Below are 57321 nucleotides of genomic sequence, written 5' to 3'. Positions count from 1 at the left end.
GCATGCCCTCATCTCCCGGATGATCGGCAAGGACCTCGACACGCTGAAGTCGCTCGGCGGCAACCGTCGGACCACTCCGCGCGACGCCGACGAAGCGGCGTTCCTCTCGGCCTCCGGCATCTCCCGCTCCGGCGCCGTGCACGCCACAGACCTCGACATCCGTCCGGGGGAGGTCGTCGGCTTCGCCGGGCTCCTCGGCTCCGGACGCACGGAACTCGCGCGGCTGTTGTATGGCGCGGACCGCACCGAGTCGGGCCGGATCACCGTCAAGGGGCGCAAGGTCGACCTCTCCTCGCCGTCTGCCGCTCTCGCGCACCGCATCGCCTTCTCGACCGAGAACAGGCGGGACGAGGGCATCATCGGCGATCTCACGATCCGCGAGAACATCATCCTCGCCGTCCAGGCCAAGCGCGGGTGGGCGCGGCCGATGCCGCGCAAGGAGCAGGACGCGATCGTCGACAAGTACATCGCCGCGCTCAACGTGCGTCCGGCCGATCCGGAGCGGATGATCAAGAACCTGTCGGGCGGCAACCAGCAGAAGGTGCTCCTCGGGCGCTGGCTCGCCACCGAGCCGGAACTACTCATCCTGGATGAGCCCACCCGGGGCATCGACGTCGGCGCCAAGGCCGAGATCCAGGAGGCCGTCGCGGAGCTCGCCGACCAAGGGGTCGCCGTCGTCTTCGTCTCCTCCGAGCTCGAAGAGGTCGTGCGCCTGTCCGAGCGCATCGTCGTGCTCAAGGATCACAGCAAGATCGGCGAGATCCAGAACGGACCCGACGTGACGGCGCAGGAGATCGTCGATGTGATCGCCGCCCACGGAGTGGAGGCCGCGGCGACCACCCTCGAGCAGGAGCTCGACGTGATCGAGGTCGTCCACGCCGCTCCCGTCGCCGCTTCCGATGTGCAGCCCGAGACCGTCGAGGGGGAGACCCGATGAGCGCATCCGCTCGTGCGTCCGTGTGGCGCGACCTGATCCGCAAGCCGTTCTTCTGGGGTATCGTCGCGATCGTCGCGCTCCTCGCGTTGAACGTGCTCAAGGATCCGACCTATCTCGCGATCTCGATCAACCCGAACAACGGCAACCTCGTCGGCAACCTGATCGACATCCTCCGCCAGGCGGCACCCATCATGATGATCGCGGTCGGCATGTCGCTCGTGATCGCGACCGGCGGCATCGATCTCTCGGTCGGTTCGCTGATGGCCGTCGCCGGAGCCGTGTCGATGGAGTTCCTCGCGGCGGCGAACGACTCGGGCTCGGTCGGCGTCGCCCTCTCCGCTGTGGGCCTCGCGCTGCTGGTCACCGCCATCCTCGGTGCGGTGAACGGCATCCTCGTCGCCTACGTCGGGCTCCAACCCTTCATCGCGACGCTCGTGCTGATGCTCGCCGGACGAGGCATCGCCAAGGTCATCACGGGCGGACAGAACACCGCGGCGTCGAGCGATCCCTTCCGTTGGATCGCGAACGGCTTCGTGATCGGCATCCCCGTGGTGTTCCTGCTCGCCGTGGTGATCGTGCTCGTCGTCGCGTGGGTCGTGCGCCGCAGCGCTCTCGGCCTCATGATCGAAGCCATCGGCATCAACCCCAAGGCGAGCAGGATGGCCGGCATCAAGCCGAAAGGCCTCCTGCTGACGACCTATGTGCTCAGCGGCATCCTCGCGGGCATCGCCGGGGTCATGTCGGTCGGCAGTGTCATGACCGTCGACATCTCCCGTACCGGCTATCAGCTCGAGCTGGATGCGATCCTCGCCGTGGTCATCGGCGGCGCCTCGCTCGCCGGTGGCAAGTTCTCGCTCAGCGGCGCCTTCGTCGGCGCCCTCCTGATCGCGACCCTCGACAAGACGGTGCTGTTCCTCGGCGTCTCGTCGTCGGCCACCCCGGCATTCAAGGCGATCGTGATCGTCGCCATCTGCCTGCTGCAGTCCGAGCGGGTGCGCAGCTGGTTCCAACGTCGCAGGAAGGCACAGCCCCCTTCGCCGCGAGTCGAGATCGTGAAGGAGGCGGCAGCATGAGTGTCATCGCCGCAGCACCAGTCCAGAGTGCCGGCCCGAGCTTCGTGGATCGCATCCGGCGCCAGCTCACGGCGAATCCCTCGGTCGTGCCGACCATCGCCTCGGTGATCATCTTCGTCGGCATGATCGTCTATGGCGAGATCGCCTACGGGAAGATCGTGCAGGCGAGCACGCTGTCGAACCTGCTGATCAACAATGCGCACCTCATCGTGCTCGCCGTCGCGCTCACCTTCGTCATCCTCACGGGCGGCATCGACCTCTCGGTCGGATCGGTCATCGCGGTCTCGTCCGTCGCCGGGGTCATGCTCTCGAACGCAGGGTGGGATCCGCTCGTCGTGATCGTGCTCATGATCGTCATCGGCGGGCTCTTCGGACTCGTCTCCGGTGTGCTGATCCGGTACTTCAACGTGCAGCCGTTCATCGCGACGCTCGCCATGATGTTCCTCGGGCGCGGTCTCGCCTCGCTGCTGAGCACCAAGCCCGAGCAGCTCCCGGCGGACTCGCCGATCCGTCTGATCGCCGAGAAGATCAAGATCATCGACGGACCGAAGGTGAACGATCTGGTCATCACGCCGGCGGTGATCATCGCGATCGTCGTCGTGCTCATCGCCTTCTTCGTGCTGCACCGCACCCGCACAGGGCGTACGGTCTACGCGATCGGCGGATCCGAGAACTCCGCACTGCTGATGGGTCTCCCGGTCGCGCGCACCAAGGTGCTCGTCTACGTGATCAGCGGCTCGCTCGCCGGCCTCGCCGCCGTGCTCTACACGGCACGCCTCGGTACGGCGCAGAACATCACCGGAATCGGATGGGAACTCGACGCGATCGCCGCCGCGGTGATCGGCGGCACGGTGCTCACCGGGGCCTACGGCTACGTGCTCGGCTCGGTCGTCGGAGCCCTCGTGCTCGGGCTCATGACCGTGCTGATCACTCGTGACGGCGGCATCCCGCCCGAGATGACCACCATCATCACGGGCGGCATCCTGCTGGTGTTCGTGCTGCTGCAGCGCGCGGTGACGCGCAAGAAGGAATAGCGGCTGCGTCTGCGACCGGAGCGTCTCTAGCGTGGTGTCCGCGCCAGGAACGGCCGCGGCCAGGCGCCGAGCGCGAGCACCGCGAGGATCGTCTGGACCAGCCCCGTGATGAAGTAGATGCCGTGCAGGGGCGACCACACGAGCATGATCGCGATCTCCACGAAGATCCAGATCATCATCGTCAGGCCGGCGGTCGCGTGCAGGCCCCAGGCGACGGTGTAGCCGCGGAACTGCGCGACCAGCGCGAGCGCCTGCACCCCGCCGACCACGACCCCGAGGATCACGCCGGGCCAGACGTAGGAGTCGAAGATGCTCCCCTCGATCCAGTCGAGCGGGATCCCCATTCCGCCGCCGACGGTCAGACCCACCATGCCGGCCAGTGCCGAGAGCAGATTGAACGCTGCGATGCCGATGAGGCCGAAACGGAGGGCGCGGGGCGGGCGCTGAGTCGATCGCATGGCTCCACGGTAGCGCCGGGACACGGGTCAAGACAGGGCAGAGGACCGGAGGGAACCCGTCTCAGGACGGGTGGGGAAAGTCTGTCCGGTCAGACGTGGTCGCGCCAGGAGTGCTGCGGGTCGAATCCGAGCACACGCCGTGCCTTGTCGATCGACAGCAGCGTCTCGTTCGGCGCGACCTCGCGCGCCACCGGCGCATCGGGGAAGACCTCGGCGAGCAGCTCCGCGTTCGGCCGTGACATCACGGTGTCGGCAGCCGCGATGATGAAGTTGTCGAACCCGGGAGCGGCGACCTCCAGCGCTCGCTGCACGGCCTGGGCGCCGTCGCGGGCGTCGATGTAGCCCCAGAGGTTCCATTTGCGACGGAGGGCGTCGGCGTCGAAGTCCGGGAACTCGGCGTAGTCCTCGGGGACCATGACGTTGGAGAACCGCAGGGCCGTGATCGATACTTCGGGATGCCAGCGCACCAGCTCCCGCGCCAACTGCTCCTCGAGCGTCTTCACGAGCGAGTACACCGACTCCGGCCGTGCGGGGTACTCCTCGTCGACCGGGACGTAGGGCGGTGGCACATCGAACGGCAGTCCGAGCACGGTCTCGCTCGATGCGTAGACGATGCGGCGGATGCCGAGCCGCACTGCGGCCCAGAACACGTTGAACGTGGCGGGCATGTTGTTGTGGAAGGTCGCGACATCGCTGCGGATGCCCGGCGCCGGGATCGCACCCAGATGTACGACCGCGTCGATGCCGTCGTGCCGGTCGCCCACGGCCGTGAAAGCATCGATGACCTGGCCGTAGTCGGTCAGGTCTACCTGCACGAAGTCGGGGCCGCGGGTGCCCGCGACGTCCATGCCGATGACCTCGTAGCCGTGCGCGCGGAGCTCCCGTGCGACGACGCTGCCGAGCTTGCCGGATGAACCAGTGAGTGCGATGCGCATGTCACCAGAGTGGCACGACGGCGAGTCGGTGGCATCCGTCGTCGTACAGTGGTCGGCGTGAGCGACACGAGCAGCGAGCCCCGCCGAACCGTCGGCGTGCGGGACGTCGCCGCCCGCGCCGGAGTGTCACGTCAGACCGTGTCGCGAGTGCTGAACGACCACCCCGACGTCGCCCCCGAGACGCTGGAACGCGTCCGCACGGCGATGGCGGAGCTCGGCTACCGCATGAACAATGCGGCCCGCGCGCTGGGCACTCGCCGCTCCCGCACGCTCGGCGTGCTCGCCTCCGACGCGCTGCAGTACGGGCCGTCGCGCAGCATCGCCGCACTCGAGGCCTCGGCGCGTGATGCGGGGTACTGGGTCAGCGCGGCGTTCGCGGACGCGGGAGACGCGGCGGCCGTCGTCGCGGCCGTCGACCACTTGGTCGCACAGGGCGTGGAGGGCATCGTGGTCGTCGCGCCGCACGCCCGCACCCTGGCAGCGCTCGACGATCTGCGCATCGACGTGCCGGTGATCACGCTGCACTCGGCCGGTCGGGGAGCACCCGGACTCTCGGTGGATCAGGCGGCGGGCGCGCGTCTCGCGGTCGCCGCGCTGGCCGACGCCGGACACACCCGCATCGCGCACCTCGCCGGCCCGGTCGACTGGCTCGAGGCCGAATCGCGTGCCGAAGGGTTCGCCGCCGAGATCGCCGCGCGCGGGCTGAGCGCGGGCCCCGTGATTGCGGGGGACTGGTCGGCGGGCTCGGGGTACGCCGCAGTCGATGCCGTGCGCGCGGCGGGAGTCACGGCCGTGTTCGCCGCGAACGATCAGATGGCCCTCGGGTTGCTCGGCGGACTGCACGAGGCCGGGCTGTCGGTGCCCGGCGACGTCAGCGTCGTGGGGTTCGACGACATCCCCGATGCCGCGTACTACTGGCCGAAGCTCACGACCGTGCGGCAGGACTTCGACGAACTCGCGCGGCGCGCGGTCGCGGTGATCGTCGGCGGGTCCGACGATCAGGCGGCCGATCTGGCGCCCGTCGCGCCGGAGTTCGTCGCCCGCGCCTCGGTCGCCCCTCCGCGCAGCTGAACCCGCCCGGCTCCGCCCCGGCATCGCGCGGCTCCGCCCGGGCGCGTTCATAACTCCGCAAGAATCCGCACCCGTCTCGACCGGACCCCCGGAAACACGCGGCCCGCGCCGCGCCGCGCCTACGTTCTTCCGGAGTTATGAACGGGCGGCGCGCGAGCCGGTCGCCGTGACGCTCGCCTTGACGGTCACCGAATCGCATGACACACTTCTGTGACCGGTCACAGTGACCGGTCACAGAACCTCGAGGTCCGCCGTGAGCAACGAAGCCCCCGCCTTCACCCCCGCCATCGACGCGTCCATCCGGAAAGTCCGCGCCGACGTCGCCCGCCTGCACGGCGAACTGGTGCGTTACGGGCTCGTCGTCTGGACGGGCGGCAACGTCTCCGGTCGCGTGCCCGGCGCCGACCTGTTCGTGATCAAGCCGTCCGGCGTGAGCTACGACGACCTCACGCCCGAGAACATGATCCTGTGCGACCTCGACGGTGCTGTCATCTCCGGCACACCGGGCAGCGACCGCTCGCCGTCGAGCGACACCGCAGCCCACGCCTACGTCTACCGGAACATGCCGGAGGTCGGCGGCGTCGTACACACGCATTCGACCTACGCGGTGGCCTGGGCGGCGCGCGGCGAGGAGATCCCCTGCGTGATCACAGCCATGGCGGACGAGTTCGGCGGCCCGGTGCCGATCGGCCCGTTCGCGATCATCGGCGACGACTCGATCGGACGTGGGATCGTCGAGACCCTCAGCGGCCACCGCTCCCGCGCGGTGCTGATGCAGAACCACGGACCGTTCACGATCGGCACCGACGCGAAGGACGCAGTGAAGGCCGCAGTCATGGTCGAGGACGTCGCCCGCACCGTGCATGTCGCCCGCGAGGCCGGTCCGCTGATCCCGATCCCGCAGGAGGCGATCGACCGACTGTACGACCGCTACCAGAACGTGTACGGCCAGAGTGCGGATGCCCGCCGATGAGCGCCCGCGACGACATCGCCGCCGGCCGCACGAGCCTCGGCATCGAGCTGGGCTCCACGCGCATCAAGGCCTGCCTGATCGGCCCCGACGCGACCGAGGTGCTCGCGACCGGGTCATTCGCGTGGGAGAACCGTCTCGAAGACGGGCTGTGGACCTACGCCCTCGATGAGGTCTGGACCGGGCTGCAGGCCGCCTACGCCGACCTCGTGACCGACGCGGAGGCGCAGCACGGCATCCGTCCCGACACGTTCGGGGCCATCGGCATCTCGGCGATGATGCACGGCTACCTCGCGTTCGATGCGCAGGGTGAGCTGCTCGTGCCCTTCCGCACCTGGCGCAACACGAACACCGGCGTTGCGGCTGCCGAGCTCAGCGAGACCCTCGGCGTGAACATCCCGCTGCGCTGGTCGATCGCGCACCTGCATCAGGCTGTGCTCGATGCGGAGCCGCACGTGCCGCAGCTCGACTTCGTCACGACCCTCGCCGGCTACGTGCACACGCAGCTGACCGGCGAGCGCGTGCTCGGAGTCGGCGATGCTTCCGGCATGTTCCCGATCGATTCGGCGACGGCCGACTACGACGCCAGGATGCTCGCGGACTACGCCGCACTGGTGGGCGACCGCCTGCCCGCGCCGTTGACCGCTCTGCTCCCCAACGTGAAGGTGGCGGGCGCGGATGCCGGTGCCCTCACGGCCGCCGGCGCCGCCCTGCTCGATCCCACCGGTGCACTGCGTGCCGGCATCCCGCTGTGCCCGCCCGAGGGTGACGCGGGTACCGGGATGGTGGCCACGAACGCCGTCGCGCCGCGCACCGGAAACGTGAGCGCGGGCACGAGCATCTTCGCGATGGTGGTGCTGGAGCGCCCGCTGTCCGAGGCGCATGACGAACTCGATCTCGTCACGACCCCGGCCGGGGATGCCGTGGCGATGGTGCACTGCAACAACGGCGCGAGCGAGCTCGCAGCATGGACCGGGCTCTTCACGCGCTTCTCCGCCGCGGCCGGCCAGCCCCTCGACGACGACGCGGTGTTCGACGTGCTGTTCCGTGAGGCGCTCGTCGGCGAGACGGATGCCGGCGGGCTGATCGCCTACAACCACCTGGCCGGCGAGCCGATTGCCGGGCTCACCGCAGGGCGGCCGCTTTTCGTGCGCACGCCCGACAGCGACTTCAGCCTCGCGAACTTCGTCCGTGCTCAGCTGTACGGCGTGTTCGGCACGCTCGCCCTGGGCATGCAGACCCTGACTGCCGAGGGCGTCGGCCTCGACCGGATGTTCGCGCACGGGGGCATGTTCCGCACGGCCGGAGTCGCCCAGCGCTTCCTCGCGGGCGCTCTCGCCGCGCCGGTCGCGGTCGGTGAGCTCGCCTCGGAGGGCGGGGCCTGGGGCATCGCGGTGCTGGCCTCGTACCTCGCGCACGCCGACGGTGCCACGCTGGGGGAGTACCTCGACGGGCAGGTCTTCGCCACGGCGTCCATCTCGGTCGCCGACCCCGATCCGGCCGATGTCTCAGGCTTCACCTCCTACCTCGACCGCTACCGGGCGGGGCTGGCCGTCGAGGCCGCCGCCGTCGCCTCGCTCTGACGCTTCGACACGCTCAGCGACCCACCCCTGAAAGGCACCTCCATGGCTCTCACCACCTCCCTCGACGGCTACGAGGTCTGGTTCCTCACGGGCAGTCAGCACCTCTACGGCCCCGAGACGCTCGCCCAGGTCGCGACCCAGTCGCAGGAGATCGCACGCCTGCTCGACGAGTCGTCCGAGGTGCCGGTGAAGATCGTCTGGAAGCCGGTGCTGACGGATGCCGCCGCCATCAAGCGCACCGCGCTGGAGGCCAACGCCGATGACCGCGTGATCGGGCTCGTCGCCTGGATGCACACGTTCAGCCCCGCGAAGATGTGGATCGCCGGGCTCGACGCCTTGAAGAAGCCGCTCGCGCACCTGCACACGCAGGCGAACGTCGAGCTGCCCTGGGCCGACATCGACTTCGACTTCATGAACCTGAACCAGGCCGCGCACGGCGACCGCGAGTTCGGCTACATCCAGACGCGTCTGGGCGTGCCGCGCAAGACCCTCGTCGGTCACGCGTCCGACCCGCGGCTGCGCCGTGAGTTGGGCACCTGGCAGCGCGCGGCGGCGGGACTTGCGGCCTCGCGTGGTCTGAAGCTGGCCCGCTTCGGCGACAACATGCGGTTCGTCGCCGTCACCGAGGGCGACAAGACCGAGGCCGAGCTGCGCTTCGGCGTGCAGGTCAACACCTGGGGCGTGAACGAGCTGGCGGATGCCGTCGCTGCGGCATCCGCGTCCGACATCGACGCCCTCGTCGCCGAGTACGAGGAGCTGTACGAGGTCGCGCCCGAACTGCGCCGTGGCGGCGAGCGGTACCAGTCGCTGCGCGATGGCGCCGCGATCGAGATCGGCCTGCGCTCCTTCCTGGAGGAGGGTGGCTTCGGCGCCTTCACGACCTCGTTCGAGGATCTGGGTGCGCTGACGCAGCTGCCCGGCCTCGCGGTGCAGCGCCTCATGGCCGAGGGATACGGCTTCGGAGCAGAGGGCGACTGGAAGACCGCGATCCTCGTGCGCATCGCGAACGTGATGGGTTCGGGGCTGCCCGGCGGCGCGAGCCTCATGGAGGACTACACGTACGACATGACGCCGGGGGATGAGCTGATCCTCGGCGCGCATATGCTCGAGGTGTCGCCGTCGCTCACGACCGCGAAGCCCACGCTCGAGATCCACCCGCTCGGCATCGGTGGAAAGGATGACCCTGTGCGTCTGGTGTTCACCGCAGATCCCGGCCCCGCCGTGGTGGTCGCCCTCAGCGACATGCGCGACCGCTTCCGGCTCACCGCGAACGTGGTCGAGAACGTGCCACCGCGGGCCTCGCTCCCGAAGCTCCCGGTCGGACGTGCGGTGTGGAAGCCGCAGCCTGACTTCACCACCAGCGCCGCGGCCTGGCTCACCGCGGGTGCCGCCCACCACACGGTCATGTCGACCGCGGTCGGTATCGACGCCTTCCGTGACTTCGCCGAGATGGCCGAGGTCGAGCTGCTGGTGATCGACGACAGCACCACGCTGCCCGAGTTCCAGAAGCAGGTCCGCTGGAATCAGGCCTACTATCGTCTGGCGCAGGGCCTGTGACACTCCCTCGTTCGGGTCGTCAGCTGCGCATCGCCGGCCACGGCTACGTGGCGGAGATCGCAAGTGTCGGCGCATCACTGCGATCGCTGGCCCTCGACGGACGCGACCTCGTCGTGCCCTTCGATGCCGATGAGGTGCGACCGGGCTACCGCGGTGCGACCCTCGCGCCGTGGCCGAACCGCATCGTCGACGGACGGTATCGATTCGGCGGCGTCGAGCACCAGCTGCCACTCACGGAACCGTCGCGCGCGCAGGCGTTGCACGGACTCCTCGCGTGGGTCGAGTTCGAAGACCGCCTCGTGCTCGACGACCGCGTCGCGCTCGCCGCGGTGATCGAGCCGCAGACCGGCTACCCGTTCCGCATCGAGGTCGAGACCGAGTATCGACTGGACGCCGACGGGCTGCGCCAGACCGTGACGGCGCACAACATCGGGGCGGATGCCGCGCCCTGGGGCACCGGTCCGCATCCGTACCTGGTCGCCGGCCCCGGACGCGTCGACGACTGGACACTCGAGCTTCCGGCATCCGAGGTGCTCACCGTGACGCCCGATCGGCTGAGCCCGGTGGCGGTGGAGCCGGTGACCGAGCATCCGGAATGGGACTTCCGCACGGCAAGACCGATCGGCGACGTGTTCATCGATCACGCGTTCACGTCGCTCGCCGAGGTGGGCGGCATCGCCGAAGTGCGCCTGACGACGGATGCCGGCACCGGCGTCGCGATCGCGTGGGACGAGCGATGCCCGTGGGTGCAGGTGCACACCGCCGACACCCCCGCGATCCCCGCGACGCATCGCATCGGACTCGCGGTCGAACCGATGACGTGTCCGCCCGACGCCTTCAACTCCGGCGTCGACCTGGTGACCCTGGAGCCCGGCGCGACGCACGCCGCATCCTGGCGGATCTTCGCCGTCTAAGTCGTCCGGCTCGCGGTGCGCGGGCTCGCCGCGAGGGCAGCGTCGAGGCGCGGGGTCGGAACCCCGAGTCTGCGGGCTTCCCGCGTCGCGTCGTGGAGGACGGCGCGGGGTTCGTCGGCATCCGGATCGGTATGCGCCGCCAGGCTGGCCCGCGCGATCGAGAAGCGGCGGGTGGCCCAGGCCATGGCGGCGGAGGTCGCTGTCGGCATGCGATAGGGGAGCATGGCACGTCGGTGCCGAGCGAGGTCGACCCCGCGAGCGGTGAGTATCGGCAGCAGTTCCCGAGCGGTCAGCAATGCATCTCGCAGTGCCGGGCGATGGCCGATCATTCGGGCCAACCCGCCGTGACGGTGGCCCTGAGCGTGCATGCCGACATCGGCGGCGAAGTGCAGGAACAGCCATCCCCGCATGTCCCGCTCGACGCGGACGGTCAGGTCCGCGCTCCGGAACGCTGTCTGCACGTCTCTCTCCCGCGCGGTCGGCGAGGCGCCGGACATTCCCAGGATGACGCCACGCATCAGAGCGCCGTGCAGCACGTCGTCGTCGCCGAATCCGCCGCCTGCCTGCGGGAATCCGAACATCACCTGTGCAGCGGGAAGGGATGCGGTCGCAGCCGCAGGCTCGTCCCAGACGTTGCCGAACACGAGCACGGTCGCGTCGCCGACTCGCGGTCCGAGGAAAGTGGTCGCAGCAGCGAGACGATGATGGGCGACGCTCACGATGACCAGGTCGAACCCGTCCCCGGGATCGAGGGTCTCTCTGAAGCGCACAGGCGCCGACGAGCGAACCCGTGTACCGAGAGGGGATCGTCGCGCATCGATGAGATCCAGTCGTACCTCGTCGCCGTACACCGCAGCGCGTCCGGGGCGGATGTAGAACTCGACGTCGTGCCCTGCCTCATGGAGAGCCTGACCGTAGATCGTCGAGATCACGCCGCGGCCGAACATCAGAATGCGCATCGCGATCCTCCCGGTCATCGATTAAGTGGAGACTATCTCCGAATGCTAAGATACGGAAATCATCTCCGATTGTCAAAGGGGGACGGATGCCTGAACAGAGGCCGATGCGTGCCGATGCCCGGCGCAACCGCGACGCCATCGTGGCGGCGGCGCGTACGGCGTTCGACCGCGACGAGCAGCTGCGGTTCGATGACTTCGCGCACCGCGCTGGTGTCGGCGTGGGGACGCTGTACCGTCACTTCCCCACGCGTGAAGCTCTCGCTGTTGCCGTGTACCAGGATGAGGTGACCGCGCTCTGCGCCCGGGCCCGCGCCTCCACGCGTCCGCCGGGGGAGGCTCTCGCGGCATTCCTGCGTGGCTTCGCGGACTATGTCATCGCGCATGCGGCCTTGGCGCGCACGCTTGCGGCCCTGGTGGGTCCCGACGTGCAAGCCGACGGCGGGACCGAGCTGGAGCGCACGGTCGGCGAATTGATGGCGAGGGCGTCCGCCGCTGGGGCGATTCGGGCGGACATCCCTTCCGGGGCCGTTCTGGTCATCCTTCACGGCATCGGATCCACGGCCGATCGCCCTCTCTGGGAGGCGGAGTCGCGGGCGGCCATGGAGCTGCTGATCGAGGGTCTATCGCCCGCCTGACCGGTGAAGGAGGAGGGAACCGCCCTTTCCTCGCGAGCAACCCGACTACGCGAGCAACCCGGCGGCCTGCCGGGCGGCGCCCAGCGCGACGTACTCCCCGGCCTCGGGCACCTCCACCGGGATGCCGAACACCGCAGGGGCTATCGCCCGCACGGCCTCCGACTGCGCCCCGCCGCCGATCAGCAGCGCACGCCGCAGGGGCACGCCCGACTCCCGCAGCGCGTCGAGTCCGGCACCGAGCCCGGACAGCATCCCCTCCACCGCGGCGCGCGCCAGGTTCTCGCGCGTGGTCGATGCGAGCGTCATGCCGCTGAGGGTCGCGGTCGCATCGGGCAGGTTGGGCGTGCGCTCGCCCTCGAAGTACGGCACGAGCTCCAAGCCCGCGGCGCCAGCGGATGCCGACAGTGCGAGACGGCTCAATTCCTCGTGATCCACGCCGAGGAGCGCCGCCGTGACGTCGAGCACCCGCGCCGCGTTGAGCGTGCAGACGAGCGGCAGGAAATGACCGTCCGCCGACGCGAAGCCGGCGATGATGCCTGAGGCATCAGACGACGGCTGCGAACCTACGGCGAACACCGTGCCGCTGGTGCCGATCGACACCACCACGTCGCCGGGACCAGCGCCGAGCCCGAGGGCGGCCGCGGCGTTGTCACCTGCCCCCGCACCGACACGTCGGCCTGCGGCGTCCGCCACCGATTCGTCGGCGCCCAGCACCCGGGGCAGGACGACGTCATGCCCCAGAGCCGCGACCACCAGGGCGCGGTCGTACTCCCCGGTCGCCGCACTCCAGTACCCCGTGCCCGAGGCGTCGGAGCGATCGGTGATGAGCTCGTCGAGCACGGGGCCGAGCGGCGCGGCATCCGCCCCCGCGGGGCCGTATCCCCGCAGTCGCCAGGTGAGCCAGTCGTGCGGCAGCGCCACCGCCGCCACCCGCGCCGCGTTCTCGGGCTCGTGATCGCGCAGCCAGCGCAGTTTCGAGATGGTGAAGGATGCCACGGGCACGAGTCCCGTGCGGTCGGCGAGCTCCTGCGCGCCGAACTCCGCGACCAGGTCGGCCGCGGCATCCGCCGATCGGGTGTCGTTCCACAGCAGGGCATCGCGGATCACGGCGCCCGCGGCATCCAGCGCCACCAGGCCGTGCTGCTGGCCGCCGATGGCCCACGCCTCGACGTCGTCGAGCCCGCCGGCATCCGTGATCGCGGCGACGAGCGCCTGCCACCAGAACTCCGGGTCGACCGAGGTGCCGTCGGGATGGGATGCCCGACCGCTGCGCACCACGGCGCCGGTCGCGGCATCCGTCACGACGATCTTGCACGATTGCGTCGAGGAGTCGACGCCGAGCGCGAGAGCCATGAGCGGGTCAGCGGGCGCCGAGCAGGTGCTCGGTCGCGAGCTGCTGCAGTCGCACGAAGCCGAAGCCCTTGCCACCGAGGTACGCATCGGCGTCGAAGTCCTCGTAGGCGCTGCGGTCGGCGAGCAGAGCGTCGTAGGTCTCGCCCTCTCCGAGTGTGGGGGTGGCGAGCTCGGCGACGCGCGCCGCTGCCAGTGCGTCCTGCACCTCGGGATCGGCGCGGAAGGCCGCGGCCCGCTCCTTGAGAAGCAGGTAGGTGCGCATGTTGGCCGCTGCGGAATCCCAGACGCCGGACTCGTCTTCGGTGCGCGAGGGCTTGTAGTCGAAGTGGCGCGGGCCGTCGTAGGCCGGAACGCCCCCGGGGCCGCCGTTCTCGAGCAGGTCGACGAGCGAGAACGCGTTGTGCAGGTCGCCGTGGCCGAACACGAGGTCCTGGTCGTACTTGATGCCGCGCTGACCGTTGAGGTCGATGTGGAAGAGCTTGCCGTGGAACAGGGCCTGCGCGATGCCGGCGGTGAAGTTGAGCCCGGCCATCTGCTCGTGGCCGACCTCGGGGTTCACGCCGACGAGTTCGGGGCGCTCGAGCGAGTCGATGAAGGCGATCGCGTGGCCGAGCGTGGGCAGCAGGATGTCGCCGCGCGGCTCGTTCGGCTTAGGCTCGATCGCGAAGCGGATGTCGTAGCCCTTGTCGGTCACGTAGTCGCCGAGCAGGTTGACGGCCTCGCGGTAGCGCTCGAGCGCACTGCGCACGTCCTTCGCGGAGTCGTACTCCGCGCCCTCGCGCCCGCCCCACATGACGAAGGTCTGGGCGCCCAGCTCGGCGGCGAGGTCGAGGTTGCGCAGCACCTTGCGCAGCGCGAAGCGGCGTACCTGGCGGTCGTTCGAGGTGAAGCCGCCGTCTTTGAAGACCGGGGCGGAGAAGAGGTTCGTGGTGACCATGGGCACGACCACGCCGGTGTCGGCGAGCACGCCCTTCAGCCGATCGATCTGCGTCTGGCGCTCGGCGTCGGTCGATCCGAACGCGAACAGGTCGTCGTCGTGGAACGTGAGCCCGTACGCCCCGAGTTCGGACAGCTTCTCGACGGCGTGCACCACGTCGAGGGCCGGACGCGTGGGACCGCCGAAGGGATCGGTGCCGTTGTATCCGATGGTCCACAGGCCGAACGAGAACTTGTCGGCACGGGTGGGGGTGAGGCTCATGATGCTCCTTTGCAGATGACGCCACGCGGCGGCAGTCCTAATTGTTGTGAGCAACAACATATATGCTGGATCCGACGATGTCCAGCCTTCTAGACTGAGACGCCGGCCCGAGACGGAGGACGATGTGACGACGGATGCTGCGCCGAAGGACTCGGGCGACGGAGTCCGCGCGCGCAACCTCGCCCGCATCCTGCGACTGGTGCACCTCGGCGGCGCGCAGTCTCGTGCGCAGCTCACCGCGGCGACCGGGTTGAACAGATCCACGGTCGCCGATCTCGTCGGAGAACTGGTCGTCGAAGGCTGGGTGATCGAGCGCGACCCCGACCCGGTCGGGCGCGTGGGGCGCCCGTCACCTGTGGTCGAGGCCTCCGCGCAGACAGTCGTGATCGCGGTGAACCCCGAAGTGGATGCCGTGGAGATCGCCGCGGTCGATCTCGCCCGCCGCATCGCCGTGCGCGAGCGGATCGAGTCCGCCGCCGTGCTGAGCGCGGCGGCGACCGCCGAGCTCGTCGCGGAAGTCATCGCACGCTGGCGTGTCGGCGCGCTGCGCGACGTGCGGCTCGTGGGCATCGGCGTCGCGGTACCCGGGCTGGTGCGCGCCGCCGACGGTCTGGTGCGCAACGCACCGCACCTGGGGTGGGTCGATGCGCCGCTGCGGGCTCTGATCGCCGAACACGCCGCTCTGCCTGTCGCCGTGGGCAACGACGCCAGCCTGGGCGCCCTCGCCGAGCATCTCTTCGGCGCAGCCGACGGTGCGGACGACGTCATCTATCTCAACGGCGGACCGTCGGGCATCGGTGGCGGGATCATCGTGCACGGTCTGCCGGTCGGGGGAGTCGGGGGGTACGCCGGGGAGTTCGGACAGAACCGCGTGCGTGCCGCCGAGGGGGACGCGCAGGATGCCGGCGAGGCCGCCGTGCTCGAAGGCGCCGTGCTCGAAGATGCGGTCAGCCGCGCGCGCCTGCTGACCGCACTGGGGCTCCACACGGCCGACGATCTCGCGCTGGCCGATGCGCTCGCCGGGGCATCCGGAGATCCGGGAGAGGTGCAGGAGGAGTGCCGCCGCCAGCGTGCGGTGCTCGCGCAGGCGATTGCGGATGCAGTGAACATCCTCAACCCCTCCGTAGTCGTGCTCGGCGGCTTCCTCGCGATGCTCGTCGAGGGCGATCCCGAGGGCTTCGCCACCGCCGTCGCGACCGGCGCGATGGCCGAGAACGTCGAGGGACTGCGCATCCTCCCGGCATCCCTCGCGGCCGATCGCCTACTGCTGGGCGCAGCCGAACTCGCCTTCACCTCGGTCGGCGTGATCTGAGCGCGATCAGCGAGCGAGCCAGCTCCGCAGGGCGCGGGTGACCCAGGGCAGCACCCAGTACGTCATGATCGGGGTCAGCACGATCGTGGTGCACAGTGCGCGCAACCAGATCGGGAGCCCGTCCCAGCCCGGCACCGGGCTCATCGCATAGGCGAACGCCACGTTCACCGGGAAGAAGCCCAGCCAGATCGTCACGGCCTGCTTCCAGCGCGGCGGAGTCTTCACGACGGTGACGCTCGCGGTGCCCTCGGCGGTCGGAAGCGTGATCGTGCCGGTGGTCGGTTCGTCGAACCAGCCCTCGATCCCGCTGCGCCTGCGGGATCGTTCGCTGCGTATGAAGCCCTCGCCCATCGAGAGCCACCATTCGCGCTCTTCCGACTTCTCCCAGGCCACGAGGGTCTTCTCGTTGGAGAAGCGGTAGAGCATGTGCCAGATCTGCGATTCCTCGCCGGCACGCACCCATCCGGAGCCGAGGAATCCGGCGTAGCGGTTCGCCATGTTCACCCCGGTCTGCACCCATGCGGTGGCCTCGGTGATGCGCGCGGGATCGACCTCGCGGCGGATGGACACGGTGATGGGATCGCTGGGCATGACGGAACCTCGGATGCAGGGCGGCCGGATCACGGGCGCCGAACGGCGGATGCGCCAGGGTGACGGCGCGACGACGATTCTATGCGCCCGGCGGGGTTCTCGACGAGTCGGCGATGATCCCCCAGCTCTAGGGGATTCGGGCAGGAAGGCGTGATCGTAGGCGCGATATGCAGTCTCCTATTCCGGGGCGCTTCTACTCGCGCGCCGCGGACGGGGAGAAGAGATGCAGAAGCGACCTGGGGATCAGCGAGCGCTGACGGGGATGACGACCGACGGGTCCTGGGCGCGCGTCGTTCGCGCAATCGTGGGGATCGTCGCCGTCCTCGCGGTGGGTATCGGGATGCAGACCCCGAGCGCCGCGCGTGCTGATGCCAGCTCGCAGCCTTCGATGAGCATCACGGCGCTCACTCCCTCGTCGCAGGCATCCGGCGTCGCGTTCGGCTACAACGTCACCTACGCGTGCAGCAACGTCAACGCCGATCCCTGCGCGGAGAACCCGGTGATCCGGATCCCCCTCGGTGCCGCGGCCGGGATGGACGTGAAGGTCGGTGCGAACGCACTCATCCGCAACTGGTCGATCGTCGCCGGTGTGCTCGTGATCGAACTCGACGATCTCGTGCAGGGCACATCGGGCAACGTCGGCATCACGATCACGCCGCCGAACCACACCACGCCGAACGGAACGAACTGGACGCTCACGCCCACCATGACGTTCAGCGACGGAACCCCCACCGTCACGGCACCGGGTGTGACATCGACGGCGACAGCCCAGCCATCCATCGATGTTCGCAAGACGAGTGACGTGGCCTTCTACGTCCCGGGCGCCACGGTGAACTACACCCTGTGGTGGGATTGTCCGCTGGCAGCGGGTTCGACCGGGGTCGAGGACCTCACGAAACTCGTGCTGGTCGACACACTCCCGGCAGGTCTCACCTATGCCTCCAGCTCTCCTACCGGAGCGGTGGTTGCCGGGCAGACCGTGACGTTTACACTCACTCCCGCTCAAGTCGGTGAGCGGTGTTCCCAGGGGAATGGACTCGCTGTTCCGGTCACCGTGTCTGCGAAGGTGAATGCGAACGTGGCCGACGGGACCGTTCTGGTCAACACTGTGAGCGCCACGGGCACCTCCCTCAGCAACAGGACGGTGACGAGCAGTGCATCGGCGAGCATCACCGTGGTTGCATCCCTGCCCGGCGCGACCGTGTCCAAGCTCGGTTACGGACCGCTCCTCAACACCGTCGGCGATGGTGCGTACGACCTCAATCTCAATGGCTACCGCTCTGCGACGTACCCGGGTGCCTGGCTCGGCCGGGGGGTCGCGGCAACGCCCTCGCCCTCGGCCTATGTCTTTCCCTCATCGGCAACCGACTTCCGGATCGAGGCCGTGTACAGCATGCGGGTCGACCTACCCGCATCCGGGATGCAGTTCGCGCTCACGGATCCCATGCCCTGCAACACGAACGTGTCCGGGGCGCTCTATTCCAGTTACCCGGTCGGAGGCACGCTCTGCACGGATCCTGCTTTCAACCCGACCCTCATCACGATCGACACGCGCGCCGGCGCCGGCGGGGTAGGGGTGCCCGACGCGCTCGTCGTGCGTGCCCGCCTGATCGACGGCTCGGTGATCGACCTCGATCGGGGGGGAGACAGCGGCGAGGCGCAGGCGAACGGGCCGTCGTTCCGCACCTATCGGGTTCCGAACAGCGCGGTGGGCAGCGTCGCGGAGCTGATCTTCCCGCGCACTGCCGGGATGACCAGTGCCAGAACCGACATCTATGTCGGCGGGTATGTGGATGAGGCCCGCAGTGGCGGCAACGTGATCCGCAATCGCGGTGGCGTGAATTCCTATCTCGTCGGGGATGCGGCCGCGTTCGCTACCGGAACGACGTCGATCGGCAGCATCTACGTCAAGCAAGGGCCGCAGATCGGGGTGACGAAGTACTACGTCCCGACCGACAAGGGCTTCCAGTTCTCGAGCGAGACGTTCCTGCCGGGGCCGACATCCGGCGACCTCACCTACACCGACACGTTGCCGGCCGGATGGACGGTGACGGGACCCGTCACCGCACGCGTCTGGAAGTACGGGACGAGCTCCTGGACGATGAACCTCGGAATCACATCGACGACGTCGATCGATCCTGCCACCGGCCGGACTATCCTGACGGTCACGGTTCCGAAAACCACGATCAACGCGCTCCTACGACCGGGCCCGTTGGGTGACCGTCTCCGCTTCGAGATCCTGGTCCCGTCCGTCCCGCCGTTCCCCGGCAACTACAGCAACACGGCGACGGTGAATCTCTCCGATCCTCAGACCGGTGACATCTGCACGACGGGAACCCGAGTCGCCGGAACCGCGGGTGCGGGCATGGCGTGTTCAGCGACGACGAACTTCACCGTCAACCCTGATCCGATGTCGGCTGCAGTGCGTGTCACCAAGTCCGTCCGCGGCAGTCTCGACACCGCTTTCAAGACCTTCCCTGCCATCGGCTACGTGGCCGCGGCCGGGGGAGACGCGACTTTCCGTCTGGGGTGGACGAACAAGAGCATCGCGAGCATGAACGGCGTCGTCGCGTACGATCTCCTCCCGCGGGTCGGCGACACCGGCACGGTCGCCGGAACGCTCCAGCAGCAGCGGGGGAGCACGTTCCGCCCCACATTGACGAGCATCTCTGCGCTACCTGCCGGCATGACGGCGTACTACTCGACGTCGGTCAACCCCTGTCGTGCGGAGGTGCTTCCGAACGCCCAGAACCTCGGGTGCGCCGACGACTGGATTGCCATGCCGGCGAGCCCTGGTGCGACCTTGCTGTCGAGCGTGCGTGCACTGAAGTTCGTCTCCACGACGACCTACGCGTTCGATCAGGGCTTCTCGATCGATATCGGGATGACGACGCCGCCGCTCGCGAACGCGAGCGACGCCGCCTGGAACACTTTCGCCACCGCGCAGAAGAATGCCGCGACGGGACAGACCCTTCCTCCGGTCGAGACGGCACGTGTCGGCATCTCCCGCCAGGATTTCAGCCACATCACCATCGACAAGATCGTGGACAAGGCGACCGCGAACGTGGGGGACACCCTGACCTACACCGTGACGGCCGTGAACGACGGCGGCCGCGACCTCACCGACATCACCCTGCGTGACACGCTCCCGGCCGGTGCGACGTTCGTGTCGGCGTCGGGCGGTGGGGTGCACGCCGGAGGCGTCGTGACCTGGAACCTGGCGAACATGCCACTCGGCCAGCTGTACAGCTTCACGGTGGCCGTGCGCGTGGCGCAGGACGGGGCGACCCTCGTCAACCGCTGGGGCGTTGACGGGGAGACACCGGTCACTCCGTTGCACCCCTGCGTGGCACCGAACGCGAATCACGAGTCGTGCGCCACGACGACCGTTCCCGCCGTTGCGCTCACCTTCGGCAAGACTGCGGATCCGGTGGCGGGAACCATGGTCAAGCCGGGCGACACGGTCACCTACGCCGTCACTGTTTCCAACGCGACGGCGAACACATCGACCGGGGGCGAGGTCACCGATGACATGTCGGAGGTGCTCGACAAGGCCACGCTCGTGACGCCGCCGGTGGTGACGTGCGCGCCGACGGCCAACTCGTGCGGTGAAGTTCAGTACGCGGCGGGCGATACCGGATTCACCTGGTCGTCCAGCCCGACCGCGCCGCTCGCGGGCAACACGGTGGCCACGATCCGCTACACCGTGAAGGTCGACGACGATGCGACAGGCACGCTGAAGAACCTCCTCGTCGAGCCGGGCGTCGTGGTCGAGCATCCGATCCTCACCGTCGACAAGACCGTCGACAAGGGAGATGGAGCGCTCGTCAACCCGGGCGACACCGTGAAGTACACGCTGACGATCACCAACAGTGGAGCCGTGGCGAGCAACCCGTTCTCGGTGTCCGATGATCTCTCCGACGTCGTGGACAACGCGACGTTCGATGATGCATCCATCGTCGTCACTCCCGCGATCGGCAGCGCGGTGTTCGATGCCGCGACCGAGCGGCTCACTTGGACCGGGGCGCTGACTGCGGGCCAGACCGTGCGGGTGTCGTACACCGTCACGGTGAACGACGACGCCCATGGGGAACTGCGCAACGTGTTCCTCGACAAGACCGTGGTGAACCCGCTCTCCGGTTCTCTCCGGTGGGACAAGGTCGATGACTCGCCCGATGCGGGGCTGCTGGCCGGCGCGGAATGGACGCTCCGTCAGCTGATCGACGGCGAACCGCTCGGTGCATCCCTGACGATCGTCGACTGCGTTCAGACGCCGTGCGGCGGACCGGACAAAGACCCGGTGGCCGGGCAGTTCCTCGTGCCCGGACTGATCCCGGGTGGATATCAGTTGACCGAGACCAAGGCGCCGGTCGGCTTCGTGCTCGACCAGACTCCCCGCACTGTCATCGTGCGAGGAGATGTGCAGGTCACCGTGCTCGACGACATCGTCAATCGGCAGCAGACGACGCCGCAACTGCCGTTCACCGGCGGCACGGGGACCGACGCACTCCTGGTGCTCGGAGCCGGTCTCCTGCTGCTGACACTCGGACTCCTCATCGCACAGCATCGTCGCCGACGCCGCACCACGACCACATCGCCCACCGGCGATGCATGAAAGGACTGACATGACTCTCACGACTGCGAACCCCCGCGTGCGTGGAGTGGTGGCGCTGAGCGCCGCCCTCTCGCTCGGGGCTCTGGGTGTGCTCACCACGGCGGCGGCCGCGAACGCCGCGGCGATCGACCCCGACCAGACGGGATCGATCACGATCCACAAGTTCGCCAACCCCGGCAACGGTGCGGCGAATCCCGACGGCACCGGCACTCAGCCCGACAGTGCTCCGATCGCCGACGTCGTCTTCGAGTACTGCCTGATCGACGGCGTCGACCTCTTCGACGGATCCAATGCCGGGTGGGATGTGCTCAACGCCATTACCGCCGCGCAGAAGAAGGCCGCGCAGACCGGGTCGACGCTCGCCGGTCTCGACCTCACCGGTTGCCAGACCGTGACCACGGGCGCCGACGGCACGGTCTCGACTCCGACGCTCGCCACCGGGCCGTATTTCGTGCGCGAGATCGATGCCCCCGCCGGTGTCGTGGCTCCCGCCACGCCGTTCCTCGTGACGATCCCGACGCCGGCCGTCAACGAGGGCGTCGACGGCGCCCCGCTGGACGGCGAGTGGGTCTACGACGTGCACGTGTATCCGAAGAACACGGTGGCCGAAGGTCCTCGCAAGAACATCGTCGGACAGGAGGAGAACGGGGCTGCCCTCGGTGCGCCGATCGACTTCCAGGTCACGACCAAGGTCCCCGCGCTCGGTGACGGCGAGACCTATGACCGGTTCGCGCTCACCGACACGCTCGACGCGGCGCTCACCCCGAACACGGCGCTGTCGACGGTGACTGCCGTCGTCGCTGGCGGTGCGGCCTTCGTGCAGGGCACCGACTACACCCCGGCCTGGTCGGGGCAGACGCTCACGGTCACGTTCACCGCGGCGGGGCTGGCGAAACTGCAGGCCGGAACGAACGTCGTGATCGGATTCGAAGCGGCGGCGAACACCGTCGGCGAGATCCGCAACATCGCGTACGTGAACGTCAACGATTTCGAGCTCACGCCGGGTACCCCGAACGGCCCCGGTGGCTCGCCGACGAACGAGACGAGCACCCGCTGGGGCAACCTGACCGCCAAGAAGGTCAACGCGGCGGACGACGCCGACGGCCTCGCCGGGGCGCGGTTCGAGATCTACCAGGGAACGACGGATGCCGCCGGCTGCATCGCCGACATCGGCACCCTCGCTGCGGTCACGGAGCCCGGCGCCACCACGCCGCTCGTGGTCTCGTCGGCCGCTGACGGCTCCGTCGTATTCCCCGGTCTGTGGATCGGCGACACCGAGCTCGAGGTCGCCGCCGACGGCACGGTCACCGACGTCAACGAGCCGGGCCACGACTACACGGAGCGCTGCTACGTGCTGAAGGAGATCGCCGCTCCCGCCGGCTTCGTGCTCCCGGTCGGCGCCGCCGCCCTCACCGAGGTCGTGGTCGCCGCCGGTGACAACGGCACCGTCGCGCTGATCGACATCCCGAACACGCAGCAGGGCGTTCCGACCCTGCCGTTCACCGGAGCCGATGGCCAGCTCGCGCTGACCATCGCCGGCATCGCGCTGGTCGCGATGGCGCTCGGCGGAGTGCTGGTCTCCCGCCGACGCCGCTCAGCAGACGTCTGAGCGGCCCATGATCGTCCGGGGCGGTGGTGTCGAGGCCGCCGACCCGGACTCTTTCGCGCCGCGGAGCGGAGACGCCGTGACGAACGGTGAGCGGAACACTCGCACAGACAGGGGGCGTCGGAGCTCGGCGATCCTGCGCATCGTCACGGGACTCCTCGCGCTCGCCGGAGTGGCGGTGCTGCTCTACTCGCCCGCGGCGAGCTGGCTCTCGGCCTACAACCAGTCGCTGATCGTCGACGGGTACCGCGCGGATGCCGCCGACGCCGATCCGGGGCCGGCCGCGCAACTCGAGGAGGCGCGTCGGTACAACGCCGCGCTCTCCTCCGGGGCGCTCGTGGGGGCCGGTGCGAGCGTGCCGACGAGTGATGCGGCCACCGACCTCGGCTTCGACTACGACAGCATCCTGCACACGCGCACCGGGGTCATGTCGCGCATCCAGATCCCCGGGATCGACGTGGATCTGCCGATCTACCACGGCACGGACCCGGCGACCCTGCTGCGCGGTGCCGGTCACCTGGAAGGAACCTCCCTCCCTGTCGGGGGAGAGGACACCCACGCGGTGATCACTGCGCATCGTGGCTTGGCCGATGCGACGATGTTCACGGATCTGGATCGCATGCAGCGGGGCGACCGGTTCACGCTGACGACCTTCGGCGAGGTGCTCACCTACGAGGTGGTCGAGATCGCCGTCGTGGCTCCGTCCGACACCTTGAGCCTTCAGGCGGAGGCCGGGCGCGATCTCGTCACGCTCGTGACCTGCACCCCGCTGGGGATCAATTCCCACCGCATCCTCGTAACCGGCGAGCGCGTGACACCGACCCCTCCTGCGTCGTTGCTGGGGGCGGGAGCCGCATCCGGAGGGCCCGGTTTCCCCTGGTGGATCCCGGTGTTCCTGGCATCCGTCCTGGTGGTCGCGCTGTACGTCGGCCGGGGCTTCCGTCGTGCGTCTCGCCGTGCTTCCCCAGAAGTAGGGGATTCGGCGGCAACCGCGTGAGGAAGGCGATGTTCGCACGTCTCCTCTTCAGGAGTGCACGCCCGGTGCGTTCCGGTGAGACCGGGGAAGCACACGGATCGACGTGAGACCGATCGACGACATGCAGGCGATCAGAGCATCCGAGGTGGCGGCAGTGGCGCCGTCGACTCGGGCGCCGACGCGCGTCGCGGACTGCTCGGGAAAGCAGCCCGCGTCTGGGGGGACGCGCAGGAGCGCCGGAGGGAGCCGGGGGGCTTCCTCCGGCGTGTTTCGGCGTATGCGCTTCTGTCGCCCCTACTTGCGGGGGAATGCGCGTCGGTTCCTTGTGACGTGTCGTACGCGACGGTAACCCTTGACTGGCGGCAGGTTCGCCGACACAGGGTCTTTCCTCCCCGGAGGCCCTCAGGCTGCGGGGAGAGCGATCCCCCCGCAGCCTTCTTCTTGGGGTCGGCCCGCAGATCGGGGATTCGGGCCGAAGAAAGCAGACAAATTGGGGAACGGGAGTCGAATGGTCGTGTGTGTGGGAATCGTCGATGATCATCGGGCGATGCTTCTGGGGACGACGGCGATCATCAACGGCCATCCGGGACTGCATGTGGTCGCGGTGGGAAAGACGGTGGCGGAGCTCGTCGCCTTCCGGCAGCGGATGGACGTGATCCTGCTGGGGTTGACGCTGTCGGACGGGTCGACGCCATCGCAGAACATCGCGGCGCTCTCGTGGACCGGAGCCCGGATGCTGGCCTACGTCGGAGACGAGCAACCCGTGCTCATCCGCGAAGCCGCGCGGGCAGGTGCCGTCGGGGTCGTCAAGAAGTCCGACGAGGCGCCGCAGTTGGTCGCCACGCTCCGCGCGGCCGCCCGGGGGCAGCTCACGCCGGGCGCGGACTGGGCTGCGGGCATCGGCAGACCGGAGGCGATGCCGGCGCGCGTGAACCTCTCGACGCGAGAGGCCGAGGTGCTGGCGCTGTACGCCGCCGGTGAGACCGCGGAGCGGGTGGCGCAGTCGCTGTTCGTGTCGCGGGAGACCGTGCTCGATCATGTGCGGCGGATCCGCGGGAAGTACGCGGCGGTGGGGCGACCGGCGCTCACCAAGGTCGATCTGTTCCGCCGAGCAGTCGAAGACGGGTTCGTGCAGCCCGACGCCTGAGTCGGGCGTCCCGACCGACCGCCGGACTCGAGCCCGCGGCCGTGCACAGGGCGCACAATGGGGGCATGACTACACGCAGCGAAGCGGTTCTGGTCGATGTCGTCCGCACTCCGGTCGGGCGGGGCAAGCCCGGAGGTGCGCTGTCGGCGGTGCATCCGGTCGATCTCGCTGCGGGAGTCTTGACCGCGCTCCTGCAGCGCAGCGGGCTGGAGTCTGCGCAGATCGACGACGTGCTGCTGGGATGCGTGAGCCAGGTCGGCGAGCAGTCGATGAACATCGGACGCCAGGCGGTGCTCGCGGCCGGCTTCGACGAGCGAGTGCCTGCGTCGACGATCGATCGGCAGTGCGGATCGAGTCAGCAGGCGGTGCACATCGCGGCGCAGGGCATCATCGCCGGGGCGTACGACATCGTGATCGCCGGAGGAGTGGAGTCGATGAGCCGCGTGCCCCTCGGCTCGTCGGCGGCCGGTGCATCGCCCGTCTCGCCGCGGCTCCGGGCGCGGTATCCGGACGGGCTGGTGAACCAGGGGGTGTCGGCCGAACTCATCGCCCAGCGCTGGGGGCTCGCTCGCGATCAGCTCGACGCCTATGCGGCGGAGTCCCACCGGCGTGCGGCGGCGACCTGGCAGGAGGGATTCTTCGATCGCACCGTCGTCGCCGTGCCCGAGGCGCCGGGGGCGACCTTCGACGAGACGGTCCGTGCGGGAACGACCGCCGACGGCCTCGCCGCTCTGTCGCCCGCCTTCCGCACGGAGGCGATGGTCGCCCGGTTCCCGGAGCTGGACTGGCGCATCACCCCGGGAAACTCCTCGCCTCTGACCGACGGCGCATCGGCCGCGCTGCTCATGAGCGCAGAGCGGGCCGAGGTGCTGGGCCTCGTGCCGCGTGCGCGATTCCATGCGTTCACGGTGGTCGGTGACGATCCCCTGATGATGCTCTCCGGTCCGATCCCGGCGACGCGCAGGATCCTCGAGAACACCGGACTCTCGATCGACGATCTCGACGCCTACGAGGTCAACGAGGCCTTCGCCTCGGTGCCGCTGGCGTGGGCGTCGGAGGTGGGGGCCGACCCCGCGAAGCTCAATCCGCGCGGGGGAGCGATCGCGCTCGGGCATGCGCTGGGCTCGTCCGGCACGCGGCTGCTGGGAACGCTCGTCGATCATCTCGAGGCCACGGGAGGCCGATACGGGCTCCAGACGATGTGCGAGGGCGGTGGCATGGCCAACGCCACGCTCATCGAACGTCTCTGATCGCTCTCTGAACCTCCGAAGACGGAGAAGACCCCCGCCGACCCGATTCGGCGGGGGTCTGTGCGGTGTGGGCACCGCGGCGGGAGCTGATCGCTCTCCGCGGCGCGGAAATCCGTGACTACCCGTCCGGTCTGAGTCTCTCCGCGCAAGTGCAGTTGTAATCGATCGATGTGGCCGCTCGGTGAACGGACGGCGAACGCGCTTCTTCGGCGACGAAAGTGCAAGGACGTCCTAGTAAATCTGCGGACGTCGGAGTAAAGTCGTCATAGTGCCAATGAAGGCACGAAGGGACATCACAAAATGACTCGTACTATCCCGCATTTCGTGGGCGGATCGCATCTCACTCCGGATGCCGGACGCTTCGCCGACGTGTTCGACCCCAGCACCGGCGCCGTGCAGGCGCGTGTGCCGCTGGCCTCGGCCGACGAGGTGCGCAAGGTGATCGCGAACGCCGAGACCGCTCAGGTCGAGTGGGCGGCGACCAACCCGCAGAAGCGGGCTCGCGTGCTGCTGCGCTTCCTCGATCTGGTGCAGCGCGAGATGACGCCGCTCGCAGAACTGCTCGCGAGCGAGCACGGCAAGACGGTCGACGACGCGAAGGGCGACATCCAGCGCGGGCTCGAGGTCATCGAGTTCTCGGCGGGCGCCCCTCATCTGCTCAAGGGCGAATACTCGACCGGCGCCGGCGCGGGCATCGATGTCTACTCGATGCGTCAGCCCCTGGGCGTGGTCGCGGCGATCACGCCGTTCAACTTCCCCGCCATGATCCCGCTGTGGAAGGCGGGACCGGCACTCGCCGCGGGCAACGCCGTCGTGCTCAAGCCGAGCGAGCGCGACCCCTCTGTTCCCGTGCGGTTGGCGGAGCTGTTCCTCGAGGCCGGACTCCCGGCCGGAGTGCTCAACGTCGTACACGGAGACAAGGAGGCGGTCGACGCGTTGCTCACCGATGACCGCATCCGCGCGGTCGGTTTCGTCGGCTCGACGCCCATCGCCGAGTACATCTACGCCACCGCGGCCGCGCACGGCAAGCGCGCCCAGTGCTTCGGCGGTGCGAAGAATCACATGATCGTGATGCCCGATGCCGATCTCGATCAGACCGTCGATGCCCTGATCGGCTCCGGCTACGGATCGGCCGGCGAGCGCTGCATGGCGATCTCGGTCGCGGTGCCGGTCGGTCAGCAGACGGCCGATGCCCTGGCCGCGAAGCTCGTCGAGCGCGTGACGCAGCTGCGGATCGGCCCGTCTCTCGCAGCCGATGTCGACTACGGACCCCTCGTCACGCGGGCGGCGGTCGAGCGGGTCGAGGGATACATCCAGCAGGGGATCGACGAGGGCGCCACGCTGCTCGCGGATGGTCGCGGCTTCACCGTCGCCGGGCACGAGGAGGGCTTCTACCTGGGGCCGACGCTGTTCGATCACGTCACGACCGACATGGCGATCTATCGCGAGGAGATCTTCGGCCCGGTGCTCGTGATCGCCCGGGCGGCCGACTACGAGGAGGCGCTGCGCATGGCCTCCGAGCACGAGTTCGGCAACGGTGTCGCGATCTTCACGCGCGACGGCGACACGGCGCGCGACTTCGCGGCCCGCGTCGAGGTCGGGATGGTCGGGGTCAACGTGCCGATCCCCGTGCCGATCGCGTATTACACGTTCGGTGGATGGAAGCGCAGCGGCTTCGGCGATCTCAACCAGCACGGAGCCGACGCGTTCCGCTTCTACACGAAGACCAAGACGGTGACCAGTCGCTGGCCGTCCGGCATCCGCGAGGGCGCCAGCTTCGTCATCCCCACCATGCACTGATCGCCACTCGCGCAAGGACACGAGACATGACCATGATGACGACGACCACCACAGCGGAGGAGCGCGAGGCGATCCTCGGCGCCGTCCGCGAGTTCGCCGAGACCGAGCTCGCCCCGTTCGCCGCCGAGCGCGATGAGAAGCACCTCTTCCCGCGCGAGTCGCTCGGGAAGGCCGGCGAGCTCGGCCTCGGCGGCATCTACGTGCGCGAGGAGTCCGGCGGCACCGGACTCGCCCGCGTCGACACCGTCGCGATCTTCGAAGAACTCGCCCAGGGCGATCCGGCGGTCGCGGCGTACATCTCGATCCACAACATGGTGGTCTGGATGATCGACACCTACGGCAGCGCCGAACAGATCGACCGCTGGCTCCCCGGCCTCACCGCGATGTCGGAGTTCGGTGGGTATTGCCTGACCGAACCGGGCGCCGGATCCGACGCGGCGAACATCGCGACCAGCGCGGTCCGTGACGGCGACGACTACGTGCTCACGGGTGTGAAGCAGTTCATCTCGGGCGCCGGCGAGGCTGCCGTGTACGTCGTGATGGCGCGCACCGGGGAGCCGGGTGCCCGCGGCATCAGCGCTTTCCTGGTCGCGGGAGATGCCGACGGGCTGAGCTTCGGAGCGCTCGAGAAGAAGATGGGATGGCACGCCCAACCCACGCGACAGGTCGTGCTCGACGGGGTGCGGGTGCCGGCATCCGCTCTGCTCGGCGAGGAGGGTCGAGGGTTCGCGATCGCGATGTCGGCGCTCAACGGCGGGCGGCTGAACATCGCCGCCTGCTCGATCGGCGGCGCGCAATGGGCGCTCGACCGTGCCGTGCAGTACGTGCACGAGCGTGTGGCCTTCGGTGAGGCGCTCGCCGAGAAACAGTCGATCCTGTTCGCGATCGCCGACATGCGCACTGATCTGCAGGCCGCCCGGCTCATGGTGCGTGACGGTGCCGAAGCCGTCGACGCGCACGCGCCCGATGCCACGATGCGCTGCGCGATGGCCAAGCGGTTCGCCACGGATGCCGGCTTCGACGTGGCCAACCGCGCGCTGCAGCTGCACGGTGGCTACGGGTATCTGCAGGACTACGGCATCGAGAAGGTCGTGCGCGACCTGCGGGTGCATCAGATCCTCGAGGGCACGAACGAGATCATGCGGCTGATCGTCGGTCGGGAGATGCTGCGGCCCTCCGGCTCGCAGTCGATGCGGGGCGCATCATGACCGCGTCGGCATCCCCGATGGTCGTCGCGTTCCTGGGCCTCGGGCACATGGGGCTTCCGATGGCGAGGAACCTCGTCGCGGCCGGGCACGAGGTGCACGGATTCGATCTGGTGCCCGCGGCGATCGACGCGGCCCGGGCAGCCGGCATCCCGATCTCCGCGACCGCGGCCGCAGCCGTCATCGAGGCCGACGTCGTCGTGACGATGTTCCCCGCCGGCCGGCACGTGCTCGAGGCGTACCGCGCGGAACTCCTCGCCGCCGCGCGACCCGGCACACTCTTCATCGAGTCGTCGACGATCGCTGTCGACGAAGCCCAGGAGGCCCACGCGCTCGCGCTCGCCGCGGGGCATCGGCACATCGACGCCCCCGTCTCGGGCGGGGTGGTGGGCGCCGAGAACGGCACGCTCGCGTTCATGGTCGGCGGGTCGGACGAGGATTTCGCCGCTGCCCTCCCGCTGCTCGACATCATGGGTAAGCGGATCGTGCACTGCGGTGGTCCGGGGCTCGGCCAGGCGGCCAAGGTCTGCAACAACATGGTGCTGGCGGTCTCGCAGATCGCGGTCGCCGAGGCCTTCGTGCTCGGTGAACGGCTCGGCCTGGAGCATCAGGCCCTGTTCGACGTGGTCTCTCAGGCATCCGGTCAGTGCTGGTCGATCACGACCAACTGCCCCGTGCCCGGTCCCGTGCCGACGAGTCCCGCGAACCGCGACTATCAGCCGGGATTCGCCGGTGCCCTGATGGCGAAGGACCTCGGGCTCGCGCTCCAGGCGATCGAGCAGACCGGGACCGATGCGCGGATGGGGCGGCTCGCCCAGCAGCTCTATGCCGCCTTCGCCGCGGGTGAGGGCGCGAGCAGGGACTTCTCCGGCATCATCACCGACATCCGCGGGGACAGGGTGTGAGCGCGACGGCGACCGTGGCACAGTGGACGCCGGAGATGTCCACGACGGAGATGTCCATGATCGAGAGGGCCGCACGATGACCGAGTACGAGACGATCCTGGTCGAGCAACGGGGCCGCGTGGGGTGGATCACCCTGAACCGCACGGAGGCGCTGAACGCCCTGAACAGCCTGCTCGCCGAGGAGGTCACGGCTGCCGCGCTCGCGTTCGACGCCGACGACGGGGTGGGAGCGATCATCGTCACCGGGTCGGAGAAGGCGTTCGCCGCGGGCGCCGACATCAAGGAGATGGAGGGGATGACCGGGGGCGAGATGCTCGCCACCGATCACTTCGGCGTGTGGCACGAGTTCGCCGCGGTGCGCACTCCGGTCATCGCCGCCGTCTCGGGCTTCGCGCTGGGCGGCGGATGCGAGCTCGCGATGATGTGCGACATCATCCTCGCCGCCGACACGGCGCAGTTCGGGCAGCCCGAGATCAACCTCGGCGTGATCCCCGGGATGGGCGGCACGCAGCGGCTGATCCGAGCGGTCGGGTACTACAAGGCCGCCGAGCTCGTGCTCTCCGGTCGGTTCATGGGAGCGGAAGAGGCCGAGCGTGCCGGGCTCGTGTCGAGAGTCGTACCGGCCGCGGATCTGCGAGCGGAGGCCGAGAAACTGGCCGAGACCATCGCCTCGAAGTCGCTGCCGTCGGTGTACGCCGCGAAGGCGGCGCTCGACGCGGCGATGGAGACCACGCTGGCCGAGGGCCTGGCGCACGAGAAGCGTGCGTTCGCGGCGCTGTTCGACACCGCGGATCAGAAGGAGGGCATGGCCGCCTTCCGGGAGAAGCGCGCGCCCCGGTTCGAGAACCGCTGATGCGCGGTTCACAACTCCTCAAGAACCTTCAGAGTTCGGGAGCATGGTGCCGAATCGGCGCTGATCTCCCATGATTCTGAGGAGTTGTGAACGCTCAGGCGCGGAGAGACTCGACGATCTTCGCGATCCGCCGCTCGCGCGTCGCCTCCTGCTTGGCCTCGGCGACACTCCGCGCGTGCTCCTTGCGCACGGTGTACGACAGTGCGTCGAACGCGGCGCGCACCGCGGGGTCGGCGTCGAGCGCTTCACCCAGTGCCGCGGGCACGTCGACCGTGCGCTCGGCGGCATCGACCCGGATCACGGCGTCGACCTCCTGCCCGATCTCGACGCCCAGGTCGGCACGCACGGCCTTGCTGAAGCCGATCATGTTCTCGCCGCCCATGCGCGCCACACGGAGCCGCGCCGTGTGGCCGCCGATCGTGACGACGACCGGAAACGCCTTGCCCCCGCCGAGGGCCGCGACCTGGTCATCGGTGAGCACGATCGCCGCCGCGGGGCCTCGACCGATCAGGACGGTATGCAGACGCAGTTCGCTCATGCCGTCAGAGTACGCCCGCGCCCCTCGACTTCGGCGGCGATGAGCTCATTGCGTTCGGCGATGAGCCGCTGCATGTACGCCCGCAGGAACATCCGATCGACTGCGCGCCCGATCGGGCCCAGCGGCGAGCGGAACGTCACGGTGTCGCGCTGGAGCGTCCCGTCAGGGTGCGGCTCGAACACGTGCTCGTGCAGGAAGGCGCCGAACGGACCGGCGATCTGGCGGTCGCGGAACCCGCGAGGTGGATCGATGTCGAACACCAGGGTGCGCAGGCGGAACGGGATGCCGAAGTGCCGGGCACGCCACGTCACGGTCGATCCCTCACTGAACCGACCTCCCGCCGGGGCCTCGATCATGGACTCGCCGTACCGCGCCATCGATCGCACGTGCAGCTCCGGATCGAGCGATGCGGCGAAGACGGCGGCCGGAGGCGCGGCGATCACGCGTTCGAGCTCGAACCGCGCCATGTCAGAGCGGCTCGGGGTGCGGGCGCGGATCGGTGAAGTCGCCGGCGTTGCGGCGCAGGCGCGCGACGATCGCGACGAGTTCGGCGGCATCGGCGCGGTTGATCCCGGTGTCGGCGAACACTCCCGTGTTCAGTGCCACGGTCGCGCGTTCCACGAGTTCTCGGCCGTCGTCGGTCAGAGCCAGCATCGCCGCGCGGCCGTCGTGCGGATGCGGCTCGCGCACGATCAGCCCGTCGCGCACCAGCCGGTCGGCTGTGCTCGTGACGGTCGTGGCATGCACCTGGAGCCGGGCCACCACGCTCGACAGGGGCAGTCGGCCTGCGCGGCTGAACGCCAGCAGTCGCAGCACCTCGTACCGCGCGAAGCTGAGGGCGAACGGCCTCAGCGCGGCATCCACCTGCGCCAGCATCAGCTGCTGCGCCCGCATGACCGAGGTGACGACGGCCATGCCCTCGGCGGCATCCGTCCATCCGTGCGCGATCCACTGCCGCTTCGCCTCGGCGAGCGGATCCACCGGGAGCGGTCGGGATCGGGTCACGCCTCTACGGTACCGGCGCCGGTCGGAGCCGGGCGGAGGGCGCGCGCCGGAAGGCGACGAGAGTGCTGGGCCGCCGTCGCACACATGCTGGCACTCAGTGCCGCGGGGCTAGAATCGTGAGAGTCGTGAGGAGCAATCGATGAAGATCGTCGTCCTGGTCAAAGAGGTGCCCGACACCTATGGTGACCGCAAGCTGAATCTCGAGACCGGACTCGCCGACCGCGGCGCCGGTGACGTGGTGCTCGATGAGATCACGGAGCGTGCGCTCGAGGTCGCGTTGAGTCACGCCGACAAGAACGAGGGTGTCGATGTCGTGGCGCTCTCGATGGCGCCCGAGACGTCGACGGCGTCGATCCGTCGGTCGCTCGCGATCGGTGCGGCATCCGCTGTGCACATCGCGGATGCCGAACTGGCCGGTGCCGACCTGGGCCTGACCGCTGAGGTGCTGGCGGCGGCGATCCGTCGTGCAGAACCCGATCTCGTGATCGCGGGCAACCTGTCCACCGATGGCTCCGGCGGAGTGCTGCCGGCCATGCTCGCCGAGCACCTCGGATACGCCCAGGCGACGGCGCTCTCCTCCGTCGAGATCACCGCCGACACGGTCGCAGGCACTCGCGCGGCGGATGCCGGAGCGCAGCAGGTATCGGCCGCGCTCCCCGCTGTGATCTCGATCACCGAGGCGTTGCCCGATGCGCGGTTCCCGAACTTCAAGGGCATCATGGCCGCGAAGAAGAAGCCCCTCGAGGTGCTCTCGCTCGCTGACCTCGGCGTCTCGGCCGATCCGGCCGCTGCGCCCCGCACGATCATGACGGCGGTCTCGGAGAAGCCGCCGCGCGCCGCCGGCGTGAAGATCACCGACGAGGGCGATGCCGGTCGGAAACTCGTCGACTACCTCGTGCAGAACAGGCTGGTGTGAGATGACGACCGAGAACCCGATCCTCGTCCTGATCGACGTCGACCCCGCCGGGGGCGCCGCGAGCAGCACCGCCGCACTGATCGGCGCGGCATCCACCGTGGGATCCCCGGTCGCACTCATCGTCGGCGGCTCCCAGACCGCCGTCGACCAGGCGGTCGCGGCGGGCGCCGCCACCGTGCTGACGGCGGAGGCGGACCCGACGGTGTTGACGGTGCCGATCGTCGATGCGCTGCAGACCGCGTTCGAGCGGGTGAAGCCGGATGCCGTGCTCGTGTCGAACTCGATCAGCGGGCGCGATGTCGCCGGACGCTTCGCGGTGCGCACGCGGAGCGCCCTGTCGGTCGATGCGATCGGCGTCTCCCGCGACGACGAGGGCATCGTCGCGCACCACTCCGTCTACGGCGGGGCGTACCTCGTGGACTCGGCCCCGACGTTCGGTGCGCCGGTCATCACTGTGCGACAGGGCGCGATCGAAGCGCGGGCGACCGCTGTCGCCGTTCCCGCGATCGACGCGCTCGACGTCGCGCCCTCCGGCGCCGCCGTGGCGACCGCCGGGGAGATCGCGGCGGTCGAGGTGGCGTCGTCCCGTCCCGAGCTGCGGGGCGCGACGCGCGTCGTGTCGGGCGGGCGCGGACTCGCGTCGAAGGAGAAGTTCGTGCTCGTCGAGGAGCTCGCCGATGCGCTGGGCGCCGCGATCGGCGCCTCGCGGGCCGCGGTCGATGCGGGATACATCCCGCAGTCGCACCAGGTCGGCCAGACGGGCGTCTCGGTCTCACCGCAGCTGTATGTCGCTCTCGGCATCTCCGGCGCGATCCAGCACCGCGCCGGCATGCAGACGTCGAAGACGATCGTCGCGATCAACAAGGATGCCGAGGCGCCCATCTTCGACGTGGCCGACTTCGGCATCGTCGGCGATCTCTTCACGGTCGTGCCCCAGGTGATCGCCGCTCTCGAGGCGCGGAAGAAGTAGCCATGACGACACGGATGCTGCGGCGCGGTCTGCCGCGCGTGGCCGGGGGAGATCTCTGGCCGCCGTCGGTCGAGGGTGCCGATGCGGTGGTGGGTGCCGCCGCCGTGGTGGACGTCGCGGCATCGGTGTCGGTCGCGGTGTCGGAGCCGGTACCGGCCGTCGAGCCGTCGCAGATTGATGCATCCGTCGTGACAGCCGTGGTGGCGCCGACGCATGCCGGTTCGGGCATTCGGCGCGGGCTGCCGCGCGTGCCCGGGGGTGAGGCCTGGCCGCCCGCCGGGTCTGTTTTGGCCGCCGCATCATCCGTTACGCCTGCCGCATCCGCGCCGGCGTCGGCATCGTCCGCTCCGGCCGTCGCATCCGCAATTCCGACAACTGCTCCGGCAGCAGCGCCTGTGTCCGCTCCGGCATCCGCACCGACCGCCGCTTCCGCAGCCGCTTCCGATACGGCCGGAGTCCGACGGGGACTTCCGCGGCGTGCAGGCGGAGAGCCCTGGCCGCCGGCGGGCACCGTCCCCGCTCAGGCCGGCCACCTGTCCGCCGCGGCATCCGATCTCGAAGTGCTGTCACCCGTCGCGCTGGCCTCGACCGATCCGGCCGCCGACCTCGCGGTCGTCGCGCCCCGCACGAGCGTGCTGGCCACCGACATCGACACGCCACTGCCCTGGGCCCGCACGGTGTGGAACGGTCGCGCCCCGCGGCGCATCGGCGAGGCGCCGGCATCCGCGCGGCGTCGTCCGACCTGGACGCAGGCCATCGCCGCACTGATGGGCGCCGCGGCGCTCGGCGTGCTTGCGGGAGCCGCGATCGCGTTCGTGCGCACGCTGCTGAGCGTGCCCGTGATGCAGGACTTCCTCACCGCCTTCCCCGGAGCGTACGAGCCGGCGATCGCCGTCGCGCCCGGCTTCGCGCCATGGGTCGGCTGGCAGCACTTCTTCAACGTGTTCCTCATGGTCCTGATCATCCGCTCGGGTCTGCGGGTGCGCTCGGAGAAGCGGCCGACCGTGTTCTGGGCGCCGCGTCACAACCCCAAGGGCAAGATCAGCCTCACGCTGTGGTTCCATCAGGCGCTCGACATCCTGTGGCTCGTCAACGGCGTGGTCTTCGTCGTGCTGCTGATCGTCACCGGCCACTGGGTGCGCATCGTGCCGACCAGCTGGGAGGTCTTCCCCAACGCGCTGTCGGCGGCGTTGCAGTATGTCTCCTTCGACTGGCCGACCGAGCACGGATGGGTCAACTACAACAGCCTGCAGCAGCTCGCGTACTTCACGACCGTGTTCATCGCCGCGCCGCTGGCCGCGATCACCGGGTTCCGCATGTCGGGCCTGTGGCCGAAGAAGGCCGAGCGCCTGTCGAAGGCCTACCCGGTGGAGTGGGCGCGGGCGCTGCACTTCCCGGTGATGCTCTACTTCGTGGTGTTCATCATCGGACACGTCGCGCTGGTGTTCCTCACCGGATTCCTGCGCAACCTGAACCACATGTACGCGTCGTCCGACGCCGTCGGCTGGACGGGCTTCTGGGTGTTCGTCGCATCGCTCGTGGTGATCGCAGGCGGATGGTTCGCCGCGCGGCCGCTGGTGCTCGCCCCGATCGCGAAGACGTTCGGCAACGTCTCCGGCCGCTGACCGCGGCATCCGCCGAGCAGCATCCGCCGAGCAGCATCCGCCGAGACCCCCGCACACCGCCGAGGCCCCCTCCCAGTCACGTTGCTGGGAGGGGGCCTCGATGCTCGGAGGGGGTCTCGGCGACGGCGACACCACCGGCGACACCGCCGCCGCGACCCCGACGCGACCGCGGGGTCAGCGCGTGAAGCGCACCTCGGTCAACGTCTCGCCGAGGAAGGGCTCGGTGTGCGTCGCGCCGTCGAGCGCGAAGCCGTTGCGCGTGTAGAAGCGGTGGGCACGGGGGTTGTCCTCCGCGACCCAGAGGTACAGCGGCTCGTCCTTCTGCACGGCGGCGTCGAACAGCTTCTGGCCGATGCCGGTGCCGTGCAGGGCGTCGAGCAGGTAGATGAAGTACAGCTCGCGGAACGCCGGGGCGTCTTTGTCGCGAGCGGGGCCGGAGCCGGCGAAGCCGACGATCTCGCCGTCGACGAGCGCGGCGTTCATGGTGAACTCGGGGCCCTGCGAGGCCCAGTGCGTCCACAGTTCGGCCATGCGGCGAGGCGATACCTTCTCCAGCGCGGCCTTGCTGATCAGGTGGTCGTAGGTCTCGTGCCAGCACTGGGCGTGCACGCGACCGAGGGCCTCCGCATCCACATCACGGACCGGACGGACGATGACTTCAGGCTGGGCTTCGGCGCTCATGTCGCGACTCTACGCGTGGCTTCCTGGATCAGGAAATCGAACGGATGCCGCACCGCGCCCCCTCGCGGCGCCTGGAGGAAACCGACAACTGTATTCACGATTCATGCGCTTCTGGCTACGATCGATCCTCGTGAACGTGATCTGGCGCACCCTCCTGGTGATCCTCGGCGCTCGGCGCCGCGTCCGTCGAGGCAAGACCCTCGACCCGAACGCCGTCGGCAGCATCCGCTTGACGACCCTCCCCACCGACATCGACATCCTGCGGCACATGAACAACGGCCGCTACCTGTCGCTGTTCGACCTCGGCCGGTGGGACCTGCTCATCCGCACGGGCCTGTTCGACGCGATGAACGAGCGCGGCTGGTACGCGGTCGTCTCGAGCGAGACGGTGACCTTCCGCAAGTCGCTCGAGCTCTGGCAGCGCTTCGAGGTGCAGTCGCGGTTCATCGGCCACGACGAGAAGGCGTTGTTCCTGGAGCACCGGGCCGTGGTGAACGGAGAGGTCTACGCCAAGGTCATCGTGCGGGCCCGGATGCTGCGCCGCAGCGGCGGCACCGTGCCGCACGACGAGTTGTTCGCCACCCTCGGCAAGCCGGAAGGACTGCCGGAGATCGACACGTGGATCCACGACTGGGCCGCGGCATCCGCACTGCCTCCGACGCGCACGTCCGCGCCGAGCGTCTGGAACTGAGCCCCCGCGGGCACAGCTACGGAGTTCACCGCCGCCGCGCCGCCGCGACACGTGACTCCCCGGCGCGCCGTCCGTCGCATCCGAAGTCGTGCCCGGGCGGCGTGGCTCCAGGCGAGGCGCCGGGCAGGAGACAGGCGGAGTCCTAGGCTGAGGGGATGGTCGAGTCGTCGCCGTCGCCGTCGGATGCCGGTGCATCCGCACCCCTCGCAGAACGCGCCGTCGAACTCGCGCGACGGTGGGTGATCGAGGCGGCAGCCGTCGACGTGGATCCCGCGGCCGAACGGCTCGCCGGCGTGCTGCAGGACCCCAACGGACTGCCCTTCACCCTCGGTTTCGTCGACGGCGTGATGCGTCCCGAGAGCCTGGGGGCCGCGGCATCCCGACTGCACCGGCTGGCGCCGATCGTGCCGGAATTCCTCCCCTGGTACCTGCGCGGTGCCGTGCGCGTCGGCGGAGGGGTCGCGCCGATCCTGCCGGCCCCGGTCGTGCCGATCGCCCGCCGCGTGCTGCGCGAGATGGTCGGACACCTCGTGGTCGATGCGCGTCCGGCGAAACTCGGTCCGGCGATCGAGAAGATCCGCGAGTCCGGTTCGCGTCTCAACCTCAACCTTCTGGGCGAGGCCGTGCTGGGTGAGGCCGAGGCGAGACGCCGGCTCGACGGCATCCATGATCTGATCCGCCGCCCCGACGTCGACTACGTCTCGGTCAAGGTCTCGGCGATCATCAGCCGCATCTCGATGTGGGCGTTCGACGAGGTCGTCGATCAGGTGGTCGAGCGTCTGCTGCCGCTGTATCTCACGGCCCTCGACACTTCGACGTTCATCAACCTCGACATGGAGGAGTACCGCGACCTCGACCTGACGATCGCGGTGTTCACGCGGCTGCTGGAAGATCCGCGGCTGCAGCGCCTCGAAGCCGGCATCGTGCTGCAGGCCTACCTGCCCGATGCGCTGCCCGCCCTGCAGGAGCTGACCGCGTGGGCCCGCGAGCGTGTCGAGCACGGCGGTGCGCCGATCAAGGTGCGACTGGTCAAGGGGGCCAACCTCGCCATGGAGCAGGTCGAGGCGAAGATGCACGGGTGGACGCCCGCGACCTACGACACGAAGCTCGACACCGACGCCAACTACCTGCGCTGCCTCGACTGGGCGCTGCAGCCGGAGAACACCGCGGCCGTGCGCCTCGGCATCGCCGGTCACAACCTGTTCGGCATCGCCCACGCCTGGCTGCTCGCGGGCGAGCGCGGCGTGCGCGAGGCGGTCGAGTTCGAGATGCTGCTCGGCATGGCGCAGGGGCAGGTGCAGGCCGTCTCCCGCGAGGTGGGGCCGGTGCTGCTGTACGTGCCGGTGGTCGCGCCCGCCGAGTTCGACGTGGCCATCAGCTATCTGGTGCGGCGGCTCGAAGAGAGCGCCTCGTCGGAGAACTTCCTCTCCGCCGCCTTCCGCCTCGACGACGACGAGGTGCTGTTCGTGCGCGAGCGGGACCGTTTCCTCGATGCGCTCGACCGCTCGGTCGAGCCGACGTTCTGGCAGGGCCCGCGCCGCACCCAGAACCGACTCGCCCCCATGCACGAAGCCGTGCGACCCGTGCCGGTGGCCCCGGCGCCCGAAGCTGACCTGACCAAGGCCGTGCTCGGCATCTCCCGCGGATCCGACGGCGAAGCCTTCCTCGAGACCGCCGTGTACTCGGCGCGCGAGCTGGATGCGGATGCCGGTGGCGCACCGGGATTCGCGAACGCGGTCGACAGCGACCCCGCACTCCCGTCCAACCGCGAATGGGCGCGCGACGTGCGCGAACGCATCGCCGGTTCGACCGCCGGCGACGACACCCTGGCCGCGGCGCACGTCGTCGAGCCCGCCGTGCTCGACGAGCGGATCGATCAGGTGCACGACGCCGCCGCGTCGTGGGCCGCTCGCCCGGCGACCGACCGGGCCGAGGTGCTGCTGCGAGCCGCCGCCTCGCTCGAGTCCCGCCGCGGCGAACTGATCGAGGTCGCGGCATCCGAGACGGGCAAGGTCTTCGCCGAGGCCGACGTGGAGGTCAGCGAGGCCGTCGACTTCGCCAGGTACTACGCCGCGAAGGCGCGCGAGCTCGATGCCATCTCGGGGGCGGCGTTCGTGCCGGCATCCGTCACCGTCGTCGCCCCGCCGTGGAACTTCCCGATCGCCATCCCCGCCGGAGGAGTGCTGGCCGCGCTCGCCGCAGGATCGGGCGTGGTGTTCAAACCCGCCCCCCAGGCGCGCCGTTGCGCCGCGGTCGTGGCCGAAGCGCTCTGGCAGGCCGGCATCCCGCGCGATGTGCTGACCCTCGTCGACATCGAGGAGGGAGAGCTCGGTCAGGCGCTGATCACGCACGAGAGTGTCGACCGCGTCATCCTCACCGGGTCGTGGGACACGGCCGCGCTGTTCCGATCGTGGCGCCCCGAGTTGCCGCTGCTCGCCGAGACGAGCGGCAAGAACGCGATCATCGTCACACCGTCGGCCGACCTCGACCTGGCCGTCGCCGATCTCGTGAAGAGCGCATTCGGGCACGCGGGGCAGAAGTGCTCGGCGGCGTCGCTCGCGATCCTCGTCGGCCCGGTCGGACGCTCGCAGCGGTTCGCCCGACAGCTCGCGGATGCCGTGCGCTCGCTGCACGTGGGCTGGCCGAGCGACCCGCTCGCCGAGGTGGGCCCGGTGATCGAGAAGCCGCAGGGGAAGCTGGCGTGGGCACTGACCGAGCTCGAGGGCGACGAGCAGTGGCTGATCGAGCCGTCGGTCGCGGTCGACGACGAGACCGGCAGGCTGTGGCGCCCCGGGGTGCGGGTGGGCGTGCAGTCCGGCTCGCGCTTCCACCTCGAGGAGTTCTTCGGCCCCGTGCTCGGGATCATGCACGCGCCGACGCTCGCTCGGGCGGTCGAGATGCAGAACGCCGTCGCCTACGGCCTGACCGCGGGCCTGCACACTCAGGATCCTGACGACCTCGCCTTCTGGCTCGACCGGGTGCAGGCGGGCAATCTGTATGTGAACCGGGGCATCACCGGGGCGATCGTGCAGCGGCAGCCGTTCGGCGGATGGAAGCGATCCTCGGTCGGCCCCGGCGCGAAGGCCGGCGGGCCCAACTATCTGATCGGTCTCGGCACGTGGCGCTCTCAGTCGGGGGCGACGGCATCCAGCACCCTGCATCTGCGCGGACTGGACTCGCGGATCACCGGGCTGATCGAGTCGGCGCAGCCGTCGCTCGACTTCGACTCCTTCGAGTGGCTGCGGCGCGCGGCGCTGTCGGACGCCCTCGCGTGGGATCGCGAGTTCGGTCAGGTGCGTGACGTGTCGCGCCTCGGCATCGAGCGCAACCTGTTCCGCTACCGTCCGCTGCCGGTCGAGATCAGAGCGTCGTCGGATGCGCGGCTGCAGGATCTGCTGCGCACCGTGCTCGCGGCGGTGCGCGCGGGGGCGCGGTTCACGCTGTCGACGCCGGTGGGTCTGCCGGCGGCCGTGCGGCATGCGCTGGGCGACCTCGAGGCTCCCGTGTTCATCGAGAGCGATGAGGAGTGGATCGAGCGGATGCTGCGCCGCGCCGACGTCGTCGAGCCCACGGAGACGCCGGTCCCGCGCGTCGACCGGGTGCGTCTGGTGGGGCCGCGCGAGGAGGTCGCCGCGCTGCGCGGGGCGCTGTCGACGGCGGTCGAGGGCGACCCGGATCTCGCGGTGTACGACGGCGAAGTGACCTCGGCCGGTCGCATCGAGCTGCTGCCGTTCGTGCACGAGCAGTCGATCACGATCACCGCGCACCGGTACGGCAACCCCGACCGCACCTTCGCCGACGTGATCTGAGGGCTCGGTGACCGACCTCGGCGATCTCGAACGCGCGTGGCGCGAGGCCCGCGATGGTGAGACCGGCGATGCCTACGGCACGGCCCTGGAGGCCGCGGGGCGCATCGCCGATGCGGCGGAGGTGTTCCAGGCGCTGATCGACGCCGACTACCTGATCGGCTACTACGACCTCGCGTGGTTGGAGCGCGACCGCGGCGACCTGCGGCACGCGCGTGCGCTGCTGCAGGAGTTCCTCGCCCGCCTCGACCTCGACGACGAGGATGCGGATCTCCCGGCCGGCGTTCTCGGCCATTGGCAATGGGATCAGGACCATCGTGTCGAGGCCGAGCCGCTTCTTCGTCGTGGTGCACGTGCCTACCCGAGTGCGCGTGCTGATCTGGCGCATCTCCTCGTTGCGACGGAGCCGCGCCGAGGAGGCGGAGCGGGTGCTCCGAGCGGGAGTCGAGCTCGACGAGGTCGAGAGCCACCTCCCGTTGGCCAATCTTTTGGAGAGCAAGGGGGATGTGGGCGAGGCGATCGAGCTTCTCGAGCGCGGCTATCGGCTCGGCGACCCGCACTCGGCGTACAACCTGTATCTGATCCTCCACGAGCGGGACGCCGAGAAGGAGGCACGCACGTGGCTGTGGCGAGCCGCGGAAGGCGGCGACGAGGTGGCGATCCGTTGGCTGGCCGAATCCTCCGAGGGGCTCGAATAGTCCGTTGGCGATGACCGCCACAGGGTGCGTGTAAAGAATTCTTGACACGCTGGGCCAGCCCGACGTACTCTGAGCGTGTCAATAATTCTTTACACGGGAGTCGTCATGGTCTACGAGGAACGCAACGCGTGGTCGGGGCTCATCGTGAGCCCGATCGTCATGATCGTCTACGTCGTGCTGGTGCTGCAGCAGGCCGGTGGAGGTCCGCTCACCGACGTGGACTGGTTCCCGCTGATGCTGTGGGTCATCGGCGGCGGCATCGTCGCGACCATCGTCATCAGCGTCGGCTGGGGGATCATCGCCGGCATGAAGGATCCGGATGGTGCGGGCCGATCCGACATCCGCGACCGCGACATCGGCAGGATGGGCGGACGCGTCGAGCAGGGCTTCGTGGTGATCGCCGGACTCGGCGTGATCGCCCTGTGCGCGGTGGGCGCCGACGTCTTCTGGATCGCCAACACCATGTTCGCCGGCTTCGCGATCTCCGCGCTCATCGGCGGCGTCGCCCGCGTGATCGCCTACCGCCGGGGGCTGGTGTGATGGTCAAGCCCACACTCGTCTCGAACAGCATCCGCCTGCATCGCGAAGCCGCCGGTCTCACCCAGGCCGAGCTCGCGCGCACGGTCGGGGTGACCCGGCAGACCCTCATCGCGATCGAGCAGGAGAAGTACTCTCCGACGCTCGAGCTCGCGTTCCAGATCGCTCGCGCCTTCGGCGTGGGGCTCGACGAGCTCTTCCAGTACCCGGAGGTGAACGCATGAGCGACACGATGCGCGCGTGGCAGCGTGAGACCTACGGCCCCGCGTCCGGTACGACTCTCGCCGACCGGCCCCTGCCGGTGCCGCGTCGCGGCGAGGTGCTGCTGCGGGTGCGGGTGACGGCGCTCAACGCGGGTGATGTGCGCCTGCTGCTGGGCGATCCGCTGCTCGTGCGTCCGATCTTCGGTCTCACCCGTCCGAAGAATCCGGTGCGGGGGATGGATGTCGCGGGCACGATCGTCGCGGTCGGACCCGACGTGGTGGGGGCCGAGGTCGGGGAAGAGGTCATCGGCGAGCTGGCCGGCGGTGGAGGGCTCGCCCCGTACGCCCGGGTCGCCGCCTCGCGGCTCGTGCCGCGGCCGGCCGATGTCGCCGCCGAGCTCGCCGCGTGCCTGCCGGTCGCCGGAGGTACGGCGTGGCAGGCGCTCGACCTCGCCGGTGTCGGGATCACCACAACGGGTGCGCCGCGGGTGCTGATCATCGGGGCGTCCGGAGGCGTCGGCACCCTCGCCGTGCAGCTCGCCGCGTTGCGTGGCGCCGAGGTGTGGGCGACGTGTGGCGCGCGCAACGCCGCCCTCGTCGAGCGACTGGGCGCCGTGCGCACGCTCGATCACCGCAGCGAACCCCTGAGCGGGCTGCCGGCTGGACACTTCGACGCCGTCATCGACATCGCCGGAGGGATGCCGCTGCGCCAGCTGCAGCGCCTGGTGGGGCCGGGCGGCACGGTCGTGCTCGCGACCGGTGACGGCGGGCACGTGCTCGGCCCGATACCGCGGATGCTGAAGGCCGCAGCCCTGTCGATCGGCTCGCGCCGCCGCATCCGTCCGCTCGCCGCATCCACCAGACCCGAGGTGCTGCGCACACTGCTGGAGCTCACGGCCGAAGGGCGCATCGTGCCCGTGATCGAGCGCGAGTACGCATTCGCAGACGCACGCGCGGCGCTGGAGCACGTCGAGGCCGGACACACGGTGGGCAAGGTCGTCGTCCGCGTGGAGTGAGTGGACGTGTGGCGGAGCGCCCCGTGAAGTTGACACCTGTTGTCGCTCTGAGGCTTCGTATGCGGCAATAGGTGTCAACTTCGCGTCAGCGGCGTGCGCGGACTTGGCACCTGTTGTCGCTGTTCGGTCGTGATAGCGGCGTGAGGTGCCAACTTCACTGAGGGGCGCACGCGGGCGTGCGCTCTGGCGGGGCACAGGCGGCGGATGACACAATGGGGTCTGGCGTGCCCGAGTCGCATCTTCCCCGCGCCGGCTCTCATCGAGCGGCGGGTCGAAGGACCGCCGGGCCCCTGGACAGCGTCCGCCGTGTTCTGTTCGTAAAAGGAGCATCATGTCGACGCCTGAGACCGCCGTCACCACCCTGCCGGCCCGCACTGCGCACCACCGCCGCTACCTCATGTGCAAGCCGGAGCACTTCACGGTGAACTACTCCATCAATCCCTGGATGGAGCCGGCGAACCCGACCGACACCGCCAAGGCCGTCGCGCAGTGGCAGAAGCTGCACGACCTGTACCTCGAGCTCGGTCACGAGGTCGAGCTGATCGAGCCCCTCGCCGACTACCCCGACATGGTCTACACCGCGAACGGCGGCTTCCTGATCGACGGCCGGGCGTACGTGCCGAAGTTCCGCTTCGTGGAGCGCGCCGGTGAAGCCCCCGCGTTCGCCGACTGGTTCCGCGGCGCCGGCTACGACACCGTCATCCCGGAAGAGGTCAACGAGGGCGAGGGCGACTTCCTGCTCGTGGGCGACGTGATCCTCGCCGGCACCGGTTTCCGCTCGACCGGCGACAGCCACCGCGAGGTGGGCGAGGTCTTCGGCCGTGAGGTCGTCTCGCTGAACCTCGTCGACCCGCGCTTCTACCACCTCGACACCGCGATCGCCGTGCTCGACCCGGTGCAGGGCGAGGAGAACGGCGGCCCGGAGCGCGCCAACATCGCCTACCTCCCCGGCGCTTTCGACGACGCCAGCCGCGCGATCCTCGAAGAGCGCTTCCCCGACGCGATCCTGGTGTCGGACGAAGACGGCTCGGTGTTCGGGCTCAACTCCGCCAGCGACGGCTACAACGTGGTGATCTCGCCGCGCGCGAAGGGCTTCGAGACGCAGCTGCGCGAGCGCGGCTACAACCCGATCCTGATCGACCTCTCCGAACTGCTGCTCGGCGGCGGCGGAATCAAGTGCTGCACCCTCGAACTGCGCGGTGCCGAGTGACCGGCCGCGACGGGACGGCGCAGACGCACGTCGCCCACAACTACCACCCGCTGCCCGTCAACATCGCCCGCGGTGACGGCGCCTGGGTGACGGATGTCGAGGGCAAGCGGTACCTCGACCTGCTCGCCGCGTACTCCGCGGTCAACTTCGGCCACCGGCATCCGGCTCTCGTGGCCGCCCTCACCGAGCAGCTCGGACGCGTCACGCTCACCAGCCGCGCGTTCGAGAGCGACCGGCTCGAGCCCTTCGCCGCCGCGCTCGCGAAGCTCTGCGGCAAAGACCTCGTGCTGCCCATGAACACGGGAGCCGAAGCGGTCGAGACCGGCATCAAGGTGGCCCGCGCGTGGGGCTACCGCGTGAAGGGGATCGCCGACGGACGCGCGCGCATCATCGTCGCGGCCGGCAACTTCCACGGACGCACGACCACGATCATCAGCTTCAGCGACGACGAGTCGGCGCGCGAGGGCTTCGGTCCGTACACCCCGGGCTTCGACGTGGTGCCCTACGGGGATGCGGATGCCATCGCCGCCGCCATCACCGACGACACGGCCGCCGTGCTGATCGAGCCGATCCAGGGCGAAGCCGGGGTCGTGATCCCGCCGGAGGGGTACCTGCGCCGCATCCGCGAGATCTGCGACGAGAAGAACGTGCTGTTCATCGCTGACGAGATCCAGGCCGGACTCGGCCGCGTCGGCGAGACGTTCGCGTGCGACCGCGAGAGTGTGGTGCCGGATCTGTACCTGCTGGGCAAGGCGCTCGGCGGCGGCATCCTTCCCGTATCCGCGGTCGTGGGTAACGAGGACGTGCTCGGCGTCATCCGCCCGGGCGAGCACGGCTCGACCTTCGGGGGCAACCCGCTGGCTGCGGCCGTCGGGTTGCGCGTGGTCGAGATGCTCGAGTCGGGGGAGTTCCAGGAGCGCGCCCGCGCCCTCGGTGCACACCTCGGCGAGGCACTGCAGCCGCTGATCGGCAAGGGCGTCACCACGGTGCGCATCGCCGGGCTCTGGGCGGGCGTCGACATCGACCCGGCCAAGGGAACCGGGCGCGAGATCGCGGAGAAGCTTCTCGATCGCGGCGTGCTCGTGAAGGACACCCACGGTCAGACGATCCGCATCGCGCCGCCGCTCGTGATCCGTGCGACCGAACTCGACTGGGCCGTGGAGCAGCTTCGGGTCGTGCTCGGGGCGTAGCGGCATCCGTCCGTCGGGCCCGACGATTCACGGAACCGATGACGATTCGCCGACGAATCGTGCAGATTCCTCCGCGATTCGTCATCTCCTCGGCGAATCGTCGCCGAACCCGAACCCGAACCCGAAACCGTCCGCTCAGGCGGGCGGGTTGTCGGGGTCGAGCAGCTTGAGCGTGTCCTCCTCGGCGGGGTTGTCGGCGCTGAGCTGATCCTCGGTCGTGGCGTCGCCGCCGAGCGGGGCGGGCTCGTCTTCATCGCGGCTCGCGTCGCCCTGGATCGCGCCGTCGGTCGCGTGGCCGTGGCCGGCGTCGCCCTGGATCGCCCCGTGTGGGGAGTCTCCGTGCGAGCTGTCGCCCTGGATGGCGCCGCCCTGGCTGCCGCCCTGGGGGTCGTGGCCCTCGGTGCCGTCGACGTCGGTCGCGCCTTCTGCGGGGTCCTGCGAGTGCGGTGTGGTGTCGCTGTTCTCAGTCATGTCGCGACGGTACGTCCGGGATGCTGCGCACGGCACCCCCCTTGACACCGCCCCGAAGGGCTAGGCGGGTTCAGTCGGCAGGCGCTCAGCGCGGGTATCGGGGCGATTCGTCCTCGCCGTGCGACGGCACGTCTGGGTCGTCGTGGCCGGAGAGCTCATCCGACGACACCAGGTCGTCGACGTCGAGGGTGGCCGGACCGGCATCCGCCTTCGACTCGGTGCTCAGCAGCTGCGCCGGGATGCGGATCGGCGTGGTCGGAGCCACCGGCAGCCCGAGGCGCCGTTGCAGCGACCGCATCCACCGCGGCTGGGCGCCGATCACGCCGCCCTCGTCGCGCGACTCGACCTCGAGCCCGTAGTAGTCACCGATCTTGTCGATCAGCTGCGCACGCTCCGCCCGGGCATACGCGCGTCTCTCGCGCGTGAAGGCGACGACGGTCGACCAGCAGATCAGCAGCATCACCACGCTGAACGGCAGGGCGATCGTGATCGCGGCGGTCTGCAGTGCGGTCAGTCCGCCGGCCAGCAGCAGGGCGATCGCGAGGGCCGCGGTGACGGCGACGAAGAACGTGCGGATCCAGCGCTTGGGATTCTGCTGGCCGCCGGTCGCGATCATGCCCATCACCAGCGCGCCGGAATCGGCGGAGGTCACGAAGAAGATCGCGATCAGCAGCACGGCGCCCAGGCTCACGATCGTCGACCCGGGAACGTGCTCGAGCAGACCGAAGAGCGCCCCCTGCAGGTCGACCGTGCCGTCGGCGCCGGTGAGCGTGCCGGGATCCTTCAGCTCGATCGCGAGGGCCGAACCTCCCAGTACGGCGAACCAGAGGATGCCGAGCAGTGTCGGCACGAGGATGACGCCGGCGACGAACTCCCGCACCGTGCGCCCCTTCGAGATGCGCGCGATGAAGATGCCCACGAATGGCGCCCACGAGATCCACCAACCCCAGTAGAACGACGTCCACTGCGCCTGCCACTCCTCGCCGGCGGTGCCCTGGAAGGCGCTGACGTTGAACGAGAGACCGACGAAGTTCTGGATGTAGTACCCGATCGACTGCACGAAGTCGCGCAGGAGGAACTCGGTGGGGCCGACCACGAGCAGATAGAGCACGAGCAGCCCCGCCATGACGAGGTTGGCGTTCGACAGCCACTTCATGCCCTTGGTCACACCCGACAGCACCGACATCAGCACGAAGACCGAGATGACCAGGATGATGATGACCTGCGTGCCCTCGTCAGGCTTCGCGAGTCCGGCGGCGCTGAGGCCGGCGCTGATCTGGATGACCCCGAGGCCGAGCGAGGTCGCGACGCCGAACAGGGTGCCGACCAGGGCGATCACGTCGATCGCATGACCCCATCCGCCTTCGACGCGCTTGCCGAGCAGCGGCTCGAGGGTCCAGCGGATCGAGATCGGACGCTTGCGGCGATGGATGGCGTACGCCAGCGCGAGGCCGATCACGACGTAGATCGACCAGGCATGCACGCCCCAGTGCAGGTACGTCTGACCCAGCGCGGCCTGTGCCAGCTGCTCGGGGGTGCCGGTGACGCCGGGGCGCGGGGTCGCGAAGTGGGTGAGGGGTTCGCTGACGCCGTAGAACACCAGTCCGATGCCCATGCCGGCGGCGAACAGCAGTGAGAACCACGACATGAGCGAGAACTCCGGCTCGTCGTCGTCGCGGCCCAGCTTGATGTCGCCGAAGCGGCTGAACCCGAGATACAGGCTGAACGCCACGAACACCGCGGCGATCAGCACGTAGTACCAGTTGAAGGCGTTCACGATCGTCGACTGGATCGTGCCGAACAGCGCCTCGGCGATGTCGGGCGCGGCCAGAGTGAACGCCACGAAGGCGATGATGATCGCGGTCGCGGGCCAGAAGACCCAGCGCTGTACCGGGGGGAGGGAACGGCGGGGTGCACCCGCCGCGGCATCCGTCTCTGTTGTCGGCCCCGTCGTCGGGGGTGTCGCATCGACCTGCGGGGCGTCGTTCTCCGGTCCGCTCATCCCTCAACGGTATATCGGGTGCGGTCGGGAGGTCAGTCCTTCGGGCGCGGGGAGCGGATGGGGGTGGTCACCGCTGCCTCGTCGCTGAACTCCACCGGGTCGACCTCGTCGATGACGCTGAGGGGGCGCGTCTCATCGAGCGTGAGCAGGAATCGGCGGTTCTCATGGCGATGCAGGCGTCCCGAGGTGAACACCCAGATCGCCCCGATCGCGCACGCCACGAAGCCCGCCGTGCCGCCGAGCATGATCGCGGTACGCGGGCCGAACTCGTCGGCCACCCAGCCGGCGATGGGAGCGCCCACGGGGGTCGAGCCCATGATCACGGCCATGTAGAGCGCGAGCACGCGTCCGCGCAGCGCGGGGTCGGTGGTCATCTGCACGTAGCCGTTGGCCGTGGTCAGCAGCGTCACGATCATGAAGCCGGTGAACATCAGGGTCACGGCATACGACACGTAGCTCGGCATCGCCGCAGAGACGAACGCCGCCACACCGAACCCTCCCGCGGCGAAGATCACCACGCGCACCCGGGCGCGGTCGCGGCGCGCGGCCAGCAGCGCGCCGGCGAGCGAGCCGATCGCGAGCACCGAACTGAGCACGCCGTAGCCGTCGGCCCCGGCGCCGAACTCGATCGCCATGGTGGAGGCGAAGATCGGGAAGTTCATGCCGAAGGCGCCGATGAGGAACACCGTGACGAAGACGACGCGCAGGTCGCTGCGGCCCCAGACGTAGCGGAATCCAGCGGCCAGGCCGCCACGGCTCCGGTGCTTCGGGCGCGGGGCGAGCAGGCTCGTGCGCAGCATCATGAGCGCCAGGATCATCGCCAGGAACGTGGCGGCGTTGACGATGAACACCCAGCCCGAACCGATCGCCACGATCAGCAGACCGCCGACGGCCGGTCCGATCATGCGCGCCAGGTTGAAGGATGCCGAGTTCAGCGCGACGGCGTTGGAGGTGTCGCCGCTCGAGACCATGTCGGAGACGAACGCCTGGCGTGCAGGGGCGTCGAACGCGTTCACGATGCCGAAGCCCAGCGCGAAGCAGAACATCATCGGCAGCGTCATGACGCCGTTCAGCAGCAGCACGCCGACCGCGATCGCGAGGCCCAGCAGCAGCGTCTGGGTGGTGAGCAGGATGCGGCGCCGCTCGAACCGGTCGGCGACCCACCCTGTGAGGCTGACGAGTACCAGCGGCGGACCGAACTGCAGGGCCATCGTGACGCCCATCGCCGTGGCGTCGTTGTCGGTCAGCTCGGTGAGCACGACCCAGTCCTGGGCGGTCGCCTGCATCCATCCGCCGACGTTCGAGACGAGGGCTCCGGCGAACCAGATGCGGTAGTTGATGTTCGCGAAGGAACGGAACATGGCGCTCATCGGTCCGTCACCCTCCGCATCAGGGCACTCGCGGCGCGCAGCGTCTCGAGTTCGTCGGCGGTGAAGTCGAGCTCGGCGAGCATGCCGGCGAGCAGCTCGTCACGACGGCGGATGGTCTCCACCACGATCTCAACGCCGGACTCGGTGATGTCGACCTGCACGCGGCGCCGGTCGTCTTCATCCGGGGTGCGCACGACGTAGGCCTGCTCCTCGAGTCCGTTGACGGTGCTCGTCATCGAGGGAGCGGTCACCCGCTCGTGCTCGGCGAGAGCCGAGATCGTCAGGCGGCCGCGCATGCGGAGCGTCGCCAGGACGGCGAGCTGGGCATCGCTCACGCCATGGGTGGCGCGCACGGAGCGCAGCCGACGGGCGAGGCGGAAAGTGGCCATGCGCAGATCGACGGCGGTCAGGTGGACGGGATCTTCGGCAGCAGTCATTACTTAGTTAGTCTATCTAACCTTTTTCCGCCGCGGGCGGTGGATGCCGTCGCCGCCGCGCCCACCGGGCAGAATGGAGGCGTGACCCGAACGCTCGCCTTGGAACTCGCCGTGCAGGACCCCACCGGAGTGCGCATCGCCGCAGAAGTCGGCGCCGCGCGCGTCGAACTCGCCACCGCGCTCGCGCTGGGAGGGCTGACCCCCTCGCAGGCGACGATCGAGCTCGCGGTCGAGGCGGCCCGCGAGGTCGCTGACGATGCCGGGCCCGAGGTGCACGTGTTGATCCGCCCCCGCGCGGGCGGGTTCCACTACGACGCCGACGAGCTGGCGACCGCCGAGCGGGACGTGCGCCTCGCACTCGCCTCCGGTGCGACCGGCGTCGTGATCGGTGCGCTCGACGCCGACGGGCTCCTCGACCTCGACGCCATGACCCGGCTCCGCGATGCGGCCGACGGCGCTCCCGTCACACTGCACCGCGCGATCGACGTGACCGCCGACCCCGTGGCGACGCTCGCCGCCGCGCGCGGTCTGGGGCTGCGCCGCGTGCTGACCTCGGGCGGTGCCTCGGCCGCGATCGACGGCATCGACACGCTGCGGGCGCTGGTCGTCGCCGCCGAGGGCGAGATCGAGATCATGGCGGGCAGCGGTGTGGATGCCGCCACAGCGCCCGCGCTGGCGGCGATCGGCGTCGACGCCCTGCACTTCTCCGCCAAGCGCGCGGTGCGCGAAGACGGCGGGGTGCGCATGGGGTCGGCGTCCGACGGCGTCGGCGGCTACGAGGTCACGGATCGCGACATCGCCCTCGGGGTGCGGGCGGCCCTCGGCCTGTAGCCGGTCCTCTCCGCCATGGGTAGGCTCTCAGCGTGACGGATACGCGAGAGTTCACGGATGCCCACGGCATCGCCATCGTCTACGACGTCCACCCGGCGGAAGGAACTCCACGCGGTGTCGTGCAGCTCCTGCACGGCGTCGGCGAGCACGCGGGGCGTTACGGCACCCTGATCGCCGCGCTCACCGGCGCAGGTTTCTCGGTGTATGCCGATGATCACCGCGGGCACGGGCGCACCGGCATCCGGCAGCATGAGGGCCCGGCGGGCCTCGGGCGTCTGGGCAAGGGCGGACTGCGGGCCGCGGTGGAGGCGGTGTGGCAGCTCACCGGCATCATCCGCGACGAGAACCCCGATCTGCCGCTCGTGCTGCTCGGCCACTCGTGGGGATCCTTCCTCGCGCAGATGCTGCTGAACGACCATCCCGAAGCGTGGGATGCCGTCATCCTCTCGGGGTCTGCACTGCGCATGCCCGGATCGCTGAACGCGGCGCCGCTGAACGCGCGCTGGGCGGGGCCGGATGCGACCGGATTCGAGTGGCTCAGCCGTGACCCCGCGGTCTGGCAGGAGTTCGCTGACGATCCACTCACCACCGATGTGCCGTTGCTCAAGCTGTTCGGGCCCATCGAGGCCGCGAAGCTCTACGGCCGCCCCGCGAAGGACCTGGTCTCCCGTGGCGGCGACATCCCGCTGCTGCTCCTGGTCGGACGCGACGATCCGGTGGGTGGGCCGCGCAGCGTGCACAAGCTCGCCGAGGAGTACCGCACGCGCTCGGGCCTCACCGACGTGACGACGCTGGTCTACCCCGACGCGCGGCACGAGATCTTCAACGAGCTGCAGCAGGACGAAGTGCGCGCCGACGTGCTCTCCTGGCTCGACAAGCACGTTCCGCCCCGCGATTGAGGGCGGTACCGGCCTCAGACCGAGGCCGGCCCGGTGGGCGACCGGCCATTCCTCCGGGTCGCCGTGTTACGCGCTGTGAACGCGCGTGACAGCCGGTGAAGCCCCGTGACACCGATCGCACGACCGTGGAGTGGCCCGACATAGATTCGGGTCAACATTCCGCGGACGAGCTGAGGTGGGCCCCTGCACGGCGCCCTCGCACGGGAGGGAACGGCTCCGATGAGTTTCGAGAAGGACTGGCAGGACTGGCACGCGTCGCGTGAACGCTATGCCGGGGCCGAGTACGGTCCGGCCGCGCTCGAGTCGACCAACTGGCTCATCACCATGCCCGCGGCGGTCGACGGCATCCCGGGCCTGTGGGCTCTGACCGGCGACGGCGGCATCCACGGCAGCGATCTCGGACAGTCGGGCGAGAGCGTGGCGCTCCGCGGCGTGCAGACGCTGCGGCTCGGTCGACGGGAGCTGCGACGCTTCACCCGCAACGGCACCGTCGCGCTGCGCGTGTACAACCCCGCGCGGTTGGAGCGGGAGCGGTTCAGCGCGATCGACGTGTATCGTCCGGATCGTGCCTGGCGGGTGCCCGCCCGCTTCGAGCCGACGCCGGGCGAGCAGGTCGTGATCACCACGGTCGACGGCGACGCGCGGGAGTCGCCCATCGCCGGACGCCTGCACTTCACGCTGCGCGGGAAGGAGCACCAGCTCACGGTCACGCGCTCCTCGCAGGGCGGACTGAGCGCGGTGTTCGGAGATGCGACGAACGGTCGCGAGACCTATCGGTTCCGGTTCCTGCCGGTCGATGAGCCGGACGAGGACGGCACGGCCGTGATCGACTTCAACCGCGCCTACCTGCCGCCGTGCGCGTTCTCGGACCAGTTCGTGTGCCCGCTGCCGCCGGAGGGCAACCGCTACTCGATCCCGATCCGTGCCGGTGAGCGGGCGGTCGTGCTCGGCCGCTGACGCGCGGTCACGCCGTGCGGGGCGGTGCGGACTTAAGCTGGAACCGTGCACGGTGAATACAAGGTCCCAGGGGGAAAGCTCGTCGTCGTCGACCTGGACGTCGAAGACGGTCGGATCGCGCGGTTCCGCCTCGCGGGCGACTTCTTCCTCGAACCGGACTCGGCGCTCGACGACATCAACGCCGCGGTCACCGGGTTGCCGGTCGAGACGGATGCCACCGCGATCGCCGTGGCGGTGCGTGAGGCTCTGCCCGCCGGTGCGCAACTGCTCGGCTTCACCCCCGATGCGGTGGGAACGGCCGTGCGCCGTGCGCTCGTGACCGCTCCGGGCTGGCGCGACTTCGACTGGGAGATCGTGCACGACAAGGCCGTCTCGCCGCGCATGAACCTGGCGCTCGACGAGGTGCTCACCGCCCGCGTGGGTGAAGGCCGCCGCCGCCCCACCCTGCGCATCTGGGAGTGGGACGAGTCGGCCGTGGTCATCGGCTCCTTCCAGTCGTACCGCAACGAGGTCGACCCCGAGGGCGCGGCCAGACACGGCTTCGACGTCGTGCGCCGCATCTCCGGCGGAGGCGCGATGCTCATGGCCGCAGGGCAGATCATCACGTACTCGCTCTACGTGCCGGCATCCCTCGTCGCGGGCATGACCTTCGCCGACTCCTACGCCTTCCTCGACGACTGGGTGCTGCAGGCGCTGCGCTCGCTCGGCATCGACGCGGTCTACCAGCCGCTCAACGACATCGCGAGCCCGACGGGCAAGATCGGCGGGGCCGCGCAGAAGCGCCTCGCCAACGGCGGAGTGCTGCACCACGCGACGCTCTCGTACGACATCGACGGTCAGATGATGACCGAGGTGCTGCGCATCGGCCGCGAGAAGCTGAGCGACAAGGGCACCACGTCGGCCGCGAAGCGCGTCGATCCGCTGCGCAGCCAGACCGGGCTCGAACGCGCCGAGATCATCGACCGCTTCATCGGCACCTTCCGCTCGCTCACGGATGCCGAGACCGGGGCGATCACGCCTGAGGAGTACGCCGACGCCGAGGCACTCGTCGAGTCGAAGTTCGCCACCGACGCGTGGCTGCACCGGGTGCCGTGACCGACCCTTCGATGGGTGCAGCCGGCGACGGACCCGAGGCTCGGCCGAAAGCAGTTCCCTCGGCCGAATCCCTCGAATCCGGCCGAGGCAAGAGCATTTCTCCGACGGAGGCGCCCGGCGCCGTCACGATCATCGAGGGCGACAACCTCGTCGCGGCGGCGACCCTACCCTCGGCAACCTTCACCCTCATCTACCTCGATCCGCCGTTCAACACCGGGCGTGCCCAGGAGCGGCAGGTGGTCACCGCCCGCCGCGCGTCCACAACTCCTCAAGAACCGGGGGTGGCGGCGGCCCCCGCCGCGGAGTCACGGGGAGGGGCCGAGGCCGGCGCGGATTCTTTGAGGAGTTATGAACAGCCGGCCGGTGAGACCGAGATCCGGCACGGGTTCCACGGCCACGCGTACGAGCGGGTGCGGGGCATGCTGCGCACCTATGACGACCGGTTCGACGACTACGGCGCGTTCCTGATGCCGCGGTTGGAAGAGGCGTGGCGGCTGCTCGCCGACGACGGCACCCTGTACCTGCACCTCGACTACCGCGAGGCGCACTACGCCAAGGTCATGCTCGACGCCGTGTTCGGGCGCGACTCCTTCCTCAACGAACTCATCTGGGCGTACGACTACGGGGCGAAGTCGCGCCGGCGCTGGCCCACCAAGCACGACACCATCCTGGTCTACGTGAAGAACCCGCGGACGTACTACTTCGACTCCGACGAGGTCGACCGGGAGCCCTACATGGCGCCCGGGCTCGTGACGCCGGAGAAGGCCGCGCGCGGAAAACTGCCCACCGACGTCTGGTGGCACACGATCGTGCCGACGACCGGCCGCGAGAAGACCGGGTATCCGACGCAGAAGCCGGAGGGGATCCTGCGCCGGATCATCCGTGCGTCCAGCCGCCCCGGTGACCGCGTACTCGACCTCTTCGCCGGCAGTGGCACGACGGGCGCGGTGGCATCGGCACTCGGACGGAACGCGGTGCTCGTCGACGACAACCCCGAGGCCGTGCGGGTGATGAGCGAACGGATGCCGCACGCCGAGGTGACGTCCGGCTGAGCGCTCTGCGCTCGCGGAAGGATGCTGTGATGACCGATACGGACTTCGTCGAGGTCGAGACCGGCGCGGGGCGGGTGCGCGGGCGCTGGCGTCCGACCACCGGCGGCAGGGGTGATCCGCGTTCGGCGGCGTTCCTCGGCATCCCGTTCGCGGAGGCGCCGATCGGGCCGCTGCGCTTCCAGGCTCCCGTGCCGAAGTCGCCGTGGGAGGGGGTGCTCGACGCGCTCGAGTTCGCCGCCACCGCGCAGCGCGGCGATCCCGGGGTGACGCTGATCCCCGAGCCCAGCGTCGCGGGCGACTCGATCCTCAACGTGAACGTCTTCACGCCCGATCCGACCCCGCGCGCGCAGGGCCTGCCGGTGCTGGTGTGGATCCACGGCGGCGGCTACTTCGCCGGCTCCCCGGCGAGCACCTGGTACGACGGACGCAACTTCAACCGCGACGGCGTCGTGACGGTGTCGATCTCGTACCGGCTCGGGTTCGACGGCTTCGGGTGGATCGAGGATGCGCCGTCGAACCGTGGCGTGCGCGACTGGCTGCTCGGGCTGGAGTGGGTGCAACAGAACATCGCGGCGTTCGGCGGTGACCCCGCACGGGTGACGATCGCCGGGCAGTCCGCGGGCGGCGGCGCGGTGCTGACGCTGCTGGGGATGGAGCAGGCACAGCATCTGTTCCACGGGGTCTACGCGCTGTCTGCGGCGCTCGCCGATGTGGCCGCCGCGCGTGCCGAGGCGTTCGGTCGAGCGCTGGCTGCCAGGGCCGGGGTCGAGCCGACCGTGTCGGGGTTCGCCTCGCTGGACGAGGATCGTGTGCTCGCGCTGCAGAAGAAGGCCACGAGGCTGGGTCCGTCGTCGATCGGGAGCGTGGTCGAGGACGGTCTGCCGCTCGGCCCGACGATCGACGGCGATCTGCTGCCCCGGTCGACCCGTGAGTCGCTCGCCGCGGGCGTCGGCGCCGACAAGCCGCTCGTGCTAGGCGCGACCGATGACGAGTTCACGATGGCGTTCTCCTCGGCTGCGAGGGCGCTGCGCTGGGTGCCGCGGGGCCCGCTGTTGAACCGACTGGGCCTGCCGAACAGTGCGCGGCGGGAGTATCTCGCCGCGAACACCGACGTCGCCGGTCTCGGTACCGCGCGCCTTGCCGGGCGCCTGCTGACGGACCGGATGTTCCGGGCTCCGCTGCTGCAGGTGCTGGCCGACCGGGGTTCTGCGCCGACTTGGGTGTACCGGTTCGCGTGGCCCTCCGGTCGCTTCGGCTTCGCCGAGCACTGCCTCGACGTGCCGTTCTTCTTCGACTGCCTCGACGGCCCAGCCATGGAGCCTCTCGCCGGCCCGAACCCTCCGCAGGCGCTCGCTGACGAGGTGCACGGCGCCGCGGTCGCGTTCATCACCGGTGGCGACCCGGGGTGGCCACGGCACGAGGGGGAGGCGGGCATCGCGCGCGTGTACGACACCCCGAGCCGCGACCTCGCGGATGCCTACGCCTCGGTGCGCCCGCTGCTGGGCGCTGTGCGAGGAAGTTGACACCTGTTGTCGGTCTGGGGCTCGGATAGCGGCATGAGGTGCCAAGTCGGGCTGGGGCGCAGCGGCGAAGTTGACACCTGTTGTCGGTCTGGGGTTCGGATAGCGGCGTGAGGTGCCAAGTCGGGCTGAGGTGCCCAGCCAGGCCGATGGCAGGGAAGCGGGAGGGGCACTATTTCTGCACAGGTGGCCTCAGAAACGAGTCCTCCTCGGATGCCGGGGCGACGGCATCCGAAGGTCTGTCGCCGCCTGCAGGATCGGGGCATGTCTCGACCACCTCTTGCGCTCCCGAGCTCCCTCGGCCCTGTCTTCACGCCGGAACAGGCGCGGGCGGCCGGCGTCACGGCGCGGCGATTGCGGGCGCGCGATCTCGTCCACGTGCATCGAGGGCTGCTTGCGATCGCATCCCTCGATGAGGGCGAAGAGGAGGAAGTAGACCTCGAACCCTTCGCGCGCGACCGAGCGATGCGCACAAGGACGCTGGCTCGTGCTCAGATGTATCGCCCGCTGATGGTGGCCCATGCGTTCTTCTGCGGACGCACAGCCGCCGGGATCTGGCAGCTACCCGTCGAGTGCGATGGACCGCTGGAGGTGGCGGTCCCCGCGCCTCATCGGGCTCCGCGCCGGCGCGGCATCGCCGGGCGGCAGGTCGCGGCTCACCTCG

General features: G+C 69.6%; 52 protein-coding genes (2 of these 52 cut by a window edge). 37 read left to right on the top strand and 15 right to left on the bottom strand.

Going from position 1 to position 57321, the window contains the following annotated elements; all coding sequences use genetic code 11:
* The 3 genes in view from P0Y60_17230 to P0Y60_17220 are tightly spaced (each overlapping or abutting the next) and all read left to right on the top strand, a layout consistent with a single transcriptional unit that may run on beyond the window.
* Window positions 1–937, top strand: partial view of a sugar ABC transporter ATP-binding protein gene (locus tag P0Y60_17230; protein ID WEK61022.1) — the 3' portion only. It extends 698 nt beyond the left edge of the window; the window shows 937 of its 1635 coding nt (coding positions 699–1635); its start codon lies beyond the left edge, outside the window; the stop codon is at window positions 935–937.
* On the top strand, window positions 934–2010 hold the full coding sequence (locus P0Y60_17225; protein WEK61021.1) for an ABC transporter permease: 1077 nt from the start codon (window positions 934–936) through the stop codon (window positions 2008–2010). The genes P0Y60_17230 and P0Y60_17225 overlap by 4 nt, the downstream gene beginning before the upstream one ends.
* Window positions 2007–3044: a sugar ABC transporter permease gene (locus P0Y60_17220; protein ID WEK61020.1), complete on the top strand. Its 1038-nt coding sequence runs from the start codon at window positions 2007–2009 to the stop codon at window positions 3042–3044. Before P0Y60_17225 ends, P0Y60_17220 begins: the two co-directional genes overlap by 4 nt.
* A 26-nt stretch (window positions 3045–3070) precedes the next feature.
* On the opposite strand, the gene P0Y60_17215 is transcribed toward P0Y60_17220, so the two are convergent.
* Window positions 3071–3502, bottom strand: coding sequence for a hypothetical protein (locus P0Y60_17215; GenBank protein WEK61019.1), 432 nt, complete (start codon window positions 3500–3502; stop codon window positions 3071–3073).
* 89 nt (window positions 3503–3591) lie between these two features.
* Window positions 3592–4437, bottom strand: coding sequence for an NAD(P)-dependent oxidoreductase (locus P0Y60_17210; protein WEK61018.1), 846 nt, complete (start codon window positions 4435–4437; stop codon window positions 3592–3594).
* 57 nt (window positions 4438–4494) lie between these two features.
* Here P0Y60_17210 and P0Y60_17205 point away from each other — a divergent pair, with 57 nt between their 5' ends.
* The 5 genes from P0Y60_17205 to P0Y60_17185 all read left to right on the top strand — a co-directional run bounded on the left by P0Y60_17205 (window position 4495) and on the right by P0Y60_17185 (window position 10532).
* Window positions 4495–5508, top strand: coding sequence for a LacI family DNA-binding transcriptional regulator (locus tag P0Y60_17205; protein ID WEK61017.1), 1014 nt, complete (start codon window positions 4495–4497; stop codon window positions 5506–5508).
* A 253-nt stretch (window positions 5509–5761) separates the two neighbouring features.
* Window positions 5762–6481 carry an L-ribulose-5-phosphate 4-epimerase gene (locus P0Y60_17200; GenBank protein ID WEK61016.1) on the top strand — a complete coding sequence of 240 codons (720 nt, stop codon included), beginning with the start codon at window positions 5762–5764 and terminating at the stop codon, window positions 6479–6481.
* Window positions 6478–8061 carry an FGGY-family carbohydrate kinase gene (locus P0Y60_17195; protein WEK61015.1) on the top strand — a complete coding sequence of 528 codons (1584 nt, stop codon included), beginning with the start codon at window positions 6478–6480 and terminating at the stop codon, window positions 8059–8061. The genes P0Y60_17200 and P0Y60_17195 overlap by 4 nt, the downstream gene beginning before the upstream one ends.
* 42 nt (window positions 8062–8103) lie before the next feature.
* Window positions 8104–9618 (top strand): L-arabinose isomerase, encoded by a 1515-nt coding sequence (araA, locus tag P0Y60_17190; protein WEK61014.1) that lies wholly within the window; start codon window positions 8104–8106, stop codon window positions 9616–9618.
* Window positions 9615–10532: an aldose 1-epimerase family protein gene (locus P0Y60_17185; GenBank protein ID WEK61013.1), complete on the top strand. Its 918-nt coding sequence runs from the start codon at window positions 9615–9617 to the stop codon at window positions 10530–10532. Before araA ends, P0Y60_17185 begins: the two co-directional genes overlap by 4 nt.
* Here the strand turns inward: P0Y60_17185 and P0Y60_17180 are convergent.
* The gene (locus P0Y60_17180; protein ID WEK61012.1) at window positions 10529–11491 is read right to left on the bottom strand and encodes a 2-dehydropantoate 2-reductase N-terminal domain-containing protein; all 963 of its coding nucleotides are present in this window, start codon (window positions 11489–11491) and stop codon (window positions 10529–10531) included. The two genes, P0Y60_17185 and P0Y60_17180, sit on opposite strands and share 4 nt — an antisense overlap.
* A gap of 86 nt (window positions 11492–11577) precedes the next feature.
* On the opposite strand from P0Y60_17180, the gene P0Y60_17175 reads away from it, so the two are divergent.
* Entirely contained in the window at window positions 11578–12126 is a 549-nt protein-coding gene (locus P0Y60_17175) for a TetR/AcrR family transcriptional regulator (GenBank protein WEK61011.1), read from the top strand.
* 45 nt (window positions 12127–12171) lie between these two features.
* Here P0Y60_17175 and P0Y60_17170 read toward each other — a convergent pair whose 3' ends face one another.
* Together P0Y60_17170 and xylA are read right to left on the bottom strand one after the other, a co-directional pair.
* A complete protein-coding gene (locus P0Y60_17170) occupies window positions 12172–13479 on the bottom strand; it encodes an FGGY family carbohydrate kinase (GenBank protein ID WEK61010.1) in 1308 nt (435 codons plus the stop codon).
* Between the two features lie 7 nt (window positions 13480–13486).
* Window positions 13487–14677 (bottom strand): xylose isomerase, encoded by a 1191-nt coding sequence (gene xylA / locus P0Y60_17165; protein ID WEK61009.1) that lies wholly within the window; start codon window positions 14675–14677, stop codon window positions 13487–13489.
* A 124-nt stretch (window positions 14678–14801) separates the two neighbouring features.
* Here xylA and P0Y60_17160 point away from each other — a divergent pair, with 124 nt between their 5' ends.
* The gene (locus P0Y60_17160) at window positions 14802–15989 is read left to right on the top strand and encodes an ROK family protein (GenBank protein WEK61008.1); all 1188 of its coding nucleotides are present in this window, start codon (window positions 14802–14804) and stop codon (window positions 15987–15989) included.
* 6 nt (window positions 15990–15995) lie between these two features.
* Here P0Y60_17160 and P0Y60_17155 read toward each other — a convergent pair whose 3' ends face one another.
* Window positions 15996–16580: an antibiotic biosynthesis monooxygenase gene (locus tag P0Y60_17155; protein WEK61007.1), complete on the bottom strand. Its 585-nt coding sequence runs from the start codon at window positions 16578–16580 to the stop codon at window positions 15996–15998.
* 223 nt (window positions 16581–16803) lie between these two features.
* Here P0Y60_17155 and P0Y60_17150 point away from each other — a divergent pair, with 223 nt between their 5' ends.
* From P0Y60_17150 to P0Y60_17110, 9 genes are all read left to right on the top strand, one after another.
* Entirely contained in the window at window positions 16804–21195 is a 4392-nt protein-coding gene (locus P0Y60_17150; GenBank protein WEK61006.1) for a SpaA isopeptide-forming pilin-related protein, read from the top strand.
* Between the two features lie 10 nt (window positions 21196–21205).
* Window positions 21206–22804: a SpaH/EbpB family LPXTG-anchored major pilin gene (locus tag P0Y60_17145; GenBank protein WEK61005.1), complete on the top strand. Its 1599-nt coding sequence runs from the start codon at window positions 21206–21208 to the stop codon at window positions 22802–22804.
* A gap of 7 nt (window positions 22805–22811) precedes the next feature.
* Window positions 22812–23798 carry a class C sortase gene (locus P0Y60_17140; protein WEK61004.1) on the top strand — a complete coding sequence of 329 codons (987 nt, stop codon included), beginning with the start codon at window positions 22812–22814 and terminating at the stop codon, window positions 23796–23798.
* Between the two features lie 526 nt (window positions 23799–24324).
* Window positions 24325–24924: a LuxR C-terminal-related transcriptional regulator gene (locus P0Y60_17135; GenBank protein ID WEK61003.1), complete on the top strand. Its 600-nt coding sequence runs from the start codon at window positions 24325–24327 to the stop codon at window positions 24922–24924.
* 65 nt (window positions 24925–24989) lie between these two features.
* Window positions 24990–26174 (top strand): thiolase family protein, encoded by a 1185-nt coding sequence (locus P0Y60_17130; GenBank protein ID WEK61002.1) that lies wholly within the window; start codon window positions 24990–24992, stop codon window positions 26172–26174.
* A 300-nt stretch (window positions 26175–26474) separates the two neighbouring features.
* Complete coding sequence (locus tag P0Y60_17125; protein ID WEK61001.1) at window positions 26475–27974, top strand: CoA-acylating methylmalonate-semialdehyde dehydrogenase; 1500 nt, start codon at window positions 26475–26477, stop codon at window positions 27972–27974.
* A 26-nt stretch (window positions 27975–28000) separates the two neighbouring features.
* On the top strand, window positions 28001–29182 hold the full coding sequence (locus tag P0Y60_17120) for an acyl-CoA dehydrogenase family protein (protein WEK61000.1): 1182 nt from the start codon (window positions 28001–28003) through the stop codon (window positions 29180–29182).
* A complete protein-coding gene (mmsB, locus tag P0Y60_17115; GenBank protein ID WEK60999.1) occupies window positions 29179–30084 on the top strand; it encodes a 3-hydroxyisobutyrate dehydrogenase in 906 nt (301 codons plus the stop codon). Before P0Y60_17120 ends, mmsB begins: the two co-directional genes overlap by 4 nt.
* A 76-nt stretch (window positions 30085–30160) precedes the next feature.
* Window positions 30161–30937, top strand: a complete 777-nt coding sequence (locus P0Y60_17110) for an enoyl-CoA hydratase-related protein (protein ID WEK60998.1) — start codon at window positions 30161–30163, stop codon at window positions 30935–30937.
* Between the two features lie 94 nt (window positions 30938–31031).
* On the opposite strand, the gene P0Y60_17105 is transcribed toward P0Y60_17110, so the two are convergent.
* The 3 genes from P0Y60_17105 to P0Y60_17095 are packed head-to-tail and all read right to left on the bottom strand — an operon-like array spanning window position 31032 to window position 32480.
* Entirely contained in the window at window positions 31032–31475 is a 444-nt protein-coding gene (locus P0Y60_17105; protein ID WEK60997.1) for a YdeI/OmpD-associated family protein, read from the bottom strand.
* Window positions 31472–31942 (bottom strand): SRPBCC family protein, encoded by a 471-nt coding sequence (locus P0Y60_17100; GenBank protein ID WEK60996.1) that lies wholly within the window; start codon window positions 31940–31942, stop codon window positions 31472–31474. Before P0Y60_17100 ends, P0Y60_17105 begins: the two co-directional genes overlap by 4 nt.
* Window position 31943: 1 nt before the next feature.
* Complete coding sequence (locus tag P0Y60_17095; protein ID WEK60995.1) at window positions 31944–32480, bottom strand: MarR family transcriptional regulator; 537 nt, start codon at window positions 32478–32480, stop codon at window positions 31944–31946.
* 139 nt (window positions 32481–32619) lie between these two features.
* Here P0Y60_17095 and P0Y60_17090 point away from each other — a divergent pair, with 139 nt between their 5' ends.
* The 3 genes from P0Y60_17090 to P0Y60_17080 are packed head-to-tail and all read left to right on the top strand — an operon-like array spanning window position 32620 to window position 35991.
* Window positions 32620–33396 carry an electron transfer flavoprotein subunit beta/FixA family protein gene (locus tag P0Y60_17090; GenBank protein ID WEK60994.1) on the top strand — a complete coding sequence of 259 codons (777 nt, stop codon included), beginning with the start codon at window positions 32620–32622 and terminating at the stop codon, window positions 33394–33396.
* Between the two features lies 1 nt (window position 33397).
* Window positions 33398–34366, top strand: coding sequence for an electron transfer flavoprotein subunit alpha/FixB family protein (locus P0Y60_17085; protein WEK60993.1), 969 nt, complete (start codon window positions 33398–33400; stop codon window positions 34364–34366).
* Between the two features lie 2 nt (window positions 34367–34368).
* Window positions 34369–35991 (top strand): cytochrome b/b6 domain-containing protein, encoded by a 1623-nt coding sequence (locus tag P0Y60_17080; GenBank protein ID WEK60992.1) that lies wholly within the window; start codon window positions 34369–34371, stop codon window positions 35989–35991.
* Between the two features lie 174 nt (window positions 35992–36165).
* On the opposite strand, the gene P0Y60_17075 is transcribed toward P0Y60_17080, so the two are convergent.
* The gene (locus P0Y60_17075) at window positions 36166–36672 is read right to left on the bottom strand and encodes a GNAT family N-acetyltransferase (GenBank protein WEK60991.1); all 507 of its coding nucleotides are present in this window, start codon (window positions 36670–36672) and stop codon (window positions 36166–36168) included.
* A 103-nt stretch (window positions 36673–36775) separates the two neighbouring features.
* On the opposite strand from P0Y60_17075, the gene P0Y60_17070 reads away from it, so the two are divergent.
* The gene (locus tag P0Y60_17070) at window positions 36776–37363 is read left to right on the top strand and encodes an acyl-CoA thioesterase (GenBank protein ID WEK60990.1); all 588 of its coding nucleotides are present in this window, start codon (window positions 36776–36778) and stop codon (window positions 37361–37363) included.
* 155 nt (window positions 37364–37518) lie between these two features.
* The gene (locus tag P0Y60_17065) at window positions 37519–41172 is read left to right on the top strand and encodes a bifunctional proline dehydrogenase/L-glutamate gamma-semialdehyde dehydrogenase (GenBank protein ID WEK60989.1); all 3654 of its coding nucleotides are present in this window, start codon (window positions 37519–37521) and stop codon (window positions 41170–41172) included.
* Here the strand turns inward: P0Y60_17065 and P0Y60_17060 are convergent.
* Window positions 41120–41464 carry a hypothetical protein gene (locus tag P0Y60_17060; GenBank protein ID WEK60988.1) on the bottom strand — a complete coding sequence of 115 codons (345 nt, stop codon included), beginning with the start codon at window positions 41462–41464 and terminating at the stop codon, window positions 41120–41122. The two genes, P0Y60_17065 and P0Y60_17060, sit on opposite strands and share 53 nt — an antisense overlap.
* A 22-nt stretch (window positions 41465–41486) precedes the next feature.
* On the opposite strand from P0Y60_17060, the gene P0Y60_17055 reads away from it, so the two are divergent.
* From P0Y60_17055 to rocD, 6 genes are all read left to right on the top strand, one after another.
* Window positions 41487–41867 carry a hypothetical protein gene (locus P0Y60_17055; protein ID WEK60987.1) on the top strand — a complete coding sequence of 127 codons (381 nt, stop codon included), beginning with the start codon at window positions 41487–41489 and terminating at the stop codon, window positions 41865–41867.
* A 75-nt stretch (window positions 41868–41942) separates the two neighbouring features.
* Window positions 41943–42407: a hypothetical protein gene (locus P0Y60_17050; GenBank protein ID WEK60986.1), complete on the top strand. Its 465-nt coding sequence runs from the start codon at window positions 41943–41945 to the stop codon at window positions 42405–42407.
* The gene (locus tag P0Y60_17045) at window positions 42407–42628 is read left to right on the top strand and encodes a helix-turn-helix transcriptional regulator (GenBank protein WEK60985.1); all 222 of its coding nucleotides are present in this window, start codon (window positions 42407–42409) and stop codon (window positions 42626–42628) included. Before P0Y60_17050 ends, P0Y60_17045 begins: the two co-directional genes overlap by 1 nt.
* Window positions 42625–43623 (top strand): NAD(P)-dependent alcohol dehydrogenase, encoded by a 999-nt coding sequence (locus P0Y60_17040; GenBank protein WEK60984.1) that lies wholly within the window; start codon window positions 42625–42627, stop codon window positions 43621–43623. Before P0Y60_17045 ends, P0Y60_17040 begins: the two co-directional genes overlap by 4 nt.
* A 331-nt stretch (window positions 43624–43954) precedes the next feature.
* Window positions 43955–44833: an N-dimethylarginine dimethylaminohydrolase gene (locus P0Y60_17035; protein WEK60983.1), complete on the top strand. Its 879-nt coding sequence runs from the start codon at window positions 43955–43957 to the stop codon at window positions 44831–44833.
* Window positions 44830–46023 carry an ornithine--oxo-acid transaminase gene (rocD, locus tag P0Y60_17030; GenBank protein ID WEK60982.1) on the top strand — a complete coding sequence of 398 codons (1194 nt, stop codon included), beginning with the start codon at window positions 44830–44832 and terminating at the stop codon, window positions 46021–46023. The genes P0Y60_17035 and rocD overlap by 4 nt, the downstream gene beginning before the upstream one ends.
* A gap of 135 nt (window positions 46024–46158) precedes the next feature.
* On the opposite strand, the gene P0Y60_17025 is transcribed toward rocD, so the two are convergent.
* The 4 genes from P0Y60_17025 to P0Y60_17010 form a co-directional block, all read right to left on the bottom strand.
* Window positions 46159–46494, bottom strand: a complete 336-nt coding sequence (locus P0Y60_17025) for a hypothetical protein (GenBank protein ID WEK60981.1) — start codon at window positions 46492–46494, stop codon at window positions 46159–46161.
* Window positions 46495–46579: 85 nt separating this feature from the next.
* Window positions 46580–48496: a BCCT family transporter gene (locus P0Y60_17020; GenBank protein ID WEK60980.1), complete on the bottom strand. Its 1917-nt coding sequence runs from the start codon at window positions 48494–48496 to the stop codon at window positions 46580–46582.
* Between the two features lie 32 nt (window positions 48497–48528).
* Window positions 48529–49857: an MFS transporter gene (locus P0Y60_17015; protein WEK62938.1), complete on the bottom strand. Its 1329-nt coding sequence runs from the start codon at window positions 49855–49857 to the stop codon at window positions 48529–48531.
* A 5-nt stretch (window positions 49858–49862) separates the two neighbouring features.
* The gene (locus P0Y60_17010) at window positions 49863–50303 is read right to left on the bottom strand and encodes a MarR family transcriptional regulator (protein WEK60979.1); all 441 of its coding nucleotides are present in this window, start codon (window positions 50301–50303) and stop codon (window positions 49863–49865) included.
* 81 nt (window positions 50304–50384) lie between these two features.
* Here P0Y60_17010 and P0Y60_17005 point away from each other — a divergent pair, with 81 nt between their 5' ends.
* The 7 genes from P0Y60_17005 to P0Y60_16975 all read left to right on the top strand — a co-directional run.
* Window positions 50385–51134: a copper homeostasis protein CutC gene (locus P0Y60_17005; protein WEK60978.1), complete on the top strand. Its 750-nt coding sequence runs from the start codon at window positions 50385–50387 to the stop codon at window positions 51132–51134.
* 32 nt (window positions 51135–51166) lie between these two features.
* Window positions 51167–52033 (top strand): alpha/beta fold hydrolase, encoded by an 867-nt coding sequence (locus tag P0Y60_17000; protein WEK60977.1) that lies wholly within the window; start codon window positions 51167–51169, stop codon window positions 52031–52033.
* 219 nt (window positions 52034–52252) lie between these two features.
* Window positions 52253–52990, top strand: a complete 738-nt coding sequence (locus tag P0Y60_16995) for a DUF1684 domain-containing protein (GenBank protein WEK60976.1) — start codon at window positions 52253–52255, stop codon at window positions 52988–52990.
* A 45-nt stretch (window positions 52991–53035) separates the two neighbouring features.
* Complete coding sequence (locus P0Y60_16990) at window positions 53036–54085, top strand: lipoate--protein ligase family protein (GenBank protein ID WEK60975.1); 1050 nt, start codon at window positions 53036–53038, stop codon at window positions 54083–54085.
* Window positions 54064–55137: a site-specific DNA-methyltransferase gene (locus P0Y60_16985; protein ID WEK60974.1), complete on the top strand. Its 1074-nt coding sequence runs from the start codon at window positions 54064–54066 to the stop codon at window positions 55135–55137. Before P0Y60_16990 ends, P0Y60_16985 begins: the two co-directional genes overlap by 22 nt.
* A 29-nt stretch (window positions 55138–55166) precedes the next feature.
* Window positions 55167–56660, top strand: coding sequence for a carboxylesterase family protein (locus P0Y60_16980; GenBank protein ID WEK60973.1), 1494 nt, complete (start codon window positions 55167–55169; stop codon window positions 56658–56660).
* A 261-nt stretch (window positions 56661–56921) separates the two neighbouring features.
* A protein-coding gene (locus P0Y60_16975) for a hypothetical protein (GenBank protein WEK60972.1) crosses the window boundary here: on the top strand, window positions 56922–57321 show its 5' portion. 587 nt of this gene lie beyond the right edge of the window; only the first 400 of its 987 coding nucleotides appear in the window; its start codon is at window positions 56922–56924; its stop codon lies beyond the right edge, outside the window.

It is taken from the genome of Candidatus Microbacterium colombiense (assembly GCA_029203165.1).
In the GTDB taxonomy this organism is placed as follows: domain Bacteria; phylum Actinomycetota; class Actinomycetes; order Actinomycetales; family Microbacteriaceae; genus Microbacterium; species Microbacterium colombiense.
This window is presented reverse-complemented; position numbering and strand designations above follow the sequence as displayed.

What these genes read in the sequence shown, in the direction of transcription:
- P0Y60_17170 (WEK61010.1), bottom strand. Translation starts at nt 13,479, where the DNA reads ATGGCTCTCGCGCTCGGCGTCGACTCCTCGACGCAATCGTGCAAGATC.
- P0Y60_16995 (WEK60976.1), top strand. Translation starts at nt 52,253, where the DNA reads ATGAGTTTCGAGAAGGACTGGCAGGACTGGCACGCGTCGCGTGAACGC.
- P0Y60_16980 (WEK60973.1), top strand. Translation starts at nt 55,167, where the DNA reads ATGACCGATACGGACTTCGTCGAGGTCGAGACCGGCGCGGGGCGGGTG.
- P0Y60_17075 (WEK60991.1), bottom strand. Translation starts at nt 36,672, where the DNA reads ATGAGCGCCGAAGCCCAGCCTGAAGTCATCGTCCGTCCGGTCCGTGAT.
- P0Y60_17180 (WEK61012.1), bottom strand. Translation starts at nt 11,491, where the DNA reads ATGCGCATTCTGATGTTCGGCCGCGGCGTGATCTCGACGATCTACGGT.
- P0Y60_17150 (WEK61006.1), top strand. Translation starts at nt 16,804, where the DNA reads ATGCAGAAGCGACCTGGGGATCAGCGAGCGCTGACGGGGATGACGACC.
- P0Y60_17025 (WEK60981.1), bottom strand. Translation starts at nt 46,494, where the DNA reads ATGACTGAGAACAGCGACACCACACCGCACTCGCAGGACCCCGCAGAA.
- P0Y60_17135 (WEK61003.1), top strand. Translation starts at nt 24,325, where the DNA reads ATGCTTCTGGGGACGACGGCGATCATCAACGGCCATCCGGGACTGCAT.
- P0Y60_17130 (WEK61002.1), top strand. Translation starts at nt 24,990, where the DNA reads ATGACTACACGCAGCGAAGCGGTTCTGGTCGATGTCGTCCGCACTCCG.
- P0Y60_17140 (WEK61004.1), top strand. Translation starts at nt 22,812, where the DNA reads ATGATCGTCCGGGGCGGTGGTGTCGAGGCCGCCGACCCGGACTCTTTC.
- mmsB (WEK60999.1), top strand. Translation starts at nt 29,179, where the DNA reads ATGACCGCGTCGGCATCCCCGATGGTCGTCGCGTTCCTGGGCCTCGGG.
- P0Y60_17105 (WEK60997.1), bottom strand. Translation starts at nt 31,475, where the DNA reads ATGAGCGAACTGCGTCTGCATACCGTCCTGATCGGTCGAGGCCCCGCG.
- P0Y60_17090 (WEK60994.1), top strand. Translation starts at nt 32,620, where the DNA reads ATGAAGATCGTCGTCCTGGTCAAAGAGGTGCCCGACACCTATGGTGAC.
- xylA (WEK61009.1), bottom strand. Translation starts at nt 14,677, where the DNA reads ATGAGCCTCACCCCCACCCGTGCCGACAAGTTCTCGTTCGGCCTGTGG.
- P0Y60_17010 (WEK60979.1), bottom strand. Translation starts at nt 50,303, where the DNA reads ATGACTGCTGCCGAAGATCCCGTCCACCTGACCGCCGTCGATCTGCGC.
- P0Y60_17100 (WEK60996.1), bottom strand. Translation starts at nt 31,942, where the DNA reads ATGGCGCGGTTCGAGCTCGAACGCGTGATCGCCGCGCCTCCGGCCGCC.
- P0Y60_17015 (WEK62938.1), bottom strand. Translation starts at nt 49,857, where the DNA reads ATGTTCCGTTCCTTCGCGAACATCAACTACCGCATCTGGTTCGCCGGA.
- P0Y60_17220 (WEK61020.1), top strand. Translation starts at nt 2,007, where the DNA reads ATGAGTGTCATCGCCGCAGCACCAGTCCAGAGTGCCGGCCCGAGCTTC.
- P0Y60_17060 (WEK60988.1), bottom strand. Translation starts at nt 41,464, where the DNA reads ATGGCCGAGAACGCCGGCCGGGAGATCCGCATCCTCGTCGTCGAGGTC.
- P0Y60_17175 (WEK61011.1), top strand. Translation starts at nt 11,578, where the DNA reads ATGCCTGAACAGAGGCCGATGCGTGCCGATGCCCGGCGCAACCGCGAC.
- P0Y60_17110 (WEK60998.1), top strand. Translation starts at nt 30,161, where the DNA reads ATGACCGAGTACGAGACGATCCTGGTCGAGCAACGGGGCCGCGTGGGG.
- P0Y60_17195 (WEK61015.1), top strand. Translation starts at nt 6,478, where the DNA reads ATGAGCGCCCGCGACGACATCGCCGCCGGCCGCACGAGCCTCGGCATC.
- P0Y60_17215 (WEK61019.1), bottom strand. Translation starts at nt 3,502, where the DNA reads ATGCGATCGACTCAGCGCCCGCCCCGCGCCCTCCGTTTCGGCCTCATC.
- araA (WEK61014.1), top strand. Translation starts at nt 8,104, where the DNA reads ATGGCTCTCACCACCTCCCTCGACGGCTACGAGGTCTGGTTCCTCACG.
- P0Y60_17125 (WEK61001.1), top strand. Translation starts at nt 26,475, where the DNA reads ATGACTCGTACTATCCCGCATTTCGTGGGCGGATCGCATCTCACTCCG.
- P0Y60_17145 (WEK61005.1), top strand. Translation starts at nt 21,206, where the DNA reads ATGACTCTCACGACTGCGAACCCCCGCGTGCGTGGAGTGGTGGCGCTG.
- P0Y60_17210 (WEK61018.1), bottom strand. Translation starts at nt 4,437, where the DNA reads ATGCGCATCGCACTCACTGGTTCATCCGGCAAGCTCGGCAGCGTCGTC.
- P0Y60_17065 (WEK60989.1), top strand. Translation starts at nt 37,519, where the DNA reads ATGGTCGAGTCGTCGCCGTCGCCGTCGGATGCCGGTGCATCCGCACCC.
- P0Y60_17070 (WEK60990.1), top strand. Translation starts at nt 36,776, where the DNA reads ATGCGCTTCTGGCTACGATCGATCCTCGTGAACGTGATCTGGCGCACC.
- P0Y60_17040 (WEK60984.1), top strand. Translation starts at nt 42,625, where the DNA reads ATGAGCGACACGATGCGCGCGTGGCAGCGTGAGACCTACGGCCCCGCG.
- P0Y60_17120 (WEK61000.1), top strand. Translation starts at nt 28,001, where the DNA reads ATGACCATGATGACGACGACCACCACAGCGGAGGAGCGCGAGGCGATC.
- P0Y60_17020 (WEK60980.1), bottom strand. Translation starts at nt 48,496, where the DNA reads ATGAGCGGACCGGAGAACGACGCCCCGCAGGTCGATGCGACACCCCCG.
- P0Y60_17155 (WEK61007.1), bottom strand. Translation starts at nt 16,580, where the DNA reads ATGCCCAGCGATCCCATCACCGTGTCCATCCGCCGCGAGGTCGATCCC.
- P0Y60_17080 (WEK60992.1), top strand. Translation starts at nt 34,369, where the DNA reads ATGACGACACGGATGCTGCGGCGCGGTCTGCCGCGCGTGGCCGGGGGA.
- P0Y60_17085 (WEK60993.1), top strand. Translation starts at nt 33,398, where the DNA reads ATGACGACCGAGAACCCGATCCTCGTCCTGATCGACGTCGACCCCGCC.
- P0Y60_17225 (WEK61021.1), top strand. Translation starts at nt 934, where the DNA reads ATGAGCGCATCCGCTCGTGCGTCCGTGTGGCGCGACCTGATCCGCAAG.
- P0Y60_17035 (WEK60983.1), top strand. Translation starts at nt 43,955, where the DNA reads ATGTCGACGCCTGAGACCGCCGTCACCACCCTGCCGGCCCGCACTGCG.
- P0Y60_17045 (WEK60985.1), top strand. Translation starts at nt 42,407, where the DNA reads ATGGTCAAGCCCACACTCGTCTCGAACAGCATCCGCCTGCATCGCGAA.